This is a genomic window from Roseateles sp. P4_D2 (genome assembly GCF_056401875.1).
Map to the genome: position 1 here is coordinate 1 of NZ_JBFUIM010000003.1, position 55,352 is coordinate 55,352.

The window sequence follows — 55,352 nt, forward strand, 5'->3', positions numbered from 1 at the left end:
GCGCAGGGCCGGCCGCCGTCACGCGAGCCGCCGCGGCTGTCGCCGCCACGGCCACCGCCGCCGCCACCAGGTCGGCCACCGCGGCCATTGGCGCCAGCCGGCGGGTTGGGGTTGCGGCCCCGGCTGCCGTTGGGGTTCAGCACGGTGCGGCCCAGCACGATGGGCTCGGCGCGCTCGTTGGGGTCGGGCGCGAAGCCCGGCACGATTTCCCGGGGGATCTCGCGCTTGATGAGGCGCTCGATTTCCTTCAGAAAGCCGTTCTCGTCGACACAGACCAGGCTGACCGCCTCACCGGTGGCGCCGGCGCGGCCGGTGCGGCCGATGCGGTGCACATAGTCTTCGGCCACGTTGGGCAGCTCGAAGTTGACGACGTGGGGCAACTGGTCGATGTCGATGCCGCGGGCGGCGATGTCGGTCGCCACCAGGCAGGTCAGGTCGCCAGTCTTGAAGTCGGCCAGCGCCTTGGTGCGCGCACCCTGGCTCTTGTTGCCGTGAATGGCCATGGCGCTGATGCCCTGGTCGTTCAGGTAGTCGGTCAGGCGGTTGGCGCCGTGCTTCATGCGCGTGAAGATCAGCACCTGCTGCCAGGGCTCACCGCTCACGCCGCCCTTGATCAGGTGAACCAGCAGCTCCTTCTTGCGCTCGCGGCCGACCGGATGGACCTTCTGCACGATGGCTTCGGCGGTCTGGTTGCGGCGGGCCACCTCGATCAGCGCCGGGGCGTTGAGCAGGCGGTCGGCGAGGTTCTTGATCTCGTCGCTGAAGGTCGCGCTGAACAGCAGCGACTGCTTCTTGGCCGGCAGCAGGGCCAGCACCTTCTTGATGTCGTGCACGAAGCCCATGTCGAGCATGCGGTCGGCTTCGTCCAGCACCAGGATCTGCACCTGCGACAGGTCCAGCGTGCCTTGCTGCGCGTGGTCGAGCAGGCGGCCGGGCGTGGCGACGAGGATGTCGACGCCGTCGCGCAGCTTGTTGATCTGCGGTTGCATGCCGACGCCGCCGAACATGACCATGCTCTTCAGCGGCAGGTATTTGCCGTAGGTCTGCACGCTTTCCTCGACCTGGGCAGCCAGTTCGCGGGTGGGCGTCAGCACGAGGGCGCGGATGGCGATCTTGCCGCGCTTGTTGAGCAGCTTTTCGCCGGTGGACAGGCGGTGCAGCAGCGGCAGCGTGAAGCCGGCGGTCTTGCCGGTGCCGGTCTGGGCGCCTGCCAGCAGGTCGCCACCGTTCAAGACGGCGGGAATGGCCTGGGCCTGGATGGGGGTGGGGGTGGTGTAGCCAGCGTCAGCAATGGCCTTGAGCAGCGGCGCTGCCAGGCCGAGAGAATCGAAACTCATTCGGTAGGGGAGTGAGCACGCCTGGTCGCATCGCCTGCCGCGCCGCGGAGAGCGGCGCCAGTCTTCGGGCAGGGCGGGCGGCGTGCAGGGGCTGAAAAGAGAACGCCGCGCAAGACTGAGAAGCGCGGCGGTTGGGGCCATTCTAGCGGCTGAACTATTTACGGACCGTGACCCAATCCATGCTGGCCCAGTTATTCGGCGAATGCGGGATGCTGACCTCCTTGCGCATGGCCCAGGGGATGACCTGGCGGTGCAGCGGAATGATGTTGACCTGGTCGCGGTAGGACTGCAGCGCGGACTTCACCAACGCTTCGCGCTTCTTCGGGTCGGTCTCGATGGTGGACGAGGCGGCCAGCGCGTCGGCCTCGTTGTTGACGATGCCGCCGTAGTTGGCCACGCCGACGCCCTGCTCGCCCCGGTTGCGCAGCACCGGGGTCAGCATGATGTCGGCATCGGTCGACCCCCCGCCCCAGCCGGTCAGGAAGAGGCTGGTGTCGAATTTCTCGACCTTGGGAAAGTACATCGTGCGCGGCATGGCGTTGACCTTGACCCTGACCTTGACCTGGGCCCACATGCTGGCCAGCGCGACACAGATGCGCTCGTCGTTGACGTAGCGGTTGTTGGGACAGTCCAGCGTGATGTCGAAGCCGTCCGGATAACCGGCCTCGGCCAGCAGCTTCTTCGCGGTCGCGACGTCATAGGGCAGGCGGGTTTCCAGCTTGGGGTCGCCATAGGCGCCGCGCGGCGATGAGGTCAGGCCACCGGTGGGCGTCGAATAGCCGCTCATCAGCTTGGTCTTGATGGTCTCGATGTCGATGGCGTGATACAGGGCCCTTCTCACGCGCAAATCCTTCAACGGGTTCTTGTCGCCAGGGGCCTGACCGTAGAGCAGCTTGTCGCGAGTCTGGTCCATGCCGACATAGACGATGCGGTTCTCCTGGCCGTCCACGACCTTGAGTTCGGGCACGGTGCGCAGCCGGGCGACGTCGCGCGGCGGCGGATCGAGCACGAAATCGATCTCGCCGGTGATCAGGGCCGCCGTGCGTGTCGCGTCGTTGCTGATGGGCACATAGATGAATTCCTGCAGATTGCCCTCGAACTTGTTCCACCAGTTGGGGTTGCGCTTGAAGACCGTCTTTACGCCTGGCTGTCGGCTGACCAGCATGAAGGGGCCGGTGCCGTTGGCGTTCTGGCTGGCATAGGACTCCTCCTGCTGCTTGAAGTTCAGCGGTTTCGTCACGCGGTGCTGCTCGCACCAGCGCTGGCTCATGATGAACAGGTTGGCTATCAGCTCCGGCACGATGGGATTGGGCTTGTCCAGCGCGAAGACGACGGTCAGCGGGTCCACCGCCTTCGGGATGCCGACGGCATTCGCATAGACGCGCTGCGGTGCATTCGGGTCGCGCAGGCGCTGCATCGAGAACACGACGTCGTCGGCGGTGAAGGGCGTGCCGTCGTGGAACTTGACGCCCGGGCGCAGCTTGAAGCGCCAGATCAGCGGCGTGACCTGGGTCCACTCGGTCGCCAGCGCCGGGCCGATGCTCATGTCCTTGCCGCGCCGGGTCAGGCCCTCGTAGACCTGGTTGTTCAGGCTGTTGGTCATGACCTCGTTCTGCGAATGCGGATCGGTGGTCTGCATGTCGCCCTGGCTGGACCAGCGCAGGGTCTGGGCTTGGACGAGGCCGGTGGCGAGAACGATCAGGGCGGCGGCAAGACGGAGCATCTGACTTCCTGGAAACGCGGGCTCGGCGACAATACCAGGCAATGCAGGCCCTCTTCCGGGGCCTGCCGCTGTTTCAGCCTCACAGGATTTGCCCATGGCCCAGTACGTCTTTTCAATGAACCGCGTCAACAAGACGGTTCCTCCCAAGCGCCACATCCTGAAGGACATCTCGCTGTCCTTCTTCCCCGGCGCCAAGATCGGCGTGCTGGGCGTGAACGGTTCGGGCAAGTCGACCATCCTGAAGATCATGGCGGGCGTCGACAAGGAGTACGAGGGCGAAGCCACGCCGATGCCTGGCATCAAGATCGGCTACCTGGAGCAGGAGCCGCGCCTGAACCCCGACCAGACCGTGCGTGAAGCCGTGGAAGAGGGCATCGGCGGCGTGCTTGCCGCGAAGAAGCGCCTGGACGAGGTCTATGCCGCCTATGCCGAGGAAGATGCCGACTTCGACGCACTGGCTGCAGAGCAGGGCGAGCTGGAATCCATCATTGCCGCCGCCGGCTCCGAGAACACCGACCTGCAGCTGGAACTGGCCGCCGACGCGCTGAACCTGCCGCCCTGGGACGCCGTCATCGGTGTGCTGTCCGGCGGCGAAAAGCGCCGCGTCGCGCTGTGCCGCCTGCTGCTGAGCAAGCCCGACATGCTGCTGCTGGACGAACCCACCAACCACTTGGACGCCGAGTCGGTCGAGTGGCTGGAGCAGTTCCTGCAGCGTTTCCCCGGCACCGTGGTGGCCATCACCCATGATCGCTACTTCCTGGACAACGCGGCCGAATGGATTCTTGAACTCGACCGCGGCCATGGCATTCCATGGAAGGGCAACTACTCCGACTGGCTGGACCAGAAGGAAAAGCGCCTCGAGACCGAGCAGAAGTCCGAAGACGCGCGCATGAAGGCGATGAAGGAGGAACTGAAGTGGGTTCGCTCCAACGCCAAGGGCCGCCAGGCCAAAAGCAAGGCGCGTCTGGCCCGCTTCGAGGAACTCTCGGACGTCGAATACCAGCAGCGCAACGTCACGAACGAAATCTTCATCCCCGTGGCTGAGCGCCTGGGCAATGAAGTCATCGAGTTCGAGAACGTCAGCAAGAGCTTCGGCGACCGCGTGCTGATCGACAACCTGTCGTTCAAGGTACCGGCCGGCGCCATCGTCGGCATCATCGGCCCCAACGGCGCCGGCAAGTCGACGCTGTTCCGCATGCTGCAGGGCGTGGAGCAGCCGGACTCGGGCACGGTCAAGATCGGCAAAACGGCCAAGATGGCCTTCGTCGACCAGAGCCGTGAGGCCATGGAAGCCGACAAGACCGTCTGGCAGGACGTCTCCGGCGGCCTGGACAACATCATCGTCGGCAAGTTCGTCATGCCCAGCCGTGCCTATCTGGGCCGCTTCAACTTCAAGGGCAATGACCAGCAGAAGCTCGTCGGCGCCCTCTCCGGCGGTGAGCGCGGCCGCCTGCACCTGGCCAAGACCTTGGCCCAGGGCGGCAACGTGCTGATGCTGGACGAACCGTCCAACGACCTGGACGTCGAAACCCTGCGCGCGCTGGAAGAAGCGCTGCTGGAGTTCGCCGGCTCGGCCATGGTCATCAGCCATGACCGCTGGTTCCTGGACCGCATCTGCACCCACATCCTGGCTTGCGAAGGCAATTCGCAGTGGTTCTTCTACGACGGCAACTTCCACGAGTACGAGGCCGACAAGAAGAAGCGCCTGGGCGAAGAAGGCGCGCGCCCGAAGCGCATGCGCTTCAAGCCCATCAAGTAAGCCTTGATCGAAGGGGAGGCCGGTTCACCGCAAGTAAAACTGGCCCTGTTTGTCGACACAGTTCTTTACCCCACCCCCAAAGATCCCACACAGGCCGCCTGGAAGATGACCTCACTCACTCTTCTTCCAGGAGACCTTTGATGAAGTCCTTCCAGATTCAGAACCTGTGGCGCGTCGGTACGGTGGCAGCGGCCTTGGCCTTCGGCGGTGTTGCTGCCCAAGCCCAGCCTGCCCACGGGGGTCACCACGGCGGCCCGGCCATGATGGCGCCCGGCGGTCTGTTCGGTGGTCACATCGAGCACATGCTCGACGTGGTCAGCGCGACCGAATCCCAGCGCAGCCAGATCGAAGCCATCTTCAAGGCGGCCCGACAGGATCTGTCGGGCCAGCGCGAAGCCGGCATGAAGCTGCACCAGCAGATGGCCACGCTCTACACGGCCACCAACATCGACGCCGCCGCAATCGAGGCCGTGCGCGTGCAGATGAGCGCCCAGCACGAGGCCGCCTCCAAGCGCCTGAGCCAGGCCAGCATCGACGCCGCCCGCGTGCTGACGCCCGAACAGCGCGCCAAGATTGCCGAGGTGATGAAGAAGCGCCAGGCCCGCATGGCTTCCCGTCACGCCGGCTGATTGGCCCTTGACCAGGAGTTCTGCGATGCTTGAGCCCCGTTCCACCGGCGCCGAAGTGCGCCGGATTCCTTTTTCTTCCCTGGCCCCGGTGATGAGTAGCGCCCGACTGCTGTTGATCGATGACGATGCCCGCCTGACCGGCATGGTGGGCGACTATCTCCGCTCCGCCGGCTTCGAGGTCAACACGGCCGGCAGCCTGGCCCAGGCCCGTGAGGCCTTGGCCCACAGCCGCTTCGAGCTGCTGGTGCTGGACCTGATGCTGCCCGATGGCGACGGACTGGACTTCTGCCGCTGGCTGCGCGGCGACCCGCGATGGCGCCACCAGCCGGTGCTGATGCTGTCGGCCCGCGGCGAGCCCATGGACCGCATCCTGGGCCTCGAACTGGGCGCCGACGACTACCTCGCCAAGCCCTTCGAGCCGCGCGAACTGCAAGCCCGTATCAAGGCCCTGCTGCGCCGACTGGAGCCCAAGCTGGATGGCGACGAGGTGCTGCGCTTCGGCCGCCTGGATATCGACCTGGCCGCTCGCGTGGCGCGCCTGGACGGCAAGATCTGCGACCTGACCAGCCACCAGTTCGACCTGCTCGTCGTGCTGGCGCAGAGCCCCGGCCGGGTGCTGAGCCGTGACCAGATCATGGACGCGCTGAAGGGCCACCCGCTGGAAGCCTTCGACCGCTCCATCGACGTGCACATCTCGCGCATCCGGGCCGTCATCGAAGACGATCCCAAGAACCCGCGCCGCGTGCTGACCGTGCGTGGAGCCGGCTATGTCTTTGCCCGCAAGCAGGACGCCGACGCGGACGCTGCTTGAGTGTGAGCCCCTCGTCCAGTCTCGCCACGCTGAACGCGGGCGCGCCCAGCCGGTCCCCCGAGGGGACGGCGATGCTTGCGGCATTGAGCCACAAGCACATCGCCCTACGCGGGCCGGCTAGGGGCGGCCCGGCGCTCGGCCCGCAAAACTCCACGCGCCCCTGATTTGAAAAGCCTCTACGTCCGCATCTACCTGACGCTGGTGGCGCTTCTGCTGGCGTTTGCCTTCGGCTCGGCATGGCTGTTCCAGCGTCACATCGAGCAGGAGCGCGGCAACGTCGAACTGGCGGCTGGAGAGCGGCTGAACGCGATGGCCGGGCTGCTCAAGCTCGCGCTACCGCCGGCCGACGCGCCGCGTGCCGAGCAGGCTGCCGTCTTTGCCGACTGGGGTTTGCGCCTGCGCATGCCGATCGCGTTGGAGGATGCCGACGGCAAGCGCATCGCCACGACGCAGATGTTCCAGCGCCGTGCCGACGACCCCGGCGCCATCATCGTCAGCGCCAACCTGGGCGATGGCCGCAGTCTGGAGATGGTGCGTACCGTGCGTCCGCCAGGCCCTCAGGGCGCCGCTTCAGGCGCCTCGGGTCCTGGAGGCCCCGGCGCGCGGCCGCCCCGGCTGGATGAAGGCCCCTGGACCGGCCCCTGGCTGCATCGCCCCGTGTCGCCAGGCGCGCCGGCGGTGTCGACCTTGGCCGTCGTGCTGGTACTGCTCTTCATCGGTGTGGCGGTCGGCGCCTATCCCGTCGTGCGCCGGCTGACGCGGCGGCTCGAAGCGCTCAAGCGTGGCGTCGAGAAGTTCGGCTCCGGCCAACTGGGCCATCGCGTCGACGACAGTGGTCGCGATGAGGTGGCCGCCCTGGCCACCAGCTTCAATCAGGCGGCCGACCGCATCGAGACACTGTTGCGTTCTCACCAGACCCTGCTGGCCAATGCCAGCCACGAGCTGCGTTCGCCCCTGGCACGGCTGAAGATGGCTTTCGCGATGCTGGACGACGCTGCGCCCGCACAGCGCCAGCGCCTGGCGAAGGAGATCGACGTCAACATCGCCGAGTTGGACGCGCTCGTCGAGGAAGTGCTGCTGGCCAGCCGGCTGGAGGCCGGCAGCGCGGTTGGCGAAACCCATGCCGTCGAATTGCTCGCGCTAGGCGCCGAGGAGGCGGCTCACGCGGAAGCCGCCTTTGAGCCCGAGACCGATTCCGCTCGCATCGACGGTCAGGAGCGCCTCCTGCGCCGCGCGCTGCGCAATCTGCTCGACAACGCGCGCCGCTACGGCGGCCCCGACGTGGAGCTGGCGCTGCGGCCGGTCGCCGGAGGCTATGAATTCATCGTTGCCGACCGAGGCCCGGGCGTGCCCGCCGATCTGCGCGAGCGCATCTTCGAACCCTTCTACCGGCTGCCCGGCCATGCCGAGATGGCGGGCGGCGTCGGGCTGGGCCTGAGCCTCGTCAAGCAGATCGCCGAGCGCCACGGCGGCAGCGTGCGCTGCCTGGCACGCGACGGTGGCGGCAGCCGCTTCGTGATCTTCCTGCCCACGGCGGGACGCTGATCAGCGGTTCTCGTTGAAGACCCGCCTGAGCAGCAGGCTGAGGAGCAAGGCGGCGGTGATCAGGCCGGCGGTGGCCGCTTGCCAGAAGCCGACCGCGCCGACGCCGTTCTGGCCAAAGGCGAGGAAATAGCCGCCACCGATGCCCAGGCCCCAGAGCGCCAGGACGTAGATGATCATCGGCAGCGTGGCGACCTGGTAGGCGCGCAGCACATAGGCCGCCACCGTCTGCAGGGCGTCGCCGAGGTGGAAGAACCAGACCCAGACCAGCAGCGGCAGTGCGGCGGCGGCTGTCACCGCATTCGAGGTGTAGAGGGCGACGATGGGCTCGCGCGCGAAGGCGACAACGGCGCCGACGCCCGCGGCGGTCAGCGTGGCCAGCGTCATCGCATGCCTGCCGACGGTGCGCGCTTCGTGCTTTTCGTCGGCCCCCAGATGCTGTGCGACCAGCGTGCCGGCGGCGGTGGCCATTGCGAGCGCGATCATGAACATCATCGCGACGAGGTTGACGGCGATCTGGTGGCCGGCGACCGGTGTTGCGCCAAGACGGGCGATGAAAAAGGCCATGAAGGTGAAGCCCGTCACCTCGACGAGGATGGAGCCGCCCATCGGCAGGCCCAGCTTCACCAGCGCTGTGAGTTCGCCCCAATGCGGTCGGGTCTGCCACAGGTGCGGGATCCTGAACGGCCGGTAGAAGGCGTCGCGCCTGAGCAGTAGCATCGCAACGGCGGCTTGGCCGATCAGCGCGATGGCCGTCGCGACGCCGCATCCAGCGACGCCCATCGCAGGAATCGGACCCCAGCCGAAGACGAGCACGGCGTTCAAAGGCACCTTGGCCGCCAGGCCGGTGAGCTGCATCGCCATGACGGCCTTGGGGCGGCTGACGGCGGTCGAGAAACCACGGAAGGCAGTGAAGAGCAGGGCGGCGGGCAGTGCAAAAGCCTCGGGCCGCGTGTAGGCGCGCACCTTGTCGGCCTGGGCTGCGTCGAGGTGGGCCAGTGCCGTGAAAGGATCCGGAAACCACAGCGCCAGGCAGCCCGGAATGCAGAGCAGCACCGACAGCCACTGCGCCTGCACGAAGCTGCTGCCGGCACCGGGTAGATCCTGGGCACCGAACTGCCGGCCAGCGATGGGCCCGACCGCGAGGATGACGCCCATCAGGCCGACAAAGATGGTCACGTAGGCGGCCGAACCGACAGCGAATGCAGCCAGGTCCTCGGGGCTGACGCGGCCCATCATCAGCGTGTCGATGGTGCTGAACATCATCACGGCGATCTGGCCGACAAGGACGGGCCAGGCCAGCGGCACGAGGCGGCGAACGCTGTCGATGAAGCGGATGCGGGTCATCGGGTCACGCGCTCCGCGTAGCGGTTGAAACGCCAGGCCGTGCCTTCGTGGGTGATGCGGTGCCAGACGACACGCTTCTCGAAGGGGTCGAGCGCCGGCCAATGCTGCACTTCGTCGAAGGTGCGGCCGCAGCCTTTGCAGATGGCGTCGCCCTGGGCCGTGGAGCAGATCGCAATGCAGGGTGAGTCAGGCGTCGTCGCGTACCAGGCCAGCCAGGCATCCAGGGCCATGGGCTTCAGCGTGGCAGGGTCAAGCTCGGTCGCGCGGCTCAGCGCGAGCAGCGCATAGGCCTCGGCCAGCGCACGCACCTCGGGTGCGGCGCTGATGCCGTCAGGCGAGGGTGAACGTTCGCGCCACCAGTTGATGGCGGCCTCGAGGTCAGTCACGTGGATCAGAGAATGAGGCCCCTCGACAGGCGGGTACGCCGGTCGATCCCCCGAGGGAATGTCGGGCCGGCTTGGGGCGGCCCTACGCTCGTCCCCGCTCAAGCCACCAACCCCATGGCGCCGCGCACCTCGCGCAGCGTCTTGCGCGCGACGGCGCGGGCGCGCTCGGTGCCAACCTCCAGCGTCCACTGCACCTGCTGCGGGTCCAGGGCCGCAGCGCGTTCGCGCCAGGGCGCCTGCTCGCGCTGGATGGACTCGATCAACGGCTGCTTGCAGTCCAGGCAGCCGATGCTGGCCGTGCGGCAGCCGCTGTCGCAGGCGGCGCGGGTCGCGTCGTCGCTGTAGATCTGGTGCAGCGGCCAGACCGGGCAGCGCGCCGGGTCGCCGGCGTCGGTGCGGCGCACGCGCTGCGGGTCGGTCGGCATGGTGCGGATCTTGGCGGCGACAGCCTCGGGCTCGTCGCGCATCGCAATCGCGTTGTCCAGGCTCTTGCTCATCTTCTGTCCGTCCAGGCCCGGCACGCGGGCGGTCTCGGTCAGCAGTGCCTGGGGCTCGACAAAGATGGGTGCGGCCTCGGCATAGAGCCGGTTGAAGCGGCGCGCGACCTCACGGGTCACTTCGACGTGGGCGGCCTGATCTTCGCCCACCGGCACACCGGCAGGCTTGTAGAGCAGGATGTCGGCCGCCTGCAGCAGCGGGTAGCCCAGAAAGCCGTACGTCGCCAGTTCGGGGTCGGCGGCGACCTGATCCTTGTAGCTGGGCATGCGCGCCAGCCACGAGGACGGCGTACACATGGCCAGCAGCGTGAACAGCTCGGCGTGCTCGGGCATGCGGCTTTGCAGGAACAAGGTACAGCGCTCGGGGTCCAGTCCGGCGGCCAGCCAGTCGGTGACCATCTCGTAGACGTGGCGGGTCAGCGTCTCGCCACTCGGGCGCTGGGTGGTGAGCGCATGCCAGTCGGCGACGAAGAAGAAGCAGTCATGCGTGTCCTGCAGCCGCACCCAGTTCTTGATAGCGCCGTGGTAGTGGCCGAGGTGCAGGGCGCCGGTCGGGCGCATGCCAGAAAGCACGCGAGGGCGGCTTGGCTTGAGGTTCAGGGTAGGGTTCGACATGGGGCGCGGATTGTCGTTCAAGGGGCGATCGGTCAGCCGCCCCCTAAACTGCCGCCCCATGAAGAGGTTGGTGATTCTGATTTCGGGGCGGGGCTCCAACATGGAGGCCATCGTGAAGGCCTGCCAAGCCGAGGGCTGGCCCGCCGAGGTGGCCGCCGTCATCAGCAACCGGCCCGATGCGGGCGGCCTGCAGTTCGCGGTTGAGCATGGCATTGCGACCGCCGTCGTCGACCACAAGGCCTATGCCAGCCGTGAGGGCTTCGATGCCGAGCTGGCCCGCGTCATTGACAGCTTCGTGCCTGACCTCGTCGTGCTTGCCGGTTTCATGCGTATCCTGACGCCCGGCTTCACGGCGCGCTATGCCCGCCGCATGCTCAACATCCACCCGTCGCTGCTGCCGGCCTTCACCGGGCTGCACACCCATGAGCGAGCGCTGGAGATGGGCTGCAAGGTCGCCGGCGTGACGGTGCATTTCGTCACCGCCGAGCTGGACCATGGCGCCATCGTCATGCAGGCGGTCGTGCCGGTGCTGCCTGGCGACGACGCGAAGACGCTGTCGGCCCGCGTGCTGACGGCCGAGCACCGCATCTATCCGCAGTCGGTGCGCTGGTTTGTCGAAGGTGCGTTGGTGTGGGATGGTGAGCGCGTCACTCACCGCGACGGTGCGGCTCAGCAGTTGCTGCTCAGCTGATCAGCCCGGCGAGGATATTGACGGTCAACGCCAGCACGCCGGTGTTGAAGACGAAGGCCAGCAGGCCTTGAACCAGCACGAGGCGGCGCATGGCGCGCGAGCTGACGCTGACGTCCGAGGTCTGCGACGTGGCCGCCACGGTGATCGAGAAGTACAGGAAGTCGCCGTAGTCGGGCGGTCCTTCGTCGTCGCCCGGGAACTCCAACCCGTGCGCGGCCTTGCCCCCGCCGTGGTACAGGCTCGCGTAGGCGATGCCGAATTCCACCGGCAGCAGCAGCCAGGAGCTGCAGACCGTGGCAATGGCGAAGGCGAGCGTCAAACCGTTGGCGGTATGGGCTTGCTTGGCCGAACCCAGTTCCAGCGCAATGGCGCCAAAGCTGGCCAGCGCCCCGCCAACGGCCAGCAGCAGCATGACGGGCAGGCCTTCGGTCAGCTGGCTGGCGCGCTGCTGCACATTCACCGAGCCCGCGCGGCCCAGCATCATCCAAAGCGCCAGCGGCAGATAGATCCACAGCGTGAAGTCCCACCCCAGCAGCAGGCGCGTGGTCAGCGGCACAGCGCCTGGCCACAACGCAGCCAGCGTGCTGCCGATCAGGATGGACAACAGCAGCCGGGGGCGCAGGCGCAGCTGGGTCCAGAGATTCATGCGGCAAGGAGCAGGGCGCTTGGGATAATGGGGCGATGCATCCTAATGCCCTCCTGGAGCTGAGCGCCGAGCTGATTGCCGTCGTGAACCAGCTCGAAGCCCCGGCCGACTCCACCGTCTCCGCCTTCTTCCGACAACACAAGAACCTCGGCCAGCGCGAGCGCGCCTGCCTCGCCGAGACGGTCTACGCGCTGTTGCGCGAGCGAATCAAGTTCCAGAACCTGGCCCAGAGCGGCAGCGGCTCCATGCACCGCCGCCTGGCCATGTTGGCCTGGCGCGGCAATGCCGCTTTCCTGCGTGGGGCCCTCAGCCCGCAGGAGCAGCATTGGCTGGAGCAGGTCCAGGCCATCGACCCGATGAGCCTGGCGTCCAAGATGCGCCACAACATGCCCGAATGGCTGGCCGAGCCGCTGCTGGCCCGGCTGGGCGAGGAAGAGTTCTGGAAGCTCGCCACCTCACTGAACGAGGCTGCGCCGCTGGACCTGCGGGTCAACGCTCTCAAGTTCAAGCGCGAGGAGGCCCAGGAGCAACTCAAGGCCGCCGGCATTGACGCCGTGCCCACGCCGTATTCACCGCTGGGCCTGCGCATCGATGGCAAGCCGGCGCTGCAAAAGCTGGAGCTGTTCACCAGCGGTGGCATCGAGGTACAGGACGAAGGCAGCCAGTTGCTGGCCCTGCTGCTGGCGCCCAAGCGTGGCGAGATGGTGGTGGACTTCTGCGCCGGCGCCGGCGGCAAGACCCTGGCCCTGGGCGCAGCCATGCGCAACACAGGTCGGCTCTATGCCTTCGACACCTCCGGCCACCGGTTGACGGCGATGAAGCCGCGCCTGGCGCGCAGCGGCCTGTCCAACGTCTATCCGGCCCAGATTGCCCATGAGCGCGACGACCGCATCAAGCGCCTGGCCGGCAAGATCGACCGCGTGCTGGTCGACGCGCCCTGTTCCGGCCTGGGCACGCTGCGCCGCAACCCCGACCTGAAATGGCGCCAGTCGCCCCAGGGAGTGGCTGAACTGCAGGCCAAGCAGCGCGCCATCCTGGCCAGCGCCGCCCGCCTGGTGAAGCCGGGAGGCCGGCTGGTTTATGCGACCTGCAGCCTGCTGGATGCCGAGAACGAGGTCATCGCGGCCGAGTTTGCCGCCGCCCATCCCGACTTCAAGCCGCTCGCCGCGGGAGAGGCGCTTGCCAAGGCCCAGGTTGAACGCTCCGATGAAGTCGTGGAAAACGGCGCACTCCGGTTGTGGCCTCACCGACACGCCACAGACGGGTTTTTTGCTGTCGCATGGGAAAGGTCGGCCTGACGCAGGTCAAAGAACGCGTCGATTCGCACGTCACCGCCTGAATACGGTGCGCCAAACCCCTTGAATTTGGGGGCTCTCCTCTACAATTGACATTCCTTTGCATGGCCGCTGTGGCCGAGGTCTTGGACGCATGAACGACATCCTGAACGCGCTGATGAACTGGCTGGCCGATGGCCTGTTGGGTTTCAGCGCCTGGCAATTAGTGATCTTTACGCTGGTTGTGACCCACATCACGATCGCTTCGGTCACGATCTTCCTGCATCGCGCACAGGCTCACCGCTCGCTGGATCTCGGTCCCATCCCGTCGCATTTCTTCCGCTTCTGGCTCTGGCTGACGACGGGCATGGTCACCCGCGAATGGGTTGCCATCCACCGCAAGCACCACGCCAAGTGCGAAACCGAGGAAGACCCCCACAGCCCGCAGACCCGCGGCCTGAAGAAGGTGCTGGCCGAAGGCGCTGAGCTGTACCGCACCGAGGCCAAGAATGCCGAGACGATTGCCAAGTACAGCCGCGGCACGCCCGAGGACTGGATCGAGCGCAACCTGTACACCAAGTACAGCTGGCAGGGCGTCGCGCTGCTGCTGATCGTCAACATGGCGCTGTTCGGTGCCATTGGCGCCACCATCTGGGCCATCCAGATGATCTGGATTCCAATCTGGGCTGCCGGCGTCATCAATGGCATCGGCCACTACTGGGGTTATCGCAATTTCGAAGCACCCGACGCGTCGACCAATCTGACGCCTTGGACGCTGATCGTTGGCGGCGAAGAACTGCACAACAATCACCACACCTACCCGACGTCCGCCAAGTTCTCGGTCAAGCCCTACGAGTTCGACATTGGCTGGATGTATATCCGTGGCCTGGAAATGCTGGGCATGGCCAAGGTCCGCAAGACGGCACCCAAGTTGAGCCTGGGTGAAATCAAGCCGGCCGACGCGCGCACGCTCGAGGCACTGATCGCCAATCGCTACGAAGTCATGGCCAGCTATGCCCGTGACCTGAAAGCGGCCTGCGCCGCCGAGTTGGCCAAAATCAAGGCCGAGGGCGGCAAGCACAGCGCGCGGTTTGAGGAGTTCAAGCAGGCCCAACGCTGGCTGCACCGCGACGAGGAGCGCATCCCGGTCGCCGTGCACGGCGACCTCGCGAATGCCCGCGCTGCCAGCCCGGTCATCGACAAGCTGGTGACCATGCGCGAGGAACTGCGCCAGATGTGGACGCGCACGAATGTGTCGGCCGAGCAACTCGTCGCCGACTTGCAGGCCTGGTGCCGCCGCGCCGAGGAGAGCGGTATTGCCGAACTGCAGGCTTTCTCGATGCGCTTGCGCGCTGCTCACGCCTGAGCTTTGGTTTCCTGAAGTAAAGGGCGCCCCGTCGGGCGCCCTTTTTCTTGGGCTGGCCTAGACTTGACGTATGCAGTCGCTGATTTGCTTAGGAGGCTTGCCATGAAATACCGCTGGATTGCCGTTGCCCTGTTCGCCCTGGCCGCCACCGCGCGCGCCGATGTGCAGGTGAATTTCATCGGTTCCGAGAAGTTCTCGGACATCAAGGACAACAACGGCTTCCGCCAGCCCGAGGTGCTGAAGGACATCGAAGCCTATCTTGTCGAGCAGGTCGGCAAGCGCCTTCCGGGCCGGGATGTGCGGATCAACGTGACCGACGTGGATCTGGCCGGCGAGGTCGAGCCGTTCGGCCGCCGCATGCAATGGCTGCGCGTCATGCGCACCGTCACACTGCCGTCCATCGCCTTCAACTACGAAGTACGAGAGGGCGAAAAGGTCGTCCGGCAGGGCGAGGTCAAGCTGCGTGACATGAACTACCAGGACGGCTTCAATGGCTATTCAAGTGGGGACACGCTGCGCTATGAAAAGCGCATGCTTGATCGCTGGTTCAAGCAAGAGTTTGGCGCCACAGTGACCGCGGCGCGCTGACGCCGCCTCGTCAGAAACGCAAAAACCCGCCAGCGTTGCCGCTTGGCGGGTTTTGTTTTGCTTGCGTGCGTTGGCGGCTCGCGCCGCCATTCATCACTTCAGCTTGATTTCCTTGTACAGGACGTGCTTGCGCGCCTTGGGGTCGAATTTCATGAATTCGAGCTTTTCGGGCGTGGTCTTCTTGTTCTTGTTCGTCGTGTAAAAGTGGCCGGTGCCCGCAGTGGACTCCAGCTTGATCTTTTCGCGGCCGCCTTTGGATGCCATGGTCGTATTCCTTCAGTAGGTCAGTGAGCGACGATCAGAGCGCGCCCTTGGCGCGCAGATCGGCGACGACTTGGTCAATGCCGACCTTGTCGATCAAACGCAGAGCGGCATTCGTGATGCGCAGGCGAATCCAGCGATTTTCCGATTCCACCCAGAAACGGCGGTATTGCAGGTTCGGCAGGAACCGACGCTTGGTTTTGTTGTTGGCGTGGGAAACGTTGTTCCCGACCATGGGCTTCTTGCCCGTGACTTGACAGACGCGTGCCATGACGCTTCTCCGGTTTGACTTCTTTGACCAGCCGCCCGAACTTTTCGAGCGGCCCTTTGACCGCATATGCCTGCTAATCCTCAGGCGAAATTCTTTCGAATCAACGCTTTGGATGCGGTCCATCCAGCAGGCAAGCCCGCGAGTGTAGCGGAAAACCCGCGGGCCAGGAAGGCCGTGCTACGCCTTCCGGGCCGAGCGCTGGGCCGCTCCCGAGCCGGCCCGTCGGGCGATGTGCTCGCGGCTCGATGCCGAGAGCATCGCAGTCCCCTCGGGGGACCGGCTGGACCCGCCCGCGTTCAGTGGGGCGAGACCGGACGAGGGGTCAACCGTTTTCCTGGTCCAGGAAGCGCTGGGCGTCCAGCGCGGCCATGCAACCCGTGCCGGCGCTGGTGATGGCCTGGCGGTAGATGTGATCCTGCACGTCACCGGCCGCGAAGACGCCCGGCACGCTGGTCATCGTCGCAAAGCCGTTCAGGCCGCTCTTGGTGATGATGTAGCCGTCTTTCATCTCCAGCTGGCCCTTGAAGATGTCGGTGTTGGGCTGGTGGCCGATGGCGATGAAGCAGCCGTGCAGCTTGATTTCCGATTTGCTGTCGTCCAGCGTGCTGCGGATGCGCACACCGGTCACGCCCGAGGCATCGCCCAGCACCTCGTCGAGCTGCTGGAAGAAATGCAGCACGATCTTGCCGGCGTCGGCCTTCTCCTTGAGCTTGTCGATGAGGATGGGTTCGGCGCGGAACTTGTCGCGGCGATGGATCAGGTGCACCGTGCTGGCGATGTTCGACAGATACAGCGCCTCTTCGACGGCCGTGTTGCCGCCGCCGACGACGCAGACTTCCTGGCCGCGGTAGAAAAAGCCGTCGCAGGTCGCGCAACCACTGACCCCGCGGCCCATGAAGGCCTGTTCGGAGTCCAAGCCGAGGTATTTTGCAGAGGCGCCGGTCGCGATGATCAGCGCGTCGCAGGTGTAGGTGCCGCTGTCGCCAGTCAGCGTGAAGGGGCGCTTGGAGAAGTCGACCGCATTGATGTGGTCAAAGACGATCTGGGTCTGGAAGCGCTCGGCATGCTGCTGGAAGCGCTGCATCAGCTCGGGGCCCTGCACGCCCATCACGTCGGCCGGCCAGTTGTCGACCTCCGTCGTGGTCATGAGTTGACCCCCTTGGGCCATGCCCGTGATCAGCGTAGGCTTGAGATTAGCGCGTGCAGCGTAGATGGCGGCGGTGTAGCCGGCGGGGCCGGAACCGAGGATAAGTAGGCCGTGGTGTTGGGTCGTAGCGGTCATGGCAGGGAAGGTGAGGGCGGGTTAACGGCTCGCAAGGTAGTCTTAGGGGTGAAAACCCCGGCCTTACCCGATGCGGAGAAGCCTGCCGCGTGTGCACAATGCACGCCATTTTAGGCAGGCGCATTTCTTGCCGCTTGCCTGGGGCCCAAACCTGGAGACTGCATATGGCGATGATTTCCAACCTCGACCTGATCCGCCGTGTTCCGCTGTTCTCGATGCTGACCACCGATCAGGCCCAATCCATCGCCGACAGCGTCGTCAAGCGCCGCTTCAAGCGCGGCGAACTGATCGTCGAGCAGGGCACCAAGTCCAACGCCCTCTTCATCCTGCTCAACGGCCGTGCCCGCGTGCTGACGGCCGACCACCGCGGCCGCGAGGTCATTCTGGCCGTGCTGCAGTCGGGCGACTACGTGGGCGAGATGAGCCTCATCGACAACGAGCCCCACTCGGCCACGGTGCGCGCCGAGGTGCAGACCGACATGCTGGTGCTCGGCCGCCTGGAGTTCGCGCGCTGCCTGCCCGAGAGCAGCAGCCTCTCCTACGGCATCCTGCGCGGGCTGGTGGCGCGCTTGCGCAATGCCGACCGGCAGATCGAGTCGCTCGCGCTGCTGGACGTCTATGGCCGCGTGGCGCGCACGTTGCTTGACATGTCCGAGGACGAGAAGGGCATCAAGCTGATCCGCGGCAAGGTTTCGCGCCAGGACATGGCCAAGGTCGTCGGCGCCTCGCGCGAGATGGTCAGCCGGGTCATGAAGGACCTGGAAGAGCGCGGCGTCATTGAAACGCTTGAGAACGGTTCGGTGGTCATCAAGGAACGGCTGACCCACGATTGACAGCGACAATGCGGGGATGAGTTTTCCCCTCGGTTCCCTGCTGGGCGGTGACGATGCCGCCGGCGAACCCGCCGCTCCCGCCAAACCCACCCGCCGCCAGGCGCCCAAGCGCGAAGTGGCCCCGCCGTCAGCCGCCTCGCGGCTGCTGCGCACGCCGCTGTGGCTGGCGTTGACGGCCCTGCTGCTCGCGCTGCTCGTGCTGGCGATGGCGACGCACGACCTGCGCGACGCTGCCTTCAGCACCAGCGGCCAGCGAGACCTCGTCGGCAACCGCGTTGGCAGCTTTGGCGCCTGGTTATCGGACGGCCTGCTGTTCCTGTTCGGCTTTTCCGCCTGGTGGTTGCCGCTGCTGGCCCTGCGCGGCTGGCTGCGCAGCCTGGCCGGGCTGTTGCGCCATGACGTGGACCCCGTGCTGCGCTGGAGCCAGCGCGCGCGGTTCTGGGCTGGCATCGTGCTGCTCATCGGCGCGAGTTGCGCGCTGGAGTGGAGCCGCCTCTATGCCCTCGAGGCGCGCCTGCCCGGCCATGCCGGCGGCCTGGTCGGCTATGCGCTCGGGCCCCTGGGTATGAGGGGCCTGGGCTTTGCCGGCTCCGGCGTTGTCTGGATCGTGCTGCTGCTGACCGGCATGGCCTGGGCATTCCGCTTCTCCTGGGGGCATCTGGCGGAGCGCATCGGTGAGCGTATCGAGCAGTTGCGCGAGAAGCGCATCGAGCAGCGCGAGATGAAGGCCGATCAGAAGGCCGGTGAGCAGGCGGTGAAGGAGCGCGAGCAGGAGGTCGAGGTCGAGCGCCAAGCCGAACGCCAGTGGGAACAAGGTGGAGCCGACCACGCGCCGCTCGTCATCGAGGCGCCGGTCGTCGAGGTGCCCCAGTCCACGCGGGTGGCCAAGGAGCGCCAGCAGACGTTGTTCGTCGACGCCGGCGACGCCAAGCTCCCGCAAGTTGACTTGCTGGACGCCGCACCCGGCCGCCAGGAGACGGTCACGCCTGAATCGCTGGAAATGACCAGCCGCCTCATCGAGAAGAAGCTGCGCGACTTCGGCGTCGAGGTGCATGTGGTCGCCGCATCCCCCGGCCCGGTCATCACGCGCTATGAGATCGAACCGGCCACCGGTGTGAAGGGCTCGCAGATCGTCGGCCTCGCCAAGGACCTGGCGCGCTCCTTGAGCCTCGTGTCCATCCGCGTCGTCGAGACCATCCCGGGCAAGAACTACATGGCGCTGGAGCTGCCCAACGCGCGCCGCCAGACCATCCGCCTGTCCGAAATCCTCGGCTCGCAGGTCTACGCGGACGCGTCGTCCCAGCTGACCATGGGCCTGGGCAAGGACATCGTCGGCCTGCCCATCGTCGCCGACCTTGCCAAGATGCCGCATTGCCTCGTGGCCGGCACGACCGGTTCGGGCAAGTCAGTGGGCATCAACGCGATGATCCTCAGCCTGCTCTACAAGGCCGAGGCCCGTGATGTGCGCCTCATCCTCATCGACCCCAAGATGCTGGAGATGAGCGTCTACGAAGGCATCCCGCATCTGCTGGCACCGGTCGTGACGGACATGAAGCAGGCCAGCAATGCGCTGAACTGGTGCGTTGGCGAGATGGAGCGGCGCTACAAGCTCATGTCCAAGATGGGCGTGCGCAACCTCGCCGGCTACAACAAGAAGATCGACGAGGCCAAGGCCAACGGCATCAGCATTCCGAATCCGTTCGCGCTGAACAACGAAGAACCCGAACCGCTGGAGCGCCTGCCGTTCATCGTCGTCGTCATCGACGAACTGGCCGACCTGATGATGGTCGTCGGCAAGAAGATCGAGGAACTGATCGCTCGCCTGGCGCAGAAGGCGCGCGCGGCCGGCATCCACCTGATCCTGGCCACGCAGCGGCCGTCGGTGGACGTCATCACCGGCCTCATCAAGGCCAACATCCCGACCCGCCTGTCCTTCCAGGTCAGCTCCAAGATCGACAGCCGCACCATCCTCGACCAGATGGGCGCCGAGGCGCTGCTCGGCATGGGCGACATGCTCTACATGCCCTCGGGCACCGGCCTGCCCATCCGCGTGCATGGCGCCTTTGTCAGCGACGACGAGGTGCACCGCGTTGTGGAGTACATCAAGTCCCAGGGCGAACCGAATTACATCGAAGGCATTCTCGAAGGTGGCGTGCTCGACGGCATCGACGGCGAGGCGCCGGCGCCGGGCGAGGCCGGCGGTGAGCAAGACCCCATGTACGACCAGGCCGTGGCTATCGTCCTACAACATCGCAAGGCTTCCATCTCGCTGGTGCAACGCCATCTGCGCATAGGCTACAACCGCGCCGCGCGGCTGCTGGAGCAGATGGAAAACTCCGGCCTCGTTGGCGCGCTGGCATCCAACGGCAGCCGTGAACTGATCATTCCTAAACGAGACGAATGAAGAAACTCCTGCTCTCCCTGACGCTGCTCATTGCTGGCATCGCCCACGCCGATGCGGTCGATGCGCTGCGCGACTTCGGCCGCGACGTGAAGAGCGGCAAGGCCAATTTCACGCAAACGGTGACGTCGCCCGACGGCAAGCGCAAGAAGGTCTCTTCAGGCAGCTTCGAGTTCGAGCGGCCCAACCGCTTTCGCTTTGCCTATGCCAAGCCCTTCGAGCAAGTCATCGTCGCCGATGGCCACAAGGTCTGGATCTATGACGCCGACCTCAACCAGGCCAGCTCGCGCAAGTTGGCGGACGCGTTGGGCGCCACGCCGGCGGCGCTGCTCGCCGGCAGCAATCTTGAACGCGACTTCACGCTGAAGTCTCAAGCGAGCGACGGCGGCCTGGATTGGGTGCAGGCGGCGCCCAAGCAGGCCGAATCCACCATCCAATCGCTCAAGCTCGGCTTCAAGGGCAAGGAGCTGGCGGCGATGGAGATCGTCGACAGCTTCGGCCAGCGCTCGCGGCTGGACTTCAGCGCCGTGCAGGCCAATGTGCCGGTCGCGGCCGAGCGCTTCCAGTTCAAGCTGCCGGCCGGGGCCGATCTGATCGAGCAGTGAGCATCGGTTCGCTCTTCGACGCCGACCCGCCCGCGCCGCCGCTGGCCGAACGGCTGCGCCCGAAGACGCTGGACGAGGTCATCGGCCAGCGCCATCTGCTAGGCCCAGGCATGCCGCTGCGTGCGGCCTTCGAGGCGGGGCGGCTGCAGAGCATGATCCTGTGGGGCCCGCCCGGTGTCGGCAAGACGACGCTGGCGCGCCTGGTGGCCGGCGCCTTCGACGCGCAGTTCATCGCCATCTCGGCCGTGCTGGGTGGCGTGAAGGACATCCGCGAGGCGGTGGACCGCGCCCAGATCGCGGCGCAGCAAGGCCGGCGCACGGTTGTCTTCGTTGACGAGGTGCACCGCTTCAACAAGGCCCAGCAGGACGCCTTCCTGCCGCATGTCGAGTCCGGCCTGTTCACCTTCATCGGCGCGACGACCGAGAACCCCAGCTTCGAGGTCAACTCGGCGCTGCTGTCGCGCGCCCAGGTGCAGGTGCTGAAGAGCCTGGACGCGAGCGAGCTGCAGGAGCTGATCGAACGTGGCGCCAGGGAGCTCGGTGTCGAGGCGCCGACGAAGGAAGCCGCCGACCGACTGATTGGCTACGCTGACGGCGATGCGCGCCGGCTGCTGAACGCCCTGGAGTCCGCCGCGTCGCTCGCCAATGGCGCCCGCATCGACGAAGCACTGCTGGAGCGGACCCTCGGCGAACAGCTGCGCCGCTACGACAAGGGTGGCGACCAGTTCTACGACGTCATCAGCGCCCTGCACAAGTCGGTTCGTGGCAGCAATCCCGATGCGGCGCTGTACTGGTTCGTGCGCATGGTGGATGGCGGCGTCGACGCCCGCTACATCGCGCGCAGGCTGATCCGCATGGCCAGCGAGGACATCGGCCTGGCCGACCCGCGCGCGCTGCGCATCACGCTGGATGCGGCCGACACCTACGAGCGCCTGGGCACGCCCGAGGGTGAACTCGCCTTGGCCGAGGCAGTCGTCTACCTCGCCATCGCGCCCAAGTCCAATGCCGTCTACAAGGCCTTCAACGCGGTGAAGGCCTTCATCAAGCAGGACCAGACCCGCCCGGTACCCGAGCATCTGCGCAATGCGCCGACGCGGCTGATGAAGGACCTGGGCTATGGCAAGGCCTATCGCTATGCCCACGACGAGCCCAATGGCTATGCGGCCGGCGAGCAATACCTGCCAGACGGGCTGGAAGGCCAGCGCTGGTACGAACCCGTGCCGCGCGGGCTGGAACTGCGCATTGCCGACAAGCTGGCCGAGCTGCGCCGCCTGGATGATGAAGCGACTTAGCGCGGCCCTGCTCGCGCTGTGCGCCTTGGCTGCACACGCGGCCGACGGCCCGACGCTCACGCGGGTGCGCGACACCGGCGTCATCGTCATCGGCTACCGGCCGGCATCCCTGCCTTTCTCCTATCTCGACGCCCAGTTGCGCCCCACCGGCTACACGGTCGAGCTCTGCGACCGCATCGTCGCTGCGGTGCGGACCAAGCTGCAGTTGCCCGACCTCGAAGTACGTCGCGTCGAAGTCGCTTCGGCCACCCGCATGCCGCTGGTCATCAACGGCACGCTGGACCTGGAATGCGGCATCACGACGCACACCGCCGAGCGGGCGCGCCAGCAGGCCTTCTCGCTGACCATCTTCATCGCCGAGACTCGGCTGATGACGCGTGCCGCCGAGCGCGTGCAGGGCCTGACCGACCTGCGCGGCTTGGCCGTAGCGTCCACCATCGGCACGACCAGCATCCAGCATCTGGCCAAGGCCAACGACCAGCAGGGCTTGGGCATCCGCATCCTCGGCGGACTGGACGACCCTGAAGGCTTCCAGCTGCTGCGCAGCGGCCGCGCCTCGGCCTTCCTGATGGACGACGTGCTGCTGCGCGCGCTGCTGGCCCAGCAGGGCCCTGGCGCGGACGACTACCGCATCTCCGACCAGGCCCTGACCGTGGAGCCTTATGCCATCGGCCTGCGCAAGAATGATCCGCAGTTCAAGGCGTTGGTGGATGAGGTGCTGCACAGCCTCTACCGCAGCGGCGAGATCCACGCGATCTACCGCCGCTGGTTCGAGTCGCCGCTGCCGTCGCAGGGGCTGAACCTGAAGCTGCCGATGAGTGCAGCCTTCCGCCGCGTCATTGCGAACCCGACCGACTCGCCGGATCCCGAGAAGTATCGCTAGCGGAAGTCGTCCAGCACGATGCCGTGCCGGTTCAGCTTGTCGTACAGCGTCTTGCGCGGCGTGCCCAGCAGCTCCATCGCGGCGGGCACCTTGCCGTGGCAGCGGCGCAAGGCCTGCTCGATCAGCGTCTTCTCGACCAGGTCCATCTGGCGCGCCAGGTTGAGCGCCGGCACGGCCTGCAGCGCGGCCTGGGGGTCAAGGTCGTCAAGCGCAAGCACGAAGCGGTCGGCCGCGTTGCGGATCTCGCGCACATTGCCCGGCCAGTCGTGGGCCATCAGCTCGCGCAGCTTCTCGGGCGTCAACTCGGGCGCGGCACGCTCGTAGCGCGCACAGGCTTGCACGACAAAGTGCTGGAACAGCAGCGGGACGTCCTCGCGGCGCTCGCGCAGCGGCGGCAGCGTCAACGTGGCGATGTTGAGTCGGTAATAAAGGTCGCTGCGAAACTCGTTCTTGGCGGCCTGCTCGCGCAGGTCCGACTTGCTGGCGGCGATGAAGCGCACGTTGATCGGCAGCTCCTCGTTGGAGCCCAGGCGCTCGATGCGTCGCTCCTGCAGCACGCGCAGCAGCTTGATCTGCAGCGCGATCGGCATGGTCTCGATCTCGTCCAGCAGCAGTGTGCCGCCGTTGGCATGCTCGATCTTGCCAATGCGGCGCTTGGCGGCTGACGTGAACGAGCCCGGCTCGTGGCCGAACAATTCGCTCTCGAACAGCGCCTCGGGCAGGCCGCCGCAGTTGATGGCAACGAAATGGCGGTCGCGGCGCGCGCTCTGGTCGTGCAGGCAGCGCGCCACCAGCTCCTTGCCGGTGCCGGTCTCGCCGACGATCAGCACATCTGCCGAGGTGCCGGCCAGATTCAGCACCTGGCGGCGCAGCTGCTGCATGGCCGGAGACTGTCCCAGCAGCGCGGCCTCGATGCCGCTGGCGCGCTGCAGCTGCGTGCGCAGCTCGTCGGCCGAGTGGCGCAGCGTGCGCAGGTCCAGGGCGCGGCGGGCCACGTCCAGCAGGCGCTCGGGCGCGAAGGGCTTTTCGATGAAGTCGTAGGCGCCGGCACGCATGGACTGCACGGCCATGGTCACGTCGCCGTGGGCCGTGATGAGGATGGTGGGAATGCTCGCGTCGGTGGCCTGCACATGGGCCAGCAGCGCGCGGCCATCCATGCCGGGCAGGCGCACGTCGGTGATGACGATGATGGGTGCGCCGGGCTGGATGTGGGGCAGGGCTTCCTCGGCCGTGCGGCAAGGTTGCACGGCAAAGCCCTCCAGCTCCAGCGTCTGCGTGAGGCTGACCCGCACCGGCAGGTCGTCCTCGACGAACACGACCTTGTAGCCTTCAAACATCTTTCGTCTCCGGTACTGCCGCCCAGGTTTCGACGGCAAGGTCGAACTCGAAACTCATGCCGTGCTCCAGGCGTTGGGCACGCAGCGCCCCGCCGAACTCATGCACGATCTTGGCTGAAATCACCAGGCCCAGTCCCAGGCCTTCGCCAGCGGGCTTGGTGGTGAAGAAGGGCTCGAACAGGCGCTGCAGGTCTGCCTCGCCGACACCGGCACCGCTGTCCTGCACGCGCATCAGGGCGCGGCGCCCGCCATCCTGTGCGATGACCTGCACGCGGAGTTGGCGCTCGGCCTCGTTCTGCATCGCGTCAATGGCGTTGCCGAACAGGTTGACCAGCACCTGCTCCAGCCGGTTGGCCTCTGCCCGCACGCGCAGGCCGGCGGGCACCTCGATCTCGGCCTGCACATCCAGCGCGCGGCTGCGGTGCTCCAGCAGCAGCAGGGCGTTGCGCACGCAGTCCAGCAGCGACACGGCGCCTGTGACCTGCTCATCGGCCTTGCGCGCAAAGCTCTTCAGCTGGCGCGTGATCTGACTCATGCGCTCGACCATGTCGTCCATCAGCTGCAGATTGGTCGCCACCGCGTCCTGGCGGCCGGCTTCCAGCAAGCGGATCGAGTTGCGCGCCAGCGCGCGCAAGGCGGTCAGCGGCTGGTTGACTTCGTGCGACAGCCCGGCCGACATCTGACCCAGCACGGCAAGCTTGCTGGCCTGCAGCAACTCGCCTTCGGTCTGCAGGCGCTGGGCGATCTGGGTCTTCAGCGCGTCATTGGTCTGGCGCAGCTCGGCGGTGCGGCTGTCCACCAGTTGTTCGAGCAGGGCATGGGCCTGCTGCAGCTCCGTTTGCGCTTTGGTGAGCTGGCGCAGCGCGCGCCGGCGCGACGACAGATAGAGCACGAGCAGGCCGATGCTGGCGCCAAACGCTGCACCGCCCCAGGCCGCGAGCTGGGCGCGCTGGCGCACCTCGGTCAGGTCCGACAGAGCCACCAGGCGCAGGCCCAGCGGCACGATCTGGCGCTGCTGGGCCAGCATGGGCTTGGCACCGGGCAAAGGCAGGCTGACCTGCTGGCCCTGGTGCACCTCCAGCGAGGCCGGCAGGTCCAGGTTGGGGCCGATGGCCTGCGGGTAGCGCGCACTGGCCTGCAGGGCCTGGCGGCGCGACGGGTCGGCGTGGCCCAGCACGGCGTACTTCCAGGCCTGCACGGAGCTCATGATGACGACGTCCTGATCGTCAGCGATGAGGATGCGTTCGTTCTGCGAGCGCAGGCCGAGGTCGATCCACGTCGCTTCCAGTGGCGCGAGGTTGAAGCGCACGACGATGACGCCCCGGAGCGGGATCTCTCCCGCTCCCGCCGATGACACCTGGCTGGCCCCGCGCAGCGGGTGCAGCAGATAGAAGTCGGTGCTGCCCGTCGTCGGGTCGGCGGCGAAGAAGTGGGTGCGGCCCTGCGCCAGCGCTTCGGTGAGTCGAGCGGGTGGCGCCAACGCCTCGCTGGCCGACAAGACCTGGCCCCTGGCGTCGGCGACGAAGATCTGGTGGGTGCCGGCGCGCACATTGACGCGGGCCAGCATCTGGCTGGCGGCGCGGCGGGCGTTCGCATCTTCGGGCGCCTGCATCAGCGCCTGCAGCGTGGGCGCGATGGCCAGCAGGCTGGGCAGGGAGGCGTGTCGGCCCAGCTCGGCAGCAAGGTTGGAGGCATAGAGCTCCAGCCGCTCGGTGCTGAGTGCCGACAACTGCTCGCGGCCGCTGCGTTCACTGATGCGGTGCGCGAGCACGAAGCCGAGCACCATCAGCAAGCCTGTCAGGAAGAGATGGAAGCCCGGCCGGCTCAGCAGGCGGAGGAGGCGCAGCGCGCGCGGGCGAAGAGAGGCAGTCACAACCATGGCGGGGCCGTGTAGTTTGCCCATGCGATGGCGCGCACGACAGCGCCTGCAGCAGTTTTTTCGATGCTGGCGGAGAACCGCTCGCAGTCGCTGCGGTTTGTGCGGATTTCCGCCCAGTTTTTGCTGGTCGACACTCGTGAAATCTGACCAGGGTCACCCTCTGGGGACGGATCAAACGGTCGAGGGTTTCATACCGTCGGTGAATACCCTTGAAACGTCTTGATTGGCACGAGGGTTGCGATTTATCCCGGGTCGCTTGGCGCATGCTGCGCCCCAACAATTATTCCTGGAGCCCTCATGGAGACTCTGATTCAACAGATCATCAACGGCCTGGTGCTGGGGAGCATGTATGCCCTCGTCGCCCTGGGCTACACGATGGTCTACGGCATCATCAACCTCATCAATTTCGCCCACGGCGAGATCCTGATGGTGGGCGCCATGGTCAGCTGGACGCTGGTCACGCTGCTGGCGGATTCCGGCATTCCCGGCTGGCTGCTGATGCTGATCGGCCTGGCCGCCGCCATCGTCGTCTGCGCGACGTTGAACTACGCAGTCGAGAAGATCGCCTACCGGCCGCTGCGCAACGCGCCGCGCCTGGCGCCGCTGATCACCGCCATGGGCATGTCGCTGCTGCTGCAGGTGCTGGCGATGATCATCTGGAAGCCGAATCCCAAGCCCTTCCCGCTGCTGCTGCCCACCACGCCGTTCGACCTGGGCGGCCCCGTCATCACCGTCACGCAATGCCTGATCCTGGGCCTGACGGTCTGCATCCTGGCCGGCCTGATGTACCTGGTGAACTACACCAAGCTGGGCCGCGCGATGCGCGCCACCGCCGAGAACCCGCGCGTGGCCGGCTTGATGGGCGTGAAGCCCGACTTCATCATCTCCACCACCTTCGTCATCGGCGCTGCGCTCGCCGCAGTGGCCGGCCTGATGTGGGCCGCCAACTACGGCACCGTGCAGCACACGATGGGCTTCATGCCCGGCCTGAAGGCCTTCACGGCCGCGGTGCTGGGCGGCATCGGCAACCTGGCCGGCGCGGTGGTGGGCGGCGTGCTGCTCGGCCTCATCGAAGCCATCGGTGCCGGCTACCTCGGTGACCTGACCGGCGGCGTGCTGGGCAGCCATTACGCCGACATCTTTGCCTTCGTCGCCCTCATCCTCGTGCTGACGCTGCGCCCCTCGGGCCTGCTCGGCGAGCGTGTGGCCGATCGCGCCTGAAGGGAGACAAGACATGGACACCAAGAAACTCTTCACCTTCCTCGCGGCCGCCGTCGGCCTGCTCGTTGTGCCGTTGTTTGCACAGCAGCTTGGCAATGGCCCGGTCCGCATCATCGACCTGGCCCTGCTCTACGTGCTGCTGGCTCTGGGCCTGAACATCGTCGTCGGCTATGCGGGCCTGCTGGACCTCGGCTACGTCGCCTTCTATGCGGTCGGCGCCTACATGTTCGCGCTGATGTCCAGCCCGCACCTGAGCGAGAACTTCGAGGCCATCCAGGCCGCGTTCCCGACGGGCCTGCATTCGCCGCTGTGGCTGGTCATCCCGGCCGGAGCGGCGCTGGCAGCCTTCTTCGGCGTGATGCTGGGGGCGCCAACGCTGAAGCTGCGCGGCGACTATCTCGCCATCGTCACGCTGGGCTTCGGCGAAATCATCCGCGTCTTCCTGAACAACCTGGAGTACCCGGTCAACATCACCAACGGCCCGCGCGGCATCGGCCAGATCGACTCCTTCCACGTCTTCGGCGTGGACCTGGGCAAGTCCTGGGAGGTGTTCGGCTTCACGCTGCCGTCGGTGACGCTGTACTACTACCTCTTCCTGGCCCTCGTGGTGGGGGGCGTGGTGGTCTGCTATCGGCTGGAGAACTCCCGCATCGGCCGCGCCTGGATGGCCATCCGCGAGGACGAGATCGCCGCCAAGGCCATGGGCATCAACACCCGCAACCTGAAGCTGCTGGCCTTCGGCATGGGCGCCACCTTCGGCGGCGTGTCGGGCGCGATGTTCGCGAGCTTCCAGGGCTTCGTGTCGCCCGAGTCCTTCAGCCTGCAGGAATCGGTCATGATCGTCGCGATGGTTGTGCTCGGCGGCATCGGCCACATCCCCGGCGTCATCCTCGGCGCGCTGATGCTGTCGGCCCTGCCCGAGGTGCTGCGCTACGTCGCCGGCCCGCTGCAGCAGATGACTGACGGTCGCCTCGACGCCTCCATCCTGCGCCAGTTGCTGGTGGCCCTGGCCATGATCGGCATCATGCTGGCCCGTCCGCGCGGCCTGTGGCCGGCGCCCGAGCACGGCAAGGTCGCCCCGCCTGCCGCGAAGTGAGGGAGGACACCAACATGAGCAAACACGACAACATCGTTCTCAACGTCAGCGGCGCATCCAAGCGCTTCGGCGGCGTGCAGGCCCTGTCCGACGTCGGCATCCAGATCCAACGCGGCCAGGTGTACGGCCTCATCGGCCCCAACGGCGCCGGCAAGACGACCTTCTTCAACGTCATCACGGGCCTGTACGTGCCGGACGGCGGCAGCTTCTCGCTCGGCGGCACGCCCTACACGCCGCAGGCCGTGCACCAGGTCGCCAAGGCCGGCATCGCGCGCACCTTCCAGAACATCCGCCTCTTCGCCGACATGACGGCGATCGAGAACGTCATGGTGGGCCGCCACATCCGCACCAAGTCCGGCCTGATCGGCGCGGTGTTCCGCACGCCCAAGTTCAAGGCCGAGGAGGCCGCCATCAAGGCGCGCGCCCAGGAGCTGCTGGACTATGTCGGCATCGGCAAGTACGCAGACTACAAGGCCCGCACGCTGAGCTATGGCGACCAGCGCCGTCTGGAGATCGCCCGAGCCCTGGCCACCGACCCGCAACTGATCGCGCTGGACGAACCCGCCGCGGGCATGAACGCGACCGAGAAGGTCGTGCTGCGCGAGCTGATCGACCGCATCCGCAACGACGGCCGCACCATCCTGCTCATCGAGCACGACGTGAAGCTGGTCATGGGCCTGTGCGACCGGGTCACGGTGCTGGACTACGGCAAGCAGATCGCCGAAGGCACGCCCTACGACGTGCAGCGCAACGAAAAGGTGATCGAGGCCTACCTCGGCGCCGGCCACAAGAACCACTAAGGATGACCCACCCCCGTAGCGCTTCGCGGCCTTGCGGGCCGCGCCAAGCCAGTGGCTTGGCTCTTCAGCAGGCACAAACGGCAAGCCGTTTGTGTCCGGCTTCAGCCCCCTCAAGGGAGCGCACCCAGTGGCCTGGCAAAGCCAGTTCCACGGGTGCCGCTTGGTCAACGCACGATTTGGAGTGATAGGTATGGCAGCAACCCTGCTCAAGGTTTCTGGCTTGAAGGTCGCCTACGGCGGCATCCAGGCCGTCAAGGGCGTCAGCTTCGAGGTGCGCGAGGGCGAACTGGTGTCGCTGATCGGCGCCAACGGCGCCGGCAAGACGACGACGCTGAAGGCGATCACCGGCCTGCAGCCAGTGGCGGCCGGCAGCGTCGAATACCTCGGCAAGCCCATCAAGGGTCAGGGCGCCTGGGACCTGGCCAAGCAGGGCCTGGTCATGGTGCCGGAGGGCCGTGGCACCTTCACGCGCATGACCATCACCGAGAACCTGCAGATGGGCGCCTACAACCGCAAGGATGGCGAGATTCAGGCGGACATGGACAAGGTCTTCGGCCTGTTCCCGCGCCTGAAGGAGCGCGCCAAGCAGCTGGCCGGCACGATGTCCGGCGGCGAGCAGCAGATGCTGGCCATGGGCCGCGCGCTGATGGCCCGACCCAAGGTGCTGCTGCTGGACGAGCCGTCCATGGGCCTGTCGCCCATCATGGTGGACAAGATCTTCGAGGTCGTGAACGACATCCACCAGCAGGGCGTCACCATCCTGCTCGTCGAGCAGAACGCCAGCCGCGCGCTGCAACTGGCCAACCGCGGCTATGTGATGGAGTCGGGCGAGGTGACGATGGAGGGCGAGGGCCAAGCGTTGCTGAACGATCCGAAGGTGCGCGCCGCCTACCTGGGCGAATAAGCGGTTCCGAACCGCTCTAGAAAAAACGCCCGGCACTGCCGGGCGTTTTTTTAGTCGAGGAATCTGGCCGCATGCTCAGGCTGCGGGCGGATGCAGAGGGCCGAGCGCCCGAACAGCCGGTAGCGGTTCCTGGCGACCAGGCGGTACAACGGATCTCGGACGATGGACGGGATCAGCCATGCGATCCAGGCCAGGCGCCAGGGCCAGCCCAGCGCATGCAGCACGCGAAATATGGCTGCCGTGTGCTGCCACGCGCGAGGGCCATCGACGAGCAGAAATGTCTGCAGGCCTTCGGGCACCAGCCCCTCTGCGGCCAGCAGACGCCGCCCCGCGGCGCCCTGGATGGAAGCAAAGCGCAAGCGGGCCTTGCTGTCATGCCGCAGGATGAACTGCACCCAGCCGTTGCAGAGCAGGCACTGGGCATCGAACACGATGATCATGAAGTGGCCTGCGCCGGACCGAGTTCGAGATGGCCGTCATAGGCCGCGACGGTGCCCAGCAGCGGCAGGCCGGCGGCGACGCGGAAGTGCAGCTGATCGTCCTTGCCGGTTTCCTCGGCCACCACCTGCGGCATCAGCCATCGCGGGCACGGTAGGCCCATGAAACGCAGGCCTTCAAGCTCCATCCTCAGCCGGCCATCGGCAACGCTCAAGCCAAAAGTCAGCCGGGCAGCCCCGAGCTTCTCCTGGATCTTGCCGGCCACCAGCCGCATTCGTGATGTCATGGTCCGCGTCGGGAAGTGGCGCGTCCAACGTTCGGCCTCCGCGCTGGCGTCGAGCTCGAAGCTGAGCGGGCCGCTGCTGGCACGGCGTGGCGTCCCAAGGCAGAAGGCCAGCAGCCGGKCCGGCAGCGAACTCGGCGCCTGTGTCTGCACCCAGCCGTTCAAGACGGTGTGCCCCGCGAGCCGATGGAAGCGCTGCACCGCCATTGGCAGTTGTGAATAGCTGGCGCCCAGCACGCGTTCGTAGAGGCTCAGGGCGTCGATGCTGGGCGATTCGTTCATGTCGATGCGCAGGCCTTCGGATTCTCGTGCGAAGTCCTGCAGCGACAGCAGGCCCACACAGGGCTGGGCGCCTGCGAGCGATGCGTCGCCGTGCTGCAGTTTGCGGATCAGCGCCGCAGCGGCCAGCGTGGGGACGAAGGGGCCATCGCCGTGAGTAGCAACCAAATGCCAGGTGCGACTGCGCCTGATGCCTTCAGCAGTTTCCCCGCTGACACAGACATGCATGGCGCCCGCGTTCGACCCCAGGCCGCTGAACCGGTCGCCGAGCCACTTCAGGGCCACCGCATGAGCCGACCAGTCCTTGACGATGCCGACCCGGGCCAGCAGCGCCAGGGCGTTCATGCCTCGGTGCAGGAGCGGTAATTCGAGGCCGGCGCCGAAGCTGATCGTCGGGCAGCCGGCATGGCGCTTGGGCAGCAGCGCGAGGTCAGGCACGTCACAAGGCGACAGCAGCCGGTTCCCGACCGGCACGGGATAAAGGTGACGCCGGCTCCCACTCCAGCCAAAGCTGGGACGGTGGTCCACGGCCGGCAGGGCCTTGCCGCAGTAGCTCAGGATGGCGCGCACCGTGGCCAGGCCTCGTTCGGTACGGTTGCCCGGGCTGATGCCGATGTCAATGTGGTCGACGCGGGTGAGTCCCTGCGCCAGATGGCGAGCTGCTGCATCGGACAGGGCAGGCACGGAACTCGCGCCGCTGATGATGCTCAGGCCACGGTCCAGCGCGGCCTGGTTCAGGCTGCTGATGCCGACCACGAAATCCCGGCCGTCAGCCAGATCGATGTAGTGCGCGCCAGCGGCCATGCAGGCTTGAGCGACGTGATACCGCTGGCCCTGGAACGGGCCCGAGGTGTGCACGGTGATGTCAGGCGCCAGCGCTTTGAGGTCGTCGGCGAAAGCCGGTGCATCCGCATCGAGCGTGGCGCAGCTCAGTTGCGCGCGCGCCGCCCCGCGCAACGCATCCGCCAGGGCCAGGCCTTGTGCGGCGGATCGACCCGCCACGATGAGGTGCAGGCCGGGGCTGCGGGCCAGCCGTTCAACGAGACGGCGCCCGAAGAAGCCGTAGCCGCCGATGACCAGAACGCGGTAGAGAGGCATGCGGGAGTCTAAGCACGCCTCACAGGTGCCCAGCTGCGTGGCGCGGCAAAGGAAAACGCCCGGCATTGCCGGGCGTTCTGATTCGTGCGGACGGCCGCGTCAGAGTCCGGCCATCACGGCCACATCCGTCACGCCAGCGGCGACGCGAACCGTCCTGACGGCGGCCACCGGCGACGCCGGCGCCGTGCCGCCGACCTGGCGTGCCATCTTCTTGAACGTGCAGATCAACTCGGTCTTGCTGAGTGACACGACGGCATAGCCCTGGGCGTCGCTGTCGACATGCTTGATCCAGGGGTTGTTGACAGGCGGCGCAACGGCCGTCGTCGGGTCTGCAAACGGRTTCAGGCGCTTGACGATCTCGGACGCCGGCACGGAGTTGGCCGGGATGCCCAGGGCCGCGGCCAGCTTCTGCTGGATCAGGCCGTAGAGCGTCATCGCCGCGACCGACTTGCCGGCGGCTGCCAGGCCCGCGATCGTGCCCGCGATGATGGTGCCCATGGTGCCAGCCTGCGTTTCGTCGAAGGTGACGATGACGGCCTTGGACAGCGACGCTGTCGGCGCGAAGGCTGCGGCAGGCACCAGCCCAGCCAGGACGGCACCCTGCACGGCAGCCTGGATGGCCGCCGTGTTGGTCAGGTCGGTCACGCCCGCCGCGATGGCGATGGCCGCGCTCAGGATCTGGATGGCGATGCCTTCAGACTCGGCCTCGCTCGTGGCCACCAGCGGCTTCAGCGCGGCAAAGGTCGGCTTGCTGGCTTCGGTGTAGAAATAGCTGAAGTTGGAATTGCTGGACACGCCTGCCGTGACGAGGTCGACCATCGCCGGCACCTGCGTGGCGGCGTCGTAGTCGGCCATCACGACGCCGGCATAAAAGGCGTGGATGTCGCCGGTGACGGCCACGACGTTCTTCACGCCCTTGCTCAGCAGTTGGCCCATCAGGTATTTGCGCTCGGCGTTGAAGCCGTCCCACTGGTCGGCGTTCAGCACGAACTTGGCCTTGAAGGCTGCCGGCGCACCGGGGATCTTGTTGCCGTCCATGCCCATGCGCAGCAGCGAAACCTCGTTGCCCCAGATCTTCCACAGCGCGGTGGACGCCGCCATCGTCTGCACCCACCACTGGCGCTGCGCGCCGCCCAGCATGCTGACGAGGGCCAGCGGGTCGGGCAGCGACGCGCCAGCGGCCAGCTTGGCGGCCTCGACGCCGGCGAGCGTCGCCTGCGGCACCATGTAGCGCGCGCCGATGCTGCCGACGGCCTGGCCGGTCAGCGGGCTGGGCGCGGCCTCGGGGATCAGGTGGTCGGCGCGGTACAGGCGCTGGTCGGTCATGACCAGGTGCATCAGCTTGCCGAACTTCAGGTCGCGGTAGATGCGGATGCCGGTGATGCCCTGGCCCGGGTCCAGCGTGAAGCTGATGTCGGCCGGCATGTTCTCGAACCAGGCTTGGTTGGCCGCGAGGCGGCGCGAGGTCTGGGCCGTGTTGTCGCCGACTTGCGTCGTCGCGTTGAACGTGCCGTTGTCGTAGGTCTCGCGGTCCTGCCAGCAGTCGTCGCTGAACTCGTGGTCATCCCAGACGGCCACGAAGGCGAAGCGCTCGTGCAGGTTCTGCAGGCGGCGGTCGGTGCGGTAGCGCTTGTAGAGGTAGCGGTAGTCGCCCAGCGTCGTCGCGTACTTGCCTCCGGTGGGCAGGGCTGTGCCGTTGGGCAGGGTCAGCGCGGCGTGCGCGCTCTCGACGCCACCGGCCTGGTAGTCGGCGCCGACGGCCTCGTAGATGTAGTCGCCCAGGTGGACGATGAAATCGATGTTTTCCGTGGCCAGCATGTCCATGCCGGCCCAGTGGTTCACGTTCCAGTCCTGGCAGGACACGAAGGCGAAGTTCAGCGCGCTGATATCGGTGTCAGCCGCGGGCGCCGTCTTGAAGCGGCCGATGCGCGACACGCTGCTGCCGGCAGTGAACTGGTAGTAGTAGACGGTGGCTGGCTGCAGGCCGCTGATGCGGTGGCGCAGCGTGTGGTCGTAGAACTCGTAGACCGGCACGTCGGCGGTAGCGTCGGCCGTGCCCGCCAGTGTCGAGGTCGTGCCGAGCAGGGCGGCATTGCCGGCGGCGCTGCTGATCTTCAGTGTCACGTTGTAGCTGCCGCCACCCGTGGCGCTGGTTACGTCATCGGCGCTGCTGGGCACGACGCGGGCCCACAGCACGGCGCCGTCGGGCTTGGGGTCGCCCGAGGCCACCGATTGCGGGAACTTGAACGTGCCACTCGCGGCGGCCGTCGTCGGCAGCGGTGTGCTGCTGCCTGGGAAGGTGGCGGGCAAGGGCTCGATGGGCGCGCCCGCATCGCCACCGCCGCCGCAGCCGACGAGGCTGGACAGGGCGGTGGAGGCGGTGATCAGGGCGCCGGCTTGCGCGGCGCTGCGGCGGAGAAAACTGCGGCGATCCATGATGTGTCGCCTCCTCAGAACTTGTAGTTGAACTGGACACCGAAGATGGTGGCCTTGGAGGCGTAGTTGCCGCGTGCGGTCGAGTAGGCGCAGTTGCAGGGCTGCTCGCCGTCGCCGTCATCGGTCGCGTTCATCGCCGCGTCCTTGAGCTTCACCTTGCCGAAGGAGAAATCGATGCTGGCGTTGTCCATCAGGGCAAGGTTGGCGCCGAGGGCGAGCCAGGTGCGGTGGGCATCGGGCAGGGCCGGGCTGCGCGTCGCCGAGGGCACGGGCGACAGATCCTTGCTGTAGCCGGCCCGCAGCAGCAGCGCCGGCAGGGCCTGCCATTGGGCGCCGACCGAGACCTTGGTGCTGTCCTTCCAGTGCTCGGCGGTGGTGGAGTCGGCCGTGCTGTTCGCGAAATCGATGCGCAGCTGCTTCAGGCGCGAGTCACGCGTGATCGTGAAGTCGCCGAGCACGGCGATGGTCGGCGTCAGCTGCTGGAAGCCGTGGATGGACAGCGACTCGGGCGTGCGCACCGAGAGGCTGACGTCGGAGTCGTTGTGGTCCAGGGCCGAGACGCCGTTGTAGGGTTTGGCGGTGATGGCGGCCAGCACTTCGGCGGGCAGGTTGGTGGGCTGGGTCCAGTCGGCGCTGCCCTTGAGCTTGTGGCTGACGCTGCTGCGGTAGCTCAGGCCCATGCGCGTGCCGGCAGCGGGCTCCCACAGCAGGGCGAGGTTGAAGCCCAGGCCCCAGTCCTTGCCCTCGACGGCGATGGAGCCGTCATAGGCCGGGTTGCCGAAGACCGTGGCGGCCTGCTGCTGCAGTTGCAGCGCGAGGCCCGGCGCGCCAGCAGCGGCCGCTTGGTGGGCGGCGTTGAGCAGGCCGGCGGCGTAGACGGAGGCGTAGGGCACAGCGCGGCGCAGCTTGCCTTGCATGTACTGGATGTTCAGGCCGGCCGCGAGCGACAGCTCGGGCGAGGTCTTCCAGGCGACGTTGGGGTTGATCGAGATGGACTTCAGCTCGACCTTCTGCAGGTTGTAGCGGCCACCCCAGTCAGCTCGGTAGTCGAGCTTGGTGCCCCAGGGCACGAAGACGCCGAGGCCGTAGGCCAGCGTGTCGGAGGCCTTGTAGGCGGCATAGAGATGGGGCACGACCGCGGCCTTGGCAAAGCTCATCGTGTCGCCGACGGTGCCCGTCGAGCGCGGCGCCAGACCGGAGCCGGGCAGGGAGATATAGGAGCCCTGGTCGGTGAAGCGGGTCTTGGGGTCGACGTAGTCCACGACGCCGGACAAGTTCCAGCCCGTCAGGCGCGTGAGGCCGGCGGGGTTGGCGAACAGCGTGCTGGCGTCGGCGGCCTCAGCCGCGTTCGCGTTGGCGGTGCCTTCGGCGGCGGCGCTCTGGGTGCCGAAGCGGTAGCCGGCTGAATGGGCCGTCAGGGCCAGGGGCAGCAGGGCGATACCTGCCAGCAAGGGGCGCAGCGCGCGGGTTGGACGTGTAGTGCGTCGCATAGGGTTTGCCTCCGGTAATCGTGCGTAACCGGCGCAGATTGTGCGCAGCCGCCGTGTCGCCATGAGGACAAACCGGTCGAGACAAACCCTGGACTTGAGAGGGCTCTCTAAATGTTGGCCGGGCGCCACCGCCCGGCCATTGCAGGGATGGACTTAGGGCAGGCGGACGAGCTTGGAACGGGCCCAGTCATCGGCGACGCGAGCGGGCGTCGAGTCGGCCGTCTGCACGCGCTGCAGCAGCTCTTCGACACGCTCGGCGATCTTGCTCACCTCGGCCATCACGGCCGTCTCTTCACCCTCACCGCGGTACTCGCGAGCCACGCTGATGATGCCGCCGGCATTCACCAGGTAATCGGGCAGGTAGCAGATGCCGTGGCGCTGCAGTGCGTCACCGTCATCGGGCGTGGCGAGCTGGTTGTTGGCCGCGCCGGCGATCAGCTTGGCACGCAGCGTCGGCACCGTCTTCTCGTTCAGGGAAGCGCCGAGCGCACAGGGCGCCAGCACGTCGACGTCGGCGGCCAGGATGTCCGCCACGCTGGCGGCCGTGGCGCCGAATTGCGCGACAGCGCGCTCGACCTTGGCGGCGTCCACGTCAGCCACGACCAGCTTGGCGCCAGCCTTGTGCAGGAACTCGGCCAGGTGCCAACCGACAGCGCCCAGACCCTGCAGCGCGACGCGCACGCCTTCCAGCGACGAGCGACCCAGCACCAGGCGGGCGCCGGCCTGGATGGAAACGAACACGCCCCAGGCCGTCTTGGGGCTGGGGTCGCCACCGAAGGCGCCTTCGCGCGGGATGCCGCTGACAAAGGACGTTTGGGCTTGCATGCCGCGCATGTCGGCCGTCGTCGTGCCGACGTCCTCGGCGGTGATGTAGGCACCGGCCAGCGACTGCACGGCGCGGCCGAAGGCGGCGAACAGGGCAGGGCGGTCGAAGGCGCCTTCCGGCTTCAGGATGACGGCCTTGCCGCCGCCGAAAGGCAGGTCGGCCAGCGCGTTCTTCAGGCTCATGCCCTGGGACAGGCGCAGCGCGTCGTTCAGCGCGGCGGCTTCGGATTCGTAGTGCCACAGGCGGCAGCCCCCGAAGGCGGGCCCGCGGGCGGTGCTGTGCACGGCCAGGATGGCCTTGAGGCCGGTGGCCGGGTCGGTGGCGAGCAGCACGCGCTCGTGCGGGGACTGCTCGGGCAGGCCGAAGAGGGAGGTCGGGTTCATGACGGTCGGCGCTTTTGGCGCGGCAGTAGGTAGAAGAACGGCCACGCTTTTGGCGTGGCCGCTCGGGATTCTACGGACCCTGGAATCCGCCGCCTCTTAATGTGATGACGAGGGTGTCGCGCCAGCCGCGTTCGCCCGCCACAACGGGCTGGATGGGCGTGGTTTCGTGGATCACGCGGGCATCGTCCAGCAGCAGCGTCGTCCAGGGCCGGGTCATCGTGAAGCGCTGGCCGGCCGGGCCGCCGGCGTCGAAGACCCGCGATTCGCCGCCCTTGATGCCATGGCGGCTGACGAACAGCACGGCGACAAGGTCCACACCGTCGCGGTGGGCGCCCTCGGGTGTCGGGCGGCCGATGCCGTCGCTGGTGTCAATGCGAAAGGGGTGGGCCTCGATGAACCAGGGCTGCTCGCCCTTCAGTGCCGACGCCGTTTTCGCCAACCCCAGCAGCAGCGCCGTCCAGGCAGGTGAATTGACCATCTCCTGCGCCAGCGGCACGAACCAGCGCTGGATGCCGCCGTGCAGCGCGTTGTAGTCCAGCGGCTGCCAGTGGGCGCGGTGGGGCTGAAGAGTCAGCGTGTCGCCGTCGGCGACGAAGCAGCCGTGGCGTCGGAAGCGGTAGCGGCCGCCGTCGCGCAGGTAGCCATCGGGCGGCAGGTCGTCCCAGCAGGGCTTGAGGGTGTCGAGGTCGTCGGCAGAGGCGCCCAGCACGCCAAGCGAACTTGGCGCCAGCACGGCCTCGCCATCGCGCTTCAGCGCGTCGACCAGTTCAGCAGCGGGTGTCCACGGCGGCTCGAACATCTCAGTGCTTGTCCGCTTCGGACGTGAACGCGTCCGCGTAGAACTCTTCCGCCGGCAGGTTGCACTGCGCGACGAAGTCCCGCTGCGCCGACTCGACCACGATAGGCGCGCCGCAGGCGTAGACCTGATGGCCCGTCATGTCGGCCAAGTCTTCCATGACGGCGCGGTGGACGAACCCCGTGCGGCCTGTCCAGCCCTCGTCGGGCTCGGACAGTACCGGCACATAGGTCAGCTGCGGCCATTCCGAGGCGATCAGCGCCGCCCAGTCGTTCAGATACAGGTCGGCCTGCTTGCGCGCACCCCAGTACAAAACCATGGGCCGGCTCGACTCGATGTGGCGGGCCCGTTCGATGATGGCCTTGATGGGTGCAAAGCCGGTGCCGCTGGCCAGCAGCACGATGGGCTTGTCGCTGTCCTCGCGCAGGAAGAAGCTGCCGAAGGGCCCTTCCATGCGCAGGATGTCCTTCTCCTTGAGCGCGCCGAAGACATGGTCGGTGAACTTGCCGCCGGGCATGTGGCGGATGTGCAGCTCGATCTGGCCCGGCAGGCTATGCGGCGCATTGGCCATCGAGTAGCTGCGGCGCGAGCCGTCACGCAGGATGAACTCGACGTACTGGCCGGCGCGGAACTGGAAGTTCTGGTTGGCCGCCAGCTGCATCGTCAGCACCGCCACGTCGGGCGCCGGGCGCAGTATGGCGATGACGCGGCTGGGCAGCTTCAGCACCGGGAACTCGCCGGCGCCAGGCACCGTGCGGGCCTCGACGGTGCAGTCGGTCTGCGGCCGGGCGCAGCAGGTCAGCACATAACCGGCGGCCTCTTCCTCGGCGGTCAGCGCCTTGGGCTGGTGGTTGCCGTGGATGACGGCACCTTCAAGCAGCTTGCTCTTGCAGGAGCCGCAGGCGCCGTCCTTGCAGCCATAAGGCAGGCCTACGCCATTGCGGATGGCGGCGGCAAGCAGGGTGTCATCGCCCTCGGTCTGATAGACGCGGCCGGCGGGCTGGATGGTGATCTGATGGGACATGGCTTCCAAAAAGCAGCGGCCCCGCAGACATTTCCGGGGCCGTAGACTGCCCGCCATTTTGCCCGAGGCCGGTTTGACCCCACGACTCCTCATCATTGGCTGCGGCGACGTCGGCCTGCGCGTCCTGAAGCTGCTCGCGGGCCGCTGGCGGGTTCTTGCACTGACGTCCAGCGCAAGCCGTGCAGCGGAGCTCAGGGCCGCAGGAGCCGTCCCGCTGGTTGGCAATCTCGATGACGCGGCGACGCTGGCGCGCCTGGCAGGACTGGCCGAGCTCGTGCTGCATCTCGCGCCACCGGCCCGTGACGGCGAGGCGGATCTGCGCACCCGCCATCTGCTCGCTGCCCTCGCGTGCAAGCCGCCCGCGGCGCTGGTTTACGCGAGCACGACCGGCGTCTATGGCGACTGCGGTGGTGCCTTCATCGACGAGACGCGGGCACTGAACCCGGCGACCGACCGTGCCCGCCGACGTGTCGATGCAGAGGCCCAGCTGCGCGCCTTTGGTCGCCGTCACGGCACGCGTGTCAGCCTGCTGCGCATTCCCGGCATCTATGCACGCGACCGCGAAGGGGGCCACCCGCGCGAGCGCCTGGCGCGGGGCACGCCGGTGTTGAGACGGGAGGAGGATGTCTACACCAACCACATCCATGCCGATGATCTGGCGCAGGCCTGCCTGCTGGCGCTGCTGCGCGGCCTGCCGCAGCGCGCCGTCAATGTCTGCGACGACAGCCAGTTGCTGATGGGCGACTACTTCGACCTGGCCGCCGACCTCGGTGGTCTGCCGCGGCCCGTGCGCATCACGCGTGCTGAAGCAGCCCAAACCATGAGTGCCATGCAGCTGAGTTTCTGGAGCGAATCACGCCGGTTGAGCAATGCCCGTCTCAGGCGCGAGCTGCGATTGGCGCTGCGCTACCCGACCCCGAAAGAAGGCCTCTAGCCGCGCCGCCGCGGCGAGCGCCAGTGGCGGATCAACAGCCACGCGCCCAGCATGCCGCCCAGGTGGGCGAAGTGGGCGATGCCGCTGCTGCCGCTGAAACCCAGGATCAGTTCCAGGCCGCCGAAGATGGCGACGAAGTATTTCGCCTTCATCGGGATCGGCGGGATCAGCGGCACGATGATGCGGTTGGGGAACAGCATGCCGAAGGACAGCAGCAGGCCGAAGATCGCGCCGGAGGCCCCGACGGTGGGGGACTGGGCACCGATGACCCAGGTGAATATCAGTTGCACGACGGCGGCGCTCAGCGCGCTGGCCACCAGCATCTGCGTGTAGCGCCGCGCGCCCCAGACGCGCTCCAGCTCGCCGCCGAACATCCACAGGCCCAGCATGTTGAACAGCAGATGCTCGAAGCTGCCATGCAGGAAGGCATAGCTCAGCAGCTGCCAGGGCATGAAGAAGCCCGAGTTCAGCGGCCACAGCTGGAACCAATAGGCCAATCCCGGGAAGAGGTAGAAAAAGCAGAAGGCACCGACACAGGCCAGGATGAAGGCCTTGGTGACTGAAGGCAGTGGGGGCATGGATCGCGCGGCTTGCGCCCGGGGAGGGCGCCTGCACCGGGAGGGCCGGTGCTTGTCGTTTTGAGTATGCCAGCACAAGCCGGCTGCTGTTTCGCCTGGTGCCCGGGGCCGGACTCGAACCGGCACACCTTGCGGCGGGGGATTTTGAGTCCCCTGCGTCTACCGATTTCGCCACCCGGGCCCGTCGGAAACAGCATCGCGCTTTGCACGCGAGGGGCAGATTATGCACTCGACAAGGCTCGACTTTGTTCCCGCTGCCACAATCGTCGCCCATGAGCTACCCGACCCTCGAAGACGTCATCGGCGCAACCCCCCTCGTGCGCCTGCAGCGACTGCTCGGCGACGATGCACGCGGCAATGTGATCCTGGCCAAGCTGGAGGGCAACAACCCGGCCGGCTCCGTGAAGGACCGGCCCGCCATCAGCATGATCAAGCGCGCCGAGGAGCGCGGCGAGATCAAGCCAGGCGACACGCTGATCGAGGCGACCTCGGGCAACACCGGCATCGCGCTGGCGATGGCCGCGGCCATCCGCGGCTACCGCATGGTGCTGATCATGCCGGAGGACCTGTCCATCGAGCGCGCCCAGACGATGAAGGCCTTCGGCGCCGAGCTGATCCTGACGCCCAAGACCGGTGGCATGGAGTACGCCCGTGACCTGGCCGAGCAGATGGCCGGCGAAGGCAAGGGCCGCGTGCTGGACCAGTTCGCCAATGCCGACAACCCGCGCGCCCATTACGAGACCACTGGCCCCGAGCTGTGGAAGGACACCGGCGGGCGCATCACCCATTTCGTCAGCGCCATGGGCACGACGGGCACCATCACCGGCGTGTCGCGCTTTCTGAAGGAAAAGAACCCCGCCGTGCGCATCGTCGGCGCCCAGCCGGCCGAAGGGTCGCGCATCCCCGGCATCCGCAAGTGGCCCGAGGCCTACATGCCCAGGATCTATGACCCGAGCGGCGTGGACGAACTGGTGCTGGTCAGCCAGAGCGACGCCGAGGACATGGCGCGCCGCCTGGCCCGTGAGGAGGGCCTGTTCGCCGGTATCTCGTCAGCCGGCGCCTGCTGGGTGGCGCTGCAGATCGCGCGCCGCGTCGAGAACGCGACCATCGCCTTCATCGTCTGCGACCGCGGCGACCGTTATCTGTCGACGGGCGTGTTTCCTGCATGACGGACTACAAGTTCTGTCCCGTCTGCGCGACGCAGCTGGGTTGGATCACGCAGGCCGAGGACGGTGGCGACAAGGAACGCCTGCGCTGCCCGGCCTGTGGCTTCACGCACTGGAACAATCCGACGCCGGTGCTGGCCGCCGTCATCGAATGCACGGACCGCGACGGCCAGGTGCTGCTCGCCCGCAACGCGGCCTGGCCGGGGCGCTTCTTTGGCCTGATCACGGGCTTCATGGAGTCTGGCGAGACGCCGGAGGAGGGCATCCGTCGCGAGATCGCCGAGGAGACCTCGCTGGAGGTGGACAGCCTGAATCTGCTGGGCGTCTGGGACTTCCAGCGCATGAACCAGATCATCATTGCCTACCATGCGGCGGCGCGTGGCGAGATCCGCTTGTCGCCTGAGTTGGCGGAGTACAAGCTGATTGCACCCGAGAACGTGCGCTGTTGGCCGCAGGGCACCGGCCAGGCGCTGGCGACCTGGCTGCGCAGCAAAGGCATCGAACCCCAATGGCTCGACCTGAAGCGAGAATGAGGCCATGGACGTCCAACGCGAGATCGACACGCGGGGCCTGAACTGCCCCTTGCCCATCCTGAAAGCCAAGAAGGCCTTGGCCGAAATGCTCAGCGGCGAGTTGCTGCGCGTCGTGGCGACCGACCCGGGTTCGATGCGCGACTTCCAGGCCTTTGCGCGCCAGACGGGCAACGAACTGGTGGAACAGAACTCGTCGGGCGACGAGTTCATCCACGTGCTGCGCAGGCGCTGAGCAGGCCCTGGTCAGTTAGGGGCAGAGCTACTCGCTGCGCTCGGGCGGTCTGTCCCGCAAAGCCAATCCTGAGTCAGTTGGGGACAGAGCTACTCGCTACGCTCGGGCGGTCTGTCCCGCAAAGCTTAGAGATTCAGGCCCTGCAGGAATTCCTTGAAGCCCGGGCCGAGCTGCGGGTGGGCCAGGGCCAGTTCCACGTTGGCCTGCAGGAAACCTTCCTTGCTGCCGCAGTCATAGCGCTTGCCGTCATAGCGGTAGGCAAACACCTTCTCGCGGCGCAGCAGGCCGGCAATGCCGTCGGTCAGCTGGATCTCGCCGCCCACGCCGCGCGGCTGGTTGGCAATCTCGTGGAAGACGCCCGGCGTCAGGATGTAGCGGCCGGCCACGCCCAGGCGTGAGGGTGCGTCTTCGGGCGCGGGCTTCTCGACGATGCGGTTCACGTCCATCAGGTGGTCGTTGACCTGGGTGCCGGCGACGATGCCATAGCGGCGGGTGTGTTCGGGCGGCACTTCCTGCACGGCGAGGATGGAGGCGCGCCAGTCGGCGAACTGCTCGACCATCTGCCTGAGGATGGGGGTTTCGCCCACCATCAGGTCGTCGGCCAGCAGCACGGCGAAGGGCTCGTTGCCCACCAGGCGCTGACCGCACAGCACGGCGTGGCCGAGGCCGAGGGCCTGGGCCTGGCGCACATAGATGCATTCCATGTCGTCGGGCTTGACCGAGCGCACCACGTCCAGCAGGTCCTGCTTGCCGGACTTTTCCAGCGCCACTTCGAGCTCGAAGGTCATGTCGAAGTGATCTTCGATGGGGCGCTTGTGGCGGCCCGTCACGAAGATCATCTCGCGCACGCCGGCGGCATAGGCCTCTTCCACCGCGTACTGGATCAGCGGTTTGTCGACAACCGGCAGCATCTCCTTGGGTTGGGCCTTGGTGGCCGGCAGGAAGCGGGTGCCGAGCCCGGCCACCGGGAAGATGGCCTTGGTGATCGGCGATTTGGACGAAGAAGCCATGGGCATACACTGGGTTGACAGGGTCGCAACGATTGTGTCACGGGGGTTGTGACGGTCTGACCCCTGAGTCGGGCACATACAAACAATGACAGTCCTGATCCTTGAACCGTTGGAAGCCGAGGTGGTGCAATGGCTGGCCGAGCGCCACGATGCCCGCTTTGCGCCTGAACTCGTGGGTGACCCGGAGGGCCTGGTAGAGGCACTGCAGAACTCCCGTGCCCTGGTGGCGCCCCCCGAAGTGCGCATCGATGCCGAACTGCTGCGCGGCGCGCCGGGACTGCGTGCGATCGGCCGTGCCAGCGGCGGCGCGGAGAACATCGACATCGAGGCCTGCCGCAAGGCGGGCGTGGAGGTCGTGCGCTCCCAGGCTTCCACGGCCAGCGCCGAGGCGGAATTCGCTGTCGGTGCCCTGCTCAGCCTGCTCAGGCGGGTGCCCATCGAGGGCAGCGACGGCCTCAAGGTGGGGCGGGAGCTGGGCTGTTCGACGATTGGCGTGCTGGGCCTGACACCGACGGCGCAGGTGTTGACCCAGCTGCTGCATGCCTTCGGTACACGGGTCATCGGCTATGACCCGGCCCTGCATCCGAGCGACGCGACCTGGGCACGCTGGGGCATCGATTCGGTTTCCTTGAGCGAGCTGGTCGAGCACAGCGACGGCCTGGTGCTGCTGCTGCCTTATTTCCCGCGCTTTCGCGGCCTCCTCGGCGACCGTCAGCTGGAGAACGTGCGCGCAGGCCAGGTCCTGGTCGGCCTGAGCCAGTCCGGCGTCGTCGACGAGGCGGCCCTGGGCCGGGCTCTGCGCAACGGCAAGCTGCGAGCCGCGTGGTTCGACAGCCTGGAACCGGGTTGGCTGGAGGCAGGGCGGCCCTTGCACGGCATCGCCACGCTGCAGGTGACGCCGCGGCTGGCGGGCACGACGCGGGAGTCGCGCGTGCGCGCCGCCTGGGCGGTGGCGCGCGGCCTGGACGAACTGCTGGGTGCCCCAGCCAAGGGCAAGAAGAAGGCCACATCCAAGGTGGCCATCGACTATTACTGAGGCGGCAGGCGCTTGAGCTGTTCGTGCAGGCGCGCCACCGTCTCCTTGAAGCCCACCACGCGGGCACGCTCCTGCTCGACGACGGCAGCCGGCGCGCGGGCGACGAAGCCCTCATTGCTCAGCTTGGCCTCGGCCTTGACGATTTCGCCTTCCAGGCGAGTCGCTTCCTTGGTCAAGCGGGCGCGCTCGGCGGCCACGTCGATCTCGACCTTCAGGGCCAGCTTCGCGGCGCCATGCAGCAGCACCGGTGACGTCGCGCTCTGCTTGGCGAACTCGGCCTCGTCGGCGATCAGCTCCACGGCCGCCAGCTTGGCCAGCATCTTCAGCACGGCCGCGGCCTCGCTGAGGAAGGACAAGTCACCACCCACCAGCAGCGGCACGCGGTCGCTGGGGCTGAGGTTCATCTCGCTGCGCAGGCTGCGGGTCGTGCCGACCACTTCCTTGAGCTGGGCCATCCAGGCGTCGGCGGCCGGGTCAATGCGCTCGGGCTGGGCGACAGGGTAGGGCGCCTGGCCGATGAAGTCGGTCGCCTTGCGGCCGGCGACAGGGGCGACGGTCTGCCACAGCTCCTCGGTGATGAAAGGCGCGACGGGGTGCAGCAGGCGCAGCGTCGTCTCCAGCACGCGGATCAGTGTGCGGCGCGTGGCGCGCTGCTGGGCCTCGTCACCCGTCTGGATCTGCACCTTGGCGATTTCCAGATACCAGTCGCAGTACTCGTCCCAGACGAAGCTGTAGACGGCGTTGGCGACGTTGTCGAGGCGGTACTCGGCAAAGCCCTGGGCCACGGCCGCTTCGACGCGCTGCAGTTCGCTCGTGATCCAGCGGTCGGCCTGGCTGAACTTGTTGTAGCCAGGCGGGCAGGCGCCTTGGTCGTGCGCGAGGCCGCAGTCCTGGCCTTCGGTGTTCATCAGCACGAAGCGGGTTGCGTTCCAGAGCTTGTTGCAGAAGTTGCGATAGCCCTCGCAGCGCTTGGTGTCGAAGTTGATGTTGCGGCCCAGGCTCGCGTAGCTGGCCATCGTGAAGCGCAGTGCATCGGCGCCATAGGCCGGCATGCCTTCGGGGAACTCCTTCTTCACGCGGGCTGCGACCTTGGGCGCCGTCTCGGGCTTGCGCAGGCCGGTGGTGGACTTCTGGATCAGCGTGTCGAGGTCGACACCCTGGATCAGGTCCACCGGGTCCAGCACATTGCCCTCGCTCTTGCTCATCTTCTGGCCCTGCGAGTCGCGCACCAGGCCGTGGATGTAGACGTCCTTGAAGGGCACCTGGCCGGTGAAGTGCGTCGTCATCATGATCATCCGGGCGACCCAGAAGAAGATGATGTCGTAGCCGGTGACGAGCACGGAGGAAGGCAGGAAGAGTTCCTGCTCCAGCGTCTTCTGCGGCCAGCCCAGCGTCGAGAAGGGCACCAGGGCCGACGAGTACCAGGTGTCCAGCACGTCGGGGTCGCGGGTCAGCTCGCCCAGATAGCCGGCGGCCTTGGCGCGGGCCTGCGCCTCATCCTCGCTGCGCGCGACGAAGAGCTCGCCGCCCGTGCCGTACCAGGCCGGGATCTGGTGGCCCCACCACAGCTGGCGCGAGATGCACCAGTCCTGCAGATTGCCCATCCAGTGGTTGTAGGTGTTGACCCACTGCTCGGGGTAGAACTTGACCGCGCCGGTCTCGACGGCGGCAATCGCCTTGTCGGCAATGCTCTTGCCGTCGGCGCTGGGCTTGGTGACCGCAACGAACCACTGATCGGTCAGCATCGGCTCGATGACCTGGCCGGTTCGCTCGCAACGCGGCACCTGCAGCTTGTGCTTCTTGACCTCGACGAGCAGGCCTTGCGCCTCCAGGTCGGCGACGACGCGTTTGCGGGCGACGAAGCGGTCCAGGCCGCGGTAGGTCTCGGGGGCGTTGTCGTTGATCCTGGCCTGCAGGTCCAGCACCGCGATCATCGGCAGGTTGTGACGCTGGCCGACGGCGTAGTCGTTGGTGTCATGCGCCGGCGTGACCTTGACGACGCCGGTGCCGAACTCGCGGTCCACGTAGTCGTCGGCGATGACAGGGATCTCGCGGTCGGTCAGCGGCAGCTTCACGAGCTTGCCGATCAGGGCGGCATAGCGCTCGTCCTCTGGGTGGACCATGACGGCCACGTCACCCAGCATGGTCTCAGGTCGCGTGGTGGCCACCACGACCGAACCCGAACCGTCTGCCAGCGGATAGCGGATATGCCACAGCGAGCCGTCTTCCTCTTCGGAGTTCACCTCCAGATCGGACACGGCGGACTGCAGCACCGGATCCCAGCTCACCAAGCGAGTGCCGCGGTAGATCAGGCCTTCCTCGTAAAGCCGCACGAAGGTCTCGACGACGACGGTCGAGAGCTTTTCATCCATCGTGAAGTACTCATGGCCCCAGCTCACCGAGTCCCCAAGCCGGCGCATCTGGCCGGTGATGGTGTCACCGGATTGCTGTTTCCATTCCCACACGCGGGCGACGAAATTCTTGCGACCGAGTTCCTTGCGGCTGGTGCCGGCAGCCTGCAGCTGTCGCTCGACGACGATCTGCGTCGCGATGCCGGCGTGATCGGTGCCCGGCACCCATAGCGTGTTGTCGCCCTTCATGCGGTGGTAGCGCGTCAGCGAGTCCATCACCGTCTGGTTGAAGGCATGGCCCATGTGCAGCGTGCCCGTCACGTTGGGCGGCGGCAGCTGGATGCTGAACGAGGGCTTGGCCGGGTCCAGCGTCGGCTCATACAGGCCGGCGGCTTCCCACTTGGGGCCCCAATGGGCTTCCAGGGCGGCGGGTTCGAAGGACTTGGCAAGTTCGGTCATCGCGGCGTCGCCCGCTGTGAAGCTGGGGCGAAAAGAGGGCTTTTCGGGGGTCTGCGATTGTAGGGGGCCGCACTCGCGCGGCCTCCGCGCCGATCAGCGCGTCTGCAGCTTCAGCTGTGACAAGGGCGCACAGCCTCCCCGGCCCCGGGCGAAACAAAACGATACCCGGCGATACCGCGTCGAGATGCTCTGGCGCGGGCTAACCGCAAACATGAGCGCCATCCCAACCACGGGCCTCGAGCGCCCCACGGAGCAGCACCATGAACTTTTTTCGTCGCTGGCACGCCCACCACAAGTTCCACCACCACTTTGGCCACGGCCATCACGGCCATCATTTCGGCCGCCATGCTGATGGCTTCGCCCACCTCCTTCTCAACCGAGTCGGCGCCAAGCTGGACCTGGACGCCGAGCAGCACCGCAAGCTCGGCGCCTGGCTTGAGCAGCTCCAGCACCAGCGCGACACGATGAGGGGCTTGGCCCGCGGCCCCGAGGTGGCGGGCCTGTTCGCCGGTGAGCAATTCGCCCGCGAGCCGGCGCAGCAACTGCTGGACGCCAAGCTGGATGCGCTGCGCGCCGCCGGCCCCGGCCTTGTCACGGCCTTTGCCGACTTCTTCGATTCGCTGGACAACGAGCAGCGTCAGGTGCTGCGCTTCATGATGCGGCGCTTCGGCCGGCATGAGCGGCGAGACGCGGCGTGATGGATGTCCACTGCGGCAAGCAGCCCCGCGGCCGCTTTGTGCCGCACATCGACCGCAACCGCTGCGAGGGCAAGGGCGAATGCGTCGCTGTCTGCCCCTTCAACGTGTTCACCTTGGGCAAGCTGGCACCCGAGCAGCGCCAGTCCCTGAGCCTGTTCGGCAAGCTCCGGGGCATGGCCCACGGCTGGGAGCAGGCCTTCACGCCCAATGCCGCCGCCTGCGAAGCCTGCGGCCATTGCGTCAGCACCTGTCCCGAGCGAGCCATCACCCTGGTGCGGGCCGAATAATCGCGACATGCACAGACTGCTGCTGATCGACGACGACGAGGCCCTGGCCGGGCCGCTGACGCAATACCTTGCCCGCTTCGACCTCCAGCTCGAGGCTGTCACGCGGCCCAGCATCGCGCTGACGCGGCTGGCGGCCGAGCGCTTCGACGCGTTGATCCTCGACGGCATGCTGCCCGAGATGGACGGCTTCGAGTTCTGCAAACAGCTGCGTGCCAGCAGCGAGGCCTGGCGCGACATGCCGGTGCTGATGCTGACCGCGCGCGGCGATCTGACCGACCGGGTCGTCGGGCTGGAGCTGGGCGCCGACGACTACCTGCCCAAGCCCTTCGAGCCCCGCGAACTGGCGGCACGGCTGCAGACCATCCTGCGCCGCACGCGCTTTGTATCGGCGGCTGCCCCGAGCGTGGTTCAGCCTTCCGCCAAGCTGTGCTTCGAGGGCCTCGAGATCGACACCACGCGCCGCGAGGTGCTGTGCGCGAGTGGCTTGGTCGAGCTGACCGGCACCGAATACGAGCTGCTCGTGATGCTGGCCCGCGAGCCGGGCAAGGTCTTCTCGCGCGACGACATCCTGAACCGGCTGCGTGGCCAGGAAGCCGAGCTGTTCACCCGGGCCGTCGACATCCTGGTGAGCCGCCTGCGCCGCAAGCTTGAGCCGCTGGTGGCCCTGAAGACCCTGCGCAACGCCGGCTATTGCTTCGCATTGCCAGGCAAACCATGAAACCCCACGCCTACGACCACCGCTGGCGCGAGCGCTGGGAACGCAAGCGGGCCAAGCGCGCCCGGCGCATGAACCGCGACTGGGAATACCGCTGGCGTGTGCGCCATCGCTGGCACCAGCGCTGGCATCACCAGCACAAGCGCTTCAAGCATTCGCTCGGTGCGCGGCTGATCGCCATCTTCATCCTGCTAGCCTGCATCAGCAGCACCATTCTGTGGATGTCGATGGGCAGCGCCTACGGCCTGCTTTGGGCCGTGCCGGCGCTATTCGTGGTCACGGGCCTGGCCTTCGGCATGATCCGCCACATGGTCTGGCCGCTGCATGCGCTGGCCATCGGCGCCGAGGCCTTCCGCCGCGGTGAGTTCTCGCACCGTGTGCCCGTGATCCACAGCGACGAGATCGGTGACCTGGCACTGCGTTTCAACCAGATGGCCGCCGACATCCAGGCCATGCTGGACGGCAAGCGCGCCTTGCTGCTGGCCATGAGCCACGAGCTGCGCAGCCCGCTGACGCGCGCGCGCCTGCACGCCGAGATGGTGGGCGAGGGCGAGTCACGCGACGCGCTGCTGGGCGAGCTGGCGCAGATGCGCGATCTCATCACGGCCTTGCTGGAGAGCGAGCGCCTGGGCAGCGGGCACAGCGCGCTGCAGCTGTCGGACTGCGACCTCGGCGCGTTGGCGCAGGAGCATGCCCAGCCCGGCGTGGAGTTGCATGTCGAGCCCGATCTGCCGCCGTTGAGGCTGGATCGCCTGCGTGTGCAGCTGTGCCTGCGCAATCTCGTCCAGAACGCGTTGCGCCACAACGATGCCAGCCGCGGTGCCGTGCAGCTCAGGCTGGCTCGCGAAGGCACGGGCGTGCGCTTGACGGTGCGTGACTTCGGCGCCGGCGTGCCGCCCGAGTCCCTGCCTCAGCTGGGCCAGCCCTTCTACCGGCCGGACGCCGCGCGCACGCGGCATGTGGGTGGTGTGGGCCTGGGCCTGTGCCTGTGCCGGTTGGTGGCTGAAGCGCATGACGGCCGGCTGGAGCTGCGCAATGCCGAGCCGGGGTTCGAGGCCTCGGTGCGCTTCAGCTAGGCACCCGGTCGAACCAGGGCTGGGTGGCTTCCAGTTCCGCGGCCAGTTGCAGCAGCAGCCCGTCTTCGCCCGGCGCTGCAACGAACTGCACGCCCAGCGGCAGGCCGTCGGCCGTCCAGTGCAGCGGCAGTGAGATCGCCGGCGTGCCCGTCAGGTTGGCGAGCTGGGTGAAGGGGACATGGCGCAGGCTGTCGGTGGCCATCTGCTGCACGACGCCATCGAGCAGGCCGGCGTGCTTGAGCAGGCCCAGCAGCCCCGAGGCGCGCAGCGCGCCCAGCACGGCAATCTGCAGCGGCGGCGGGTCGCCGGTGCCATGCAGCACCGGTGGCGAGGCCAGCGTCGGCGTCAGGTAGAGGTCGTAGCGCGCGTGCAGGGCGGCCAAGCTGCGGGCGTAGTCGTTCCAGCGCAGCAGCTCCAGCGTCAGCCGTTCGGCGCTGGTGGCGCGGCCGAGCGTGGCGATGAGACGGGTCAACGGCTCAAAGTCGGCTTCGCGGCCACCCAGGGCGACCGCGCGGCTCAGCGTGGCCGGCACCTGACCGAAGTAAATATGCAGGAAGCTGTTGGCCAGCGTGCGGCCATCGATGTCGGGGCGGGCCGGCTCGACGACATGGCCGAGGCCTTTCAGTAGCGACACGCTTCGCTCCACGGCGAGCCGGGCCTCGTCGTGCACCGGCTCGCCAATCGGCGAATCGGCGCACCAGGCGATGCGCAGCCGGCGCAGCGGTGAGCGCAGCTGATGGACAAAGGGCGTGGCCGGCGCGGGCAGGGCGACGGCGTCGCCGGGCTCGGGGCCGCTGAGAATGTCCAGTGCCAGGGCGGTGTCGCGCACGCTGCGCGAGATGACGCCCTCGCTGCAGGCGCCGAACCAGACTTCGCCGGAGCCCGGGCCCACAGACACGCGGCCGCGAGAAGGTTTGAGGCCCACGAGCCCGCAGCACGCGGCCGGAATGCGTATCGAGCCGCCGCCATCGTTGCCGGCGGCCATGGGTACGACACCGGACGCGACCGCTGCTGCCGATCCGCCGCTGCTGCCGCCCGGTGTGCGTTTCACGTCCCACGGATTGCTGCTGCGGCCGAAGGCCAGCGGGTCGGTGACGCCCTTGAGCCCCAGTTCGGGCGCGTTGGTCTTGCCGAAGATGACGAGTCCGGCGTCGAGCAAGCGCCGCACGACATGCGCGTGCTCGCGCGGCGGCGGCAGTGCGGCCAGCGCCCGGCTGCCCCAACTGGTCGGCACGCCGGCGTAGTCCTCGGCCACATCCTTGATGAGGCAGGGCACACCGGCCAGTGGGCCGGTGCCGACGCCACGCGCCAACTGAGTTCTGGCCTCGGCCTCCATCAGCCGGCAGACAGGGTTGAGCCGGGGTTGGACTTCGGCCAGCCTTGCGAGCGCCAGGTCGAGCAGGCTTTCTGCGCTGACCCGACCAGCCGCCACCTCAGAGGCCAGCGAGGTTGCGTCGTGGCGGCGGTAGCTTGCAAAGTCCATGGCGCTCACATGAACAAGTGCTCGCCGGCGTTTTGGCTGCGCCGGAATGCGGACCTCACGCTGCGCGCGAGGTGCTCCCCCGCGTTCCGCAGGTGATCACATGAACAAATGTTCGCCCGCATTCTCTCCGCCAAGAATGACGTAATTCACCTTGCGCAGGTCCGACAACTGCGTGCCGCCCGCATACGAGATCGAGCTCTGCAGGTCTTCCTGCATCTCGCGCAGCGTGTCGGCGAACTTGCCCTTGACGGGTTCCAGGATGCGCTTGCCCTCGACGTGGCGGTACTCGCCCTTGTTGAAGTCCGACGCCGAGCCGTAGTACTCCTTGTAGAGCTTGCCGTCGACCTCGACGGTCGTGCCTGGCGACTCTTCATGGCCGGCGAACAGCGAGCCGATCATGACCATGCTGGCGCCGAAGCGCACGCTCTTGGCGATGTCGCCATGGTGGCGGATGCCGCCGTCGGCCACGATGGGCTTGGTGGCTACGCGCGAGCACCATTTCAGCGCCGACAACTGCCAGCCGCCGGTGCCAAAACCCGTCTTCAGCCGCGTGATGCAGACCTTGCCCGGGCCGACGCCGACCTTGGTCGCGTCGGCACCCCAGTTCTCCAGGTCGATGACGCCTTCGGGCGTGCCAACATTGCCGGCGATGACGAAGGTCTCGGGCAGCTTTTGCTTGATGTGGCCGATCATGCGCTGCACGCTCTCGGCATGGCCGTGGGCGATGTCGATGGTCAGGTAGTCGGCGCCGACGCCTTCAGCCGCCAGCTTGTCCACCAGTTCGAAGTCGGCCGGCTTCACGCCGACGCTCAGCGACACCAGCAGGCCCTTGTCCCGCATGTCCTTGGCATAGGCCAGGCTGTCGAGGTCGAAGCGGTGCATCACGTAGAAGTAGCCCTCGCGGGCCAGCAGCTCGGTGATGGGCTCGTCCACGACCGTCTTCATGTTGGCCGGCACGACCGGCAGCTTGAAGCGGTGTGGGCCGAACTGCACCGAGGTGTCGCAGTCCGAGCGGCTTTCCACGCGGCAGCGGCGCGGCAGCAGCAGGATGTTGTCGTAGTCGAAGATTTCCATGATTCAAGTTCACAGTTGCGGCGCGCGTTTGGCAGTGCGCGACCTGGGCTGCGAGCGCTTGACTTGGCTCTGCCGGCTTTGCTGCCCGCTTTTGCAGCGGGCAAAAAAAACCGGACGCCAAAATTTGGGCCCGGTGATTGATTCTACGCGGGCCTGGTTGGTATTGAAGCGAGGCCGTAGTGCACGGGCATTGCGCAGGCCAAAGCGGCCTTGATCATGGCGTCGGCGCCGGCCGAATCACCGCCGATGCGCAGCAGCAGGTCACATCGCTCCAGCAGGGCCTGGGCGTTGGGGTGGAAGTAGCGGTCCCAGACCGCATCGCCGCGCCGGCCGCCAGCGGCCGCGATGAGCGGCAGGGCGACCCACTCGCCGAGCACCGGCACGTGGCCCAGGGCTGCGACTTGCAGGGCGGCATCCTGCATGGCCTGCACGTTGGCGGCGATCGCGTCCTCCCGGTCGCCCGTGCCGCTTCGATACGGCCCGGCGATGAAGACCAGCAACGGGCCCTTGCGGGGCGGCGGCCCGAAGACATGGCGCTCGGCCCAGCGCAGCAGCATGATCGTTTTCGCATCGACGATCTCGCCGGCCTCGACCTGGCGCATGGCTGCGTCGAAGTCCAGCTCGAAGCGCGCGATGTCCTCGCCCTCCTCAACGAGGCCGCCACCCGCGCCAACCAAGTCGCCATCCTCGTACTCGGCCGCAAAGAAATGCAGCTTCTCGGTCACCGAGCCGGGGCTCATATAGGCCTCGAACAGCGGCTGCACCTCGCGCAGCTTCACGCCGGCTTCCTGCTCGGCCTCGGCGCGGACGCAGCTGAGCGGATCGGCCTCGTCCAGCAGCCCGGCCACGGCTTCGACCATCAACTGCTGCCAGCCATTGACGAACGCCGGGTAGCGGAACTGCCGTGTCAGCAGCACACGGCGGCGCGTGCGCTGGTAGAGCAGGATGGTGGCGCCATTGCCGCGGTCATAGGTCTCGCGGTCCTGGGTCTGCCACTGGCCATCGCTGCGCAGGAAGTCGAAGCGGGTGGTCTTCAGCGTGTACCAGTTGTTGGACAGCAGCCTCTCCTGCTGGACGCGCACGCGTTCGGACAGGGGCAGGTCGGCAATGCGCGAATCGGTCTTGGTTTGCATGTTGTTTCCTGAATTTAAGGAAAATCATGCAAAATAACGCAAAACCATGCAATCCCACAGATGCTGACCGAACAACGCCACTTGGCCATCCTGGAAGAACTTCATTCCACGGGCCGCGTGCTGGCCCGCGAACTGGCCGAGCGCCTGCAGGTGTCGGAGGACACCATCCGGCGCGACCTGCGCGAGCTGTCCACGCGGGGCGCGCTGCAGCGTGTGCATGGCGGCGCGCTGCCGGTGTCACCGGCCCTGGCCAACCTGGCGCGACGCAGCGCCATTGCCGTCGACGAGAAGCAGGCGCTGGGCCGCCATGCGGCGTCTCTCATCGCCGATGGCCAGCTTGTCTTCGTCGACGGCGGCACGAGCACGCTGGCCATGGTCCAGCAGCTGCCGGCCACGCTGCGCGCCACGGTCGCCACACACAGCCCCGTCATCGCCGCGGCGCTGATCGAGCACCCCACTGTCGAAGTGCTGATGCTGGGTGGGCGCCTGTTCAAGCACTCCGGCGTGGCCGTCGGCGCGGGTGTAGCACAGGCCATCCAGGCGCTGCGGGCGGACTGCTATTTCCTCGGCGTAACCGGTGTGGAGGCCGGCTTCGGTCTGTCCACCGGCGACGCCGAGGAGGCCCAGGTCAAGGCGCTGCTGATGGCGAGCGCTGCGGAAACGGTGCTGATGGCCAGCAGCGACAAGCTCGGCAAGGTCTCGCCCTACCGCGTCGCGCCGCTGTCGGCCTTGTCGACGCTGATCGTCACGCCTCAGGCCGGGCCGGCCGCGCTGCAGGCGCTGCGCCTGCCGGGCCTGGAGATCCTGGTCAGTGGTGGTTGAAGATCTTGCGGTGGATGCGCCTTGTCGTCTGCCAGACGGCCAGCAGCACGAAGGGAATGGCCGCCCCCGCCGCCAGCTCGGGCTGTACTGGCAGCCAGCCCTCGGCCTTCAGCGCCTTGAAGAAGTACAGCAGCAGGCTGACGACGTAATAGGTAATGGCCGCGAGCGACAGCCCCTCGACGGTGGCCTGCATGCGCAGCTGCGTGCGCTGGCCTTCGCCGAGCTGGGCCAGCAGCTGCTGGTTCTGCGCCTCGGTGGCGATGTCGACCCGCGTGCGCAGCAGGGCGCTTGCGCGTGAGATGCGTTGTGACAGGCCGGCCAGCCGCTGCGCCGTCGCATTGACCGTCGCGATGGCCGGTGAGAGCCGGCGCTGCATGAACTCGCCCAGCGACTGCCTGCCGGCCACCTTGCCCTCGTGCAACTCGGCCAGACGCTG

At 67.2% G+C, this 55,352-nt stretch carries 51 protein-coding genes, 1 tRNA gene and 2 pseudogenes (1 of these 54 running past the window's edge); 27 read left to right on the forward strand and 27 right to left on the reverse strand.

The features are described from left to right. Together AC1DW0_RS05860 and AC1DW0_RS05865 are read right to left on the reverse strand one after the other, a co-directional pair. Positions 1-1,337 (reverse strand): DEAD/DEAH box helicase (locus AC1DW0_RS05860; protein WP_477945162.1); only part of this gene is annotated, 1,337 nt, incomplete at its 3' end. A 154-nt stretch (positions 1,338-1,491) separates the two neighbouring features. Continuing rightward, on the reverse strand, positions 1,492-3,060 hold the full coding sequence (locus tag AC1DW0_RS05865) for an ABC transporter substrate-binding protein (protein WP_477945163.1): 1,569 nt from the start codon (positions 3,058-3,060) through the stop codon (positions 1,492-1,494). Positions 3,061-3,154: 94 nt separating this feature from the next. Between AC1DW0_RS05865 and ettA the strand changes: the two genes are divergently transcribed. The 4 genes from ettA to AC1DW0_RS05885 all read left to right on the forward strand — a co-directional run bounded on the left by ettA (position 3,155) and on the right by AC1DW0_RS05885 (position 7,804). Further along, a complete protein-coding gene (gene ettA, locus AC1DW0_RS05870; RefSeq protein WP_056196205.1) occupies positions 3,155-4,819 on the forward strand; it encodes an energy-dependent translational throttle protein EttA in 1,665 nt (554 codons plus the stop codon). 140 nt (positions 4,820-4,959) lie between these two features. Next, entirely contained in the window at positions 4,960-5,448 is a 489-nt protein-coding gene (locus tag AC1DW0_RS05875) for a Spy/CpxP family protein refolding chaperone (protein ID WP_457323225.1), read from the forward strand. A gap of 91 nt (positions 5,449-5,539) precedes the next feature. Then, complete coding sequence (locus AC1DW0_RS05880) at positions 5,540-6,259, forward strand: response regulator (RefSeq protein ID WP_457323232.1); 720 nt, start codon at positions 5,540-5,542, stop codon at positions 6,257-6,259. Positions 6,260-6,424: 165 nt separating this feature from the next. Next, positions 6,425-7,804 (forward strand): sensor histidine kinase, encoded by a 1,380-nt coding sequence (locus AC1DW0_RS05885; RefSeq protein WP_477859217.1) that lies wholly within the window; start codon positions 6,425-6,427, stop codon positions 7,802-7,804. Here AC1DW0_RS05885 and AC1DW0_RS05890 read toward each other — a convergent pair whose 3' ends face one another. The 3 genes from AC1DW0_RS05890 to trpS form a co-directional block, all read right to left on the reverse strand. Next, a complete protein-coding gene (locus tag AC1DW0_RS05890; protein WP_477945164.1) occupies positions 7,805-9,148 on the reverse strand; it encodes an MATE family efflux transporter in 1,344 nt (447 codons plus the stop codon). It lies immediately after the preceding gene. After that, entirely contained in the window at positions 9,145-9,540 is a 396-nt protein-coding gene (locus tag AC1DW0_RS05895) for a DUF3717 domain-containing protein (protein WP_394326319.1), read from the reverse strand. The genes AC1DW0_RS05890 and AC1DW0_RS05895 overlap by 4 nt, the downstream gene beginning before the upstream one ends. A 92-nt stretch (positions 9,541-9,632) precedes the next feature. After that, the gene (gene trpS / locus AC1DW0_RS05900) at positions 9,633-10,646 is read right to left on the reverse strand and encodes a tryptophan--tRNA ligase (RefSeq protein WP_477945165.1); all 1,014 of its coding nucleotides are present in this window, start codon (positions 10,644-10,646) and stop codon (positions 9,633-9,635) included. Positions 10,647-10,704: 58 nt separating this feature from the next. Here trpS and purN point away from each other — a divergent pair, with 58 nt between their 5' ends. Next, the gene (purN, locus tag AC1DW0_RS05905; protein ID WP_457355158.1) at positions 10,705-11,337 is read left to right on the forward strand and encodes a phosphoribosylglycinamide formyltransferase; all 633 of its coding nucleotides are present in this window, start codon (positions 10,705-10,707) and stop codon (positions 11,335-11,337) included. Here the strand turns inward: purN and AC1DW0_RS05910 are convergent. Next, positions 11,330-11,983, reverse strand: a complete 654-nt coding sequence (locus tag AC1DW0_RS05910; RefSeq protein WP_056196224.1) for a DUF1345 domain-containing protein — start codon at positions 11,981-11,983, stop codon at positions 11,330-11,332. The genes purN and AC1DW0_RS05910 overlap by 8 nt on opposite strands. A gap of 35 nt (positions 11,984-12,018) precedes the next feature. Between AC1DW0_RS05910 and AC1DW0_RS05915 the strand changes: the two genes are divergently transcribed. From AC1DW0_RS05915 to AC1DW0_RS05925, 3 genes are all read left to right on the forward strand, one after another. Next, positions 12,019-13,281 carry an RsmB/NOP family class I SAM-dependent RNA methyltransferase gene (locus tag AC1DW0_RS05915; RefSeq protein WP_056196227.1) on the forward strand — a complete coding sequence of 421 codons (1,263 nt, stop codon included), beginning with the start codon at positions 12,019-12,021 and terminating at the stop codon, positions 13,279-13,281. A 130-nt stretch (positions 13,282-13,411) separates the two neighbouring features. After that, positions 13,412-14,623, forward strand: coding sequence for a DesA family fatty acid desaturase (locus tag AC1DW0_RS05920; protein ID WP_457355157.1), 1,212 nt, complete (start codon positions 13,412-13,414; stop codon positions 14,621-14,623). A gap of 102 nt (positions 14,624-14,725) precedes the next feature. After that, positions 14,726-15,211 carry a DUF3016 domain-containing protein gene (locus AC1DW0_RS05925; RefSeq protein ID WP_056196232.1) on the forward strand — a complete coding sequence of 162 codons (486 nt, stop codon included), beginning with the start codon at positions 14,726-14,728 and terminating at the stop codon, positions 15,209-15,211. A gap of 93 nt (positions 15,212-15,304) precedes the next feature. Here the strand turns inward: AC1DW0_RS05925 and rpmG are convergent, their stop codons facing one another. The 3 genes from rpmG to trxB form a co-directional block, all read right to left on the reverse strand. Then, on the reverse strand, positions 15,305-15,475 hold the full coding sequence (gene rpmG, locus AC1DW0_RS05930; RefSeq protein WP_025564431.1) for a 50S ribosomal protein L33: 171 nt from the start codon (positions 15,473-15,475) through the stop codon (positions 15,305-15,307). A gap of 34 nt (positions 15,476-15,509) precedes the next feature. Continuing rightward, positions 15,510-15,743: a 50S ribosomal protein L28 gene (rpmB, locus tag AC1DW0_RS05935; protein WP_056196235.1), complete on the reverse strand. Its 234-nt coding sequence runs from the start codon at positions 15,741-15,743 to the stop codon at positions 15,510-15,512. Between the two features lie 322 nt (positions 15,744-16,065). After that, positions 16,066-17,025 carry a thioredoxin-disulfide reductase gene (gene trxB, locus AC1DW0_RS05940; RefSeq protein ID WP_056196236.1) on the reverse strand — a complete coding sequence of 320 codons (960 nt, stop codon included), beginning with the start codon at positions 17,023-17,025 and terminating at the stop codon, positions 16,066-16,068. Positions 17,026-17,189: 164 nt separating this feature from the next. Between trxB and AC1DW0_RS05945 the strand changes: the two genes are divergently transcribed. From AC1DW0_RS05945 to AC1DW0_RS05965, 5 genes are read left to right on the forward strand one after another with little or no spacing between them, the layout of a single operon-like run. Then, positions 17,190-17,858 (forward strand): Crp/Fnr family transcriptional regulator, encoded by a 669-nt coding sequence (locus AC1DW0_RS05945; protein WP_056196243.1) that lies wholly within the window; start codon positions 17,190-17,192, stop codon positions 17,856-17,858. A gap of 16 nt (positions 17,859-17,874) precedes the next feature. Next, positions 17,875-20,262, forward strand: a complete 2,388-nt coding sequence (locus tag AC1DW0_RS05950) for a DNA translocase FtsK (protein ID WP_457324797.1) — start codon at positions 17,875-17,877, stop codon at positions 20,260-20,262. After that, positions 20,259-20,864, forward strand: coding sequence for an outer membrane lipoprotein periplasmic chaperone LolA (gene lolA / locus AC1DW0_RS05955; RefSeq protein WP_056196247.1), 606 nt, complete (start codon positions 20,259-20,261; stop codon positions 20,862-20,864). The genes AC1DW0_RS05950 and lolA overlap by 4 nt, the downstream gene beginning before the upstream one ends. 2 nt (positions 20,865-20,866) lie before the next feature. Then, positions 20,867-22,156, forward strand: coding sequence for a replication-associated recombination protein A (locus tag AC1DW0_RS05960; protein ID WP_457355166.1), 1,290 nt, complete (start codon positions 20,867-20,869; stop codon positions 22,154-22,156). Then, entirely contained in the window at positions 22,140-23,039 is a 900-nt protein-coding gene (locus AC1DW0_RS05965) for an amino acid ABC transporter substrate-binding protein (protein WP_457355156.1), read from the forward strand. Before AC1DW0_RS05960 ends, AC1DW0_RS05965 begins: the two co-directional genes overlap by 17 nt. Here the strand turns inward: AC1DW0_RS05965 and AC1DW0_RS05970 are convergent. After that, on the reverse strand, positions 23,036-24,376 hold the full coding sequence (locus tag AC1DW0_RS05970) for a sigma-54-dependent transcriptional regulator (protein WP_457355155.1): 1,341 nt from the start codon (positions 24,374-24,376) through the stop codon (positions 23,036-23,038). The genes AC1DW0_RS05965 and AC1DW0_RS05970 overlap by 4 nt on opposite strands. After that, the gene (locus tag AC1DW0_RS05975) at positions 24,369-26,255 is read right to left on the reverse strand and encodes a sensor histidine kinase (protein WP_477945166.1); all 1,887 of its coding nucleotides are present in this window, start codon (positions 26,253-26,255) and stop codon (positions 24,369-24,371) included. Before AC1DW0_RS05975 ends, AC1DW0_RS05970 begins: the two co-directional genes overlap by 8 nt. Positions 26,256-26,552: 297 nt before the next feature. Here AC1DW0_RS05975 and AC1DW0_RS05980 point away from each other — a divergent pair, with 297 nt between their 5' ends. The 4 genes from AC1DW0_RS05980 (at position 26,553) to AC1DW0_RS05995 (ending at position 30,276) form a co-directional block, all read left to right on the forward strand. Continuing rightward, complete coding sequence (locus tag AC1DW0_RS05980) at positions 26,553-27,476, forward strand: branched-chain amino acid ABC transporter permease (protein WP_056196256.1); 924 nt, start codon at positions 26,553-26,555, stop codon at positions 27,474-27,476. A gap of 13 nt (positions 27,477-27,489) precedes the next feature. Further along, positions 27,490-28,572, forward strand: coding sequence for a branched-chain amino acid ABC transporter permease (locus AC1DW0_RS05985; protein ID WP_477945167.1), 1,083 nt, complete (start codon positions 27,490-27,492; stop codon positions 28,570-28,572). 14 nt (positions 28,573-28,586) lie between these two features. Continuing rightward, the gene (locus tag AC1DW0_RS05990) at positions 28,587-29,372 is read left to right on the forward strand and encodes an ABC transporter ATP-binding protein (RefSeq protein ID WP_056196261.1); all 786 of its coding nucleotides are present in this window, start codon (positions 28,587-28,589) and stop codon (positions 29,370-29,372) included. A gap of 190 nt (positions 29,373-29,562) precedes the next feature. Beyond that, the gene (locus AC1DW0_RS05995) at positions 29,563-30,276 is read left to right on the forward strand and encodes an ABC transporter ATP-binding protein (RefSeq protein WP_457323587.1); all 714 of its coding nucleotides are present in this window, start codon (positions 29,563-29,565) and stop codon (positions 30,274-30,276) included. A 50-nt stretch (positions 30,277-30,326) separates the two neighbouring features. Here the strand turns inward: AC1DW0_RS05995 and AC1DW0_RS06000 are convergent, their stop codons facing one another. The 8 genes and pseudogenes from AC1DW0_RS06000 to AC1DW0_RS06035 all read right to left on the reverse strand — a co-directional run bounded on the left by AC1DW0_RS06000 (position 30,327) and on the right by AC1DW0_RS06035 (position 39,329). Then, positions 30,327-30,716: a thiol-disulfide oxidoreductase DCC family protein gene (locus tag AC1DW0_RS06000; protein WP_056196267.1), complete on the reverse strand. Its 390-nt coding sequence runs from the start codon at positions 30,714-30,716 to the stop codon at positions 30,327-30,329. Next, a complete protein-coding gene (locus AC1DW0_RS06005) occupies positions 30,713-31,279 on the reverse strand; it encodes a DUF4166 domain-containing protein (RefSeq protein ID WP_477945338.1) in 567 nt (188 codons plus the stop codon). Before AC1DW0_RS06005 ends, AC1DW0_RS06000 begins: the two co-directional genes overlap by 4 nt. Continuing rightward, positions 31,262-32,374: pseudogene (locus tag AC1DW0_RS06010) on the reverse strand (saccharopine dehydrogenase family protein); the annotation flags it as partial. The gene AC1DW0_RS06005 and the pseudogene AC1DW0_RS06010, both read right to left, overlap by 18 nt. 99 nt (positions 32,375-32,473) lie before the next feature. Then, a complete protein-coding gene (locus AC1DW0_RS06015) occupies positions 32,474-34,810 on the reverse strand; it encodes an alkaline phosphatase D family protein (RefSeq protein ID WP_477945168.1) in 2,337 nt (778 codons plus the stop codon). 14 nt (positions 34,811-34,824) lie between these two features. Beyond that, the gene (locus tag AC1DW0_RS06020) at positions 34,825-36,300 is read right to left on the reverse strand and encodes an OmpP1/FadL family transporter (RefSeq protein WP_477945169.1); all 1,476 of its coding nucleotides are present in this window, start codon (positions 36,298-36,300) and stop codon (positions 34,825-34,827) included. 153 nt (positions 36,301-36,453) lie between these two features. Beyond that, a complete protein-coding gene (locus tag AC1DW0_RS06025; protein ID WP_056196274.1) occupies positions 36,454-37,509 on the reverse strand; it encodes a Leu/Phe/Val dehydrogenase in 1,056 nt (351 codons plus the stop codon). 70 nt (positions 37,510-37,579) lie between these two features. Further along, the gene (locus AC1DW0_RS06030) at positions 37,580-38,308 is read right to left on the reverse strand and encodes a 2OG-Fe dioxygenase family protein (RefSeq protein ID WP_477945170.1); all 729 of its coding nucleotides are present in this window, start codon (positions 38,306-38,308) and stop codon (positions 37,580-37,582) included. A gap of 1 nt (position 38,309) precedes the next feature. Further along, positions 38,310-39,329: a CDP-6-deoxy-delta-3,4-glucoseen reductase gene (locus tag AC1DW0_RS06035; protein WP_056196279.1), complete on the reverse strand. Its 1,020-nt coding sequence runs from the start codon at positions 39,327-39,329 to the stop codon at positions 38,310-38,312. Here AC1DW0_RS06035 and AC1DW0_RS06040 point away from each other — a divergent pair. Then, complete coding sequence (locus tag AC1DW0_RS06040) at positions 39,328-40,263, forward strand: NAD-dependent epimerase/dehydratase family protein (RefSeq protein WP_082532596.1); 936 nt, start codon at positions 39,328-39,330, stop codon at positions 40,261-40,263. The two genes, AC1DW0_RS06035 and AC1DW0_RS06040, sit on opposite strands and share 2 nt — an antisense overlap. Here AC1DW0_RS06040 and AC1DW0_RS06045 read toward each other — a convergent pair. Further along, on the reverse strand, positions 40,260-40,841 hold the full coding sequence (locus AC1DW0_RS06045; protein ID WP_056196285.1) for a rhomboid family intramembrane serine protease: 582 nt from the start codon (positions 40,839-40,841) through the stop codon (positions 40,260-40,262). The two genes, AC1DW0_RS06040 and AC1DW0_RS06045, sit on opposite strands and share 4 nt — an antisense overlap. Positions 40,842-40,937: 96 nt before the next feature. After that, a tRNA-Leu gene (locus AC1DW0_RS06050) sits at positions 40,938-41,022 on the reverse strand. 91 nt (positions 41,023-41,113) lie between these two features. On the opposite strand from AC1DW0_RS06050, the gene cysM reads away from it, so the two are divergent. The 3 genes from cysM to AC1DW0_RS06065 are packed head-to-tail and all read left to right on the forward strand — an operon-like array spanning position 41,114 to position 42,772. After that, a complete protein-coding gene (cysM, locus tag AC1DW0_RS06055) occupies positions 41,114-42,010 on the forward strand; it encodes a cysteine synthase CysM (RefSeq protein ID WP_056196288.1) in 897 nt (298 codons plus the stop codon). Continuing rightward, positions 42,007-42,540: an NUDIX hydrolase gene (locus AC1DW0_RS06060; protein ID WP_056196289.1), complete on the forward strand. Its 534-nt coding sequence runs from the start codon at positions 42,007-42,009 to the stop codon at positions 42,538-42,540. The genes cysM and AC1DW0_RS06060 overlap by 4 nt, the downstream gene beginning before the upstream one ends. A 4-nt stretch (positions 42,541-42,544) precedes the next feature. After that, positions 42,545-42,772, forward strand: coding sequence for a sulfurtransferase TusA family protein (locus AC1DW0_RS06065; protein WP_056196293.1), 228 nt, complete (start codon positions 42,545-42,547; stop codon positions 42,770-42,772). 125 nt (positions 42,773-42,897) lie between these two features. Here the strand turns inward: AC1DW0_RS06065 and galU are convergent, their stop codons facing one another. Next, a complete protein-coding gene (gene galU, locus AC1DW0_RS06070; protein ID WP_056196296.1) occupies positions 42,898-43,788 on the reverse strand; it encodes a UTP--glucose-1-phosphate uridylyltransferase GalU in 891 nt (296 codons plus the stop codon). 79 nt (positions 43,789-43,867) lie between these two features. Between galU and AC1DW0_RS06075 the strand changes: the two genes are divergently transcribed. Further along, positions 43,868-44,818 carry an NAD(P)-dependent oxidoreductase gene (locus AC1DW0_RS06075; protein WP_082532597.1) on the forward strand — a complete coding sequence of 317 codons (951 nt, stop codon included), beginning with the start codon at positions 43,868-43,870 and terminating at the stop codon, positions 44,816-44,818. Here the strand turns inward: AC1DW0_RS06075 and AC1DW0_RS06080 are convergent. Next, complete coding sequence (locus AC1DW0_RS06080) at positions 44,812-47,628, reverse strand: valine--tRNA ligase (RefSeq protein ID WP_056196304.1); 2,817 nt, start codon at positions 47,626-47,628, stop codon at positions 44,812-44,814. The genes AC1DW0_RS06075 and AC1DW0_RS06080 overlap by 7 nt on opposite strands. Before the next feature lie 260 nt (positions 47,629-47,888). Here AC1DW0_RS06080 and AC1DW0_RS06085 point away from each other — a divergent pair, with 260 nt between their 5' ends. From AC1DW0_RS06085 to AC1DW0_RS06100, 4 genes are read left to right on the forward strand one after another with little or no spacing between them, the layout of a single operon-like run. Then, the gene (locus AC1DW0_RS06085; protein WP_056196306.1) at positions 47,889-48,326 is read left to right on the forward strand and encodes a hypothetical protein; all 438 of its coding nucleotides are present in this window, start codon (positions 47,889-47,891) and stop codon (positions 48,324-48,326) included. Beyond that, entirely contained in the window at positions 48,326-48,613 is a 288-nt protein-coding gene (locus AC1DW0_RS06090; RefSeq protein WP_056196309.1) for a 4Fe-4S binding protein, read from the forward strand. Before AC1DW0_RS06085 ends, AC1DW0_RS06090 begins: the two co-directional genes overlap by 1 nt. 7 nt (positions 48,614-48,620) lie before the next feature. Further along, positions 48,621-49,331, forward strand: a complete 711-nt coding sequence (locus AC1DW0_RS06095) for a response regulator transcription factor (protein ID WP_056196311.1) — start codon at positions 48,621-48,623, stop codon at positions 49,329-49,331. Beyond that, positions 49,328-50,404: a HAMP domain-containing sensor histidine kinase gene (locus AC1DW0_RS06100; protein ID WP_056196314.1), complete on the forward strand. Its 1,077-nt coding sequence runs from the start codon at positions 49,328-49,330 to the stop codon at positions 50,402-50,404. Before AC1DW0_RS06095 ends, AC1DW0_RS06100 begins: the two co-directional genes overlap by 4 nt. On the opposite strand, the gene AC1DW0_RS06105 is transcribed toward AC1DW0_RS06100, so the two are convergent. The 3 genes and pseudogenes from AC1DW0_RS06105 to AC1DW0_RS06115 form a co-directional block, all read right to left on the reverse strand. Beyond that, positions 50,397-51,887: an amidase gene (locus AC1DW0_RS06105; protein WP_056196317.1), complete on the reverse strand. Its 1,491-nt coding sequence runs from the start codon at positions 51,885-51,887 to the stop codon at positions 50,397-50,399. The genes AC1DW0_RS06100 and AC1DW0_RS06105 overlap by 8 nt on opposite strands. A gap of 96 nt (positions 51,888-51,983) precedes the next feature. Next, a complete protein-coding gene (locus tag AC1DW0_RS06110) occupies positions 51,984-52,961 on the reverse strand; it encodes a GMP reductase (RefSeq protein ID WP_056196320.1) in 978 nt (325 codons plus the stop codon). 530 nt (positions 52,962-53,491) lie between these two features. After that, positions 53,492-54,094: pseudogene (locus tag AC1DW0_RS06115) on the reverse strand (NUDIX domain-containing protein); the annotation flags it as partial. Between the two features lie 60 nt (positions 54,095-54,154). Between AC1DW0_RS06115 and AC1DW0_RS06120 the strand changes: the two are divergent. After that, complete coding sequence (locus AC1DW0_RS06120; RefSeq protein ID WP_056196322.1) at positions 54,155-54,916, forward strand: DeoR/GlpR family DNA-binding transcription regulator; 762 nt, start codon at positions 54,155-54,157, stop codon at positions 54,914-54,916. Here the strand turns inward: AC1DW0_RS06120 and AC1DW0_RS06125 are convergent. After that, positions 54,903-55,352, reverse strand: the end of a protein-coding gene (locus AC1DW0_RS06125; protein WP_056196325.1) for a DUF3422 family protein. Its footprint extends 864 nt past the window's final position; 450 of the gene's 1,314 nt are visible here — the last part of the coding sequence; its start codon lies off the right edge, out of view — the gene reads right to left on this strand; the stop codon is at positions 54,903-54,905. The genes AC1DW0_RS06120 and AC1DW0_RS06125 overlap by 14 nt on opposite strands.

Excerpts from the sequence above, each read along its gene's own strand:
- AC1DW0_RS05865 (WP_477945163.1), bottom strand. The coding sequence starts at position 3,060 with ATGCTCCGTCTTGCCGCCGCCCTGATCGTTCTCGCCACCGGCCTCGTC.
- ettA (WP_056196205.1), top strand. The coding sequence starts at position 3,155 with ATGGCCCAGTACGTCTTTTCAATGAACCGCGTCAACAAGACGGTTCCT.
- AC1DW0_RS05875 (WP_457323225.1), top strand. The coding sequence starts at position 4,960 with ATGAAGTCCTTCCAGATTCAGAACCTGTGGCGCGTCGGTACGGTGGCA.
- AC1DW0_RS05880 (WP_457323232.1), top strand. The coding sequence starts at position 5,540 with ATGAGTAGCGCCCGACTGCTGTTGATCGATGACGATGCCCGCCTGACC.
- AC1DW0_RS05890 (WP_477945164.1), bottom strand. The coding sequence starts at position 9,148 with ATGACCCGCATCCGCTTCATCGACAGCGTTCGCCGCCTCGTGCCGCTG.
- trpS (WP_477945165.1), bottom strand. The coding sequence starts at position 10,646 with ATGTCGAACCCTACCCTGAACCTCAAGCCAAGCCGCCCTCGCGTGCTT.
- purN (WP_457355158.1), top strand. The coding sequence starts at position 10,705 with ATGAAGAGGTTGGTGATTCTGATTTCGGGGCGGGGCTCCAACATGGAG.
- AC1DW0_RS05910 (WP_056196224.1), bottom strand. The coding sequence starts at position 11,983 with ATGAATCTCTGGACCCAGCTGCGCCTGCGCCCCCGGCTGCTGTTGTCC.
- AC1DW0_RS05915 (WP_056196227.1), top strand. The coding sequence starts at position 12,019 with ATGCATCCTAATGCCCTCCTGGAGCTGAGCGCCGAGCTGATTGCCGTC.
- AC1DW0_RS05920 (WP_457355157.1), top strand. The coding sequence starts at position 13,412 with ATGAACGACATCCTGAACGCGCTGATGAACTGGCTGGCCGATGGCCTG.
- AC1DW0_RS05925 (WP_056196232.1), top strand. The coding sequence starts at position 14,726 with ATGAAATACCGCTGGATTGCCGTTGCCCTGTTCGCCCTGGCCGCCACC.
- rpmG (WP_025564431.1), bottom strand. The coding sequence starts at position 15,475 with ATGGCATCCAAAGGCGGCCGCGAAAAGATCAAGCTGGAGTCCACTGCG.
- rpmB (WP_056196235.1), bottom strand. The coding sequence starts at position 15,743 with ATGGCACGCGTCTGTCAAGTCACGGGCAAGAAGCCCATGGTCGGGAAC.
- trxB (WP_056196236.1), bottom strand. The coding sequence starts at position 17,025 with ATGACCGCTACGACCCAACACCACGGCCTACTTATCCTCGGTTCCGGC.
- AC1DW0_RS05945 (WP_056196243.1), top strand. The coding sequence starts at position 17,190 with ATGGCGATGATTTCCAACCTCGACCTGATCCGCCGTGTTCCGCTGTTC.
- AC1DW0_RS05950 (WP_457324797.1), top strand. The coding sequence starts at position 17,875 with ATGAGTTTTCCCCTCGGTTCCCTGCTGGGCGGTGACGATGCCGCCGGC.
- lolA (WP_056196247.1), top strand. The coding sequence starts at position 20,259 with ATGAAGAAACTCCTGCTCTCCCTGACGCTGCTCATTGCTGGCATCGCC.
- AC1DW0_RS05965 (WP_457355156.1), top strand. The coding sequence starts at position 22,140 with ATGATGAAGCGACTTAGCGCGGCCCTGCTCGCGCTGTGCGCCTTGGCT.
- AC1DW0_RS05970 (WP_457355155.1), bottom strand. The coding sequence starts at position 24,376 with ATGTTTGAAGGCTACAAGGTCGTGTTCGTCGAGGACGACCTGCCGGTG.
- AC1DW0_RS05975 (WP_477945166.1), bottom strand. The coding sequence starts at position 26,255 with ATGGTTGTGACTGCCTCTCTTCGCCCGCGCGCGCTGCGCCTCCTCCGC.
- AC1DW0_RS05980 (WP_056196256.1), top strand. The coding sequence starts at position 26,553 with ATGGAGACTCTGATTCAACAGATCATCAACGGCCTGGTGCTGGGGAGC.
- AC1DW0_RS05985 (WP_477945167.1), top strand. The coding sequence starts at position 27,490 with ATGGACACCAAGAAACTCTTCACCTTCCTCGCGGCCGCCGTCGGCCTG.
- AC1DW0_RS05990 (WP_056196261.1), top strand. The coding sequence starts at position 28,587 with ATGAGCAAACACGACAACATCGTTCTCAACGTCAGCGGCGCATCCAAG.
- AC1DW0_RS05995 (WP_457323587.1), top strand. The coding sequence starts at position 29,563 with ATGGCAGCAACCCTGCTCAAGGTTTCTGGCTTGAAGGTCGCCTACGGC.
- AC1DW0_RS06000 (WP_056196267.1), bottom strand. The coding sequence starts at position 30,716 with ATGATCATCGTGTTCGATGCCCAGTGCCTGCTCTGCAACGGCTGGGTG.
- AC1DW0_RS06020 (WP_477945169.1), bottom strand. The coding sequence starts at position 36,300 with ATGCGACGCACTACACGTCCAACCCGCGCGCTGCGCCCCTTGCTGGCA.
- AC1DW0_RS06025 (WP_056196274.1), bottom strand. The coding sequence starts at position 37,509 with ATGAACCCGACCTCCCTCTTCGGCCTGCCCGAGCAGTCCCCGCACGAG.
- AC1DW0_RS06030 (WP_477945170.1), bottom strand. The coding sequence starts at position 38,308 with ATGTTCGAGCCGCCGTGGACACCCGCTGCTGAACTGGTCGACGCGCTG.
- AC1DW0_RS06040 (WP_082532596.1), top strand. The coding sequence starts at position 39,328 with ATGGCTTCCAAAAAGCAGCGGCCCCGCAGACATTTCCGGGGCCGTAGA.
- AC1DW0_RS06035 (WP_056196279.1), bottom strand. The coding sequence starts at position 39,329 with ATGTCCCATCAGATCACCATCCAGCCCGCCGGCCGCGTCTATCAGACC.
- AC1DW0_RS06045 (WP_056196285.1), bottom strand. The coding sequence starts at position 40,841 with ATGCCCCCACTGCCTTCAGTCACCAAGGCCTTCATCCTGGCCTGTGTC.
- cysM (WP_056196288.1), top strand. The coding sequence starts at position 41,114 with ATGAGCTACCCGACCCTCGAAGACGTCATCGGCGCAACCCCCCTCGTG.
- AC1DW0_RS06060 (WP_056196289.1), top strand. The coding sequence starts at position 42,007 with ATGACGGACTACAAGTTCTGTCCCGTCTGCGCGACGCAGCTGGGTTGG.
- AC1DW0_RS06065 (WP_056196293.1), top strand. The coding sequence starts at position 42,545 with ATGGACGTCCAACGCGAGATCGACACGCGGGGCCTGAACTGCCCCTTG.
- galU (WP_056196296.1), bottom strand. The coding sequence starts at position 43,788 with ATGCCCATGGCTTCTTCGTCCAAATCGCCGATCACCAAGGCCATCTTC.
- AC1DW0_RS06075 (WP_082532597.1), top strand. The coding sequence starts at position 43,868 with ATGACAGTCCTGATCCTTGAACCGTTGGAAGCCGAGGTGGTGCAATGG.
- AC1DW0_RS06080 (WP_056196304.1), bottom strand. The coding sequence starts at position 47,628 with ATGACCGAACTTGCCAAGTCCTTCGAACCCGCCGCCCTGGAAGCCCAT.
- AC1DW0_RS06085 (WP_056196306.1), top strand. The coding sequence starts at position 47,889 with ATGAACTTTTTTCGTCGCTGGCACGCCCACCACAAGTTCCACCACCAC.
- AC1DW0_RS06090 (WP_056196309.1), top strand. The coding sequence starts at position 48,326 with ATGGATGTCCACTGCGGCAAGCAGCCCCGCGGCCGCTTTGTGCCGCAC.
- AC1DW0_RS06095 (WP_056196311.1), top strand. The coding sequence starts at position 48,621 with ATGCACAGACTGCTGCTGATCGACGACGACGAGGCCCTGGCCGGGCCG.
- AC1DW0_RS06100 (WP_056196314.1), top strand. The coding sequence starts at position 49,328 with ATGAAACCCCACGCCTACGACCACCGCTGGCGCGAGCGCTGGGAACGC.
- AC1DW0_RS06105 (WP_056196317.1), bottom strand. The coding sequence starts at position 51,887 with ATGGACTTTGCAAGCTACCGCCGCCACGACGCAACCTCGCTGGCCTCT.
- AC1DW0_RS06110 (WP_056196320.1), bottom strand. The coding sequence starts at position 52,961 with ATGGAAATCTTCGACTACGACAACATCCTGCTGCTGCCGCGCCGCTGC.
- AC1DW0_RS06120 (WP_056196322.1), top strand. The coding sequence starts at position 54,155 with ATGCTGACCGAACAACGCCACTTGGCCATCCTGGAAGAACTTCATTCC.